Origin of the sequence: Kitasatospora sp. NPDC093550, assembly GCF_044764985.1 — a bacterium.
GTDB lineage: Bacteria > Actinomycetota > Actinomycetes > Streptomycetales > Streptomycetaceae > Kitasatospora.
This window is the reverse complement of record NZ_JBIWJF010000012.1, coordinates 115344-170591: the sequence shown is the minus strand read 5'-3', so window position 1 is coordinate 170591 and position 55248 is coordinate 115344. Positions and strand designations below refer to the sequence as shown.

54 protein-coding genes and 1 pseudogene (2 of these 55 running past the window's edge) are annotated in these 55248 nt (G+C 71.6%); 19 read left to right on the top strand and 36 right to left on the bottom strand.

Translation table 11 applies throughout. The features are described 5' to 3' along the window. Nucleotides 1–44, bottom strand: the 5' end (the start) of a protein-coding gene (locus ACIRD3_RS20915) for a hypothetical protein (RefSeq protein WP_402218614.1). It extends 253 nt beyond the left edge of the window; only the first 44 of its 297 coding nucleotides appear in the window; its start codon is at nt 42–44; the stop codon falls past the left edge of the window. On the opposite strand from ACIRD3_RS20915, the gene ACIRD3_RS20910 reads away from it, so the two are divergent. The 3 genes from ACIRD3_RS20910 (at nt 37) to ACIRD3_RS20900 (ending at nt 1919) form a co-directional block, all read left to right on the top strand. After that, nucleotides 37–402, top strand: a complete 366-nt coding sequence (locus ACIRD3_RS20910) for an SDR family oxidoreductase (protein WP_402218612.1) — start codon at nt 37–39, stop codon at nt 400–402. The two genes, ACIRD3_RS20915 and ACIRD3_RS20910, sit on opposite strands and share 8 nt — an antisense overlap. A 34-nt stretch (nt 403–436) precedes the next feature. Beyond that, nucleotides 437–868: an NUDIX domain-containing protein gene (locus tag ACIRD3_RS20905; RefSeq protein ID WP_402218609.1), complete on the top strand. Its 432-nt coding sequence runs from the start codon at nt 437–439 to the stop codon at nt 866–868. Nucleotides 869–1031: 163 nt separating this feature from the next. Then, nucleotides 1032–1919, top strand: coding sequence for a hypothetical protein (locus ACIRD3_RS20900; protein ID WP_402218606.1), 888 nt, complete (start codon nt 1032–1034; stop codon nt 1917–1919). Nucleotides 1920–2085: 166 nt separating this feature from the next. Here the strand turns inward: ACIRD3_RS20900 and ACIRD3_RS20895 are convergent, their stop codons facing one another. From ACIRD3_RS20895 to ACIRD3_RS20850, 10 genes are all read right to left on the bottom strand, one after another. Further along, nucleotides 2086–2826, bottom strand: a complete 741-nt coding sequence (locus ACIRD3_RS20895; RefSeq protein WP_402218604.1) for a BTAD domain-containing putative transcriptional regulator — start codon at nt 2824–2826, stop codon at nt 2086–2088. 119 nt (nt 2827–2945) lie between these two features. Then, on the bottom strand, nt 2946–3599 hold the full coding sequence (locus tag ACIRD3_RS20890; RefSeq protein WP_402218601.1) for a hypothetical protein: 654 nt from the start codon (nt 3597–3599) through the stop codon (nt 2946–2948). Between the two features lie 176 nt (nt 3600–3775). Further along, on the bottom strand, nt 3776–4189 hold the full coding sequence (locus ACIRD3_RS20885; RefSeq protein WP_402218598.1) for a metal-sulfur cluster assembly factor: 414 nt from the start codon (nt 4187–4189) through the stop codon (nt 3776–3778). 22 nt (nt 4190–4211) lie between these two features. Continuing rightward, nucleotides 4212–4664 (bottom strand): Fe-S cluster assembly sulfur transfer protein SufU, encoded by a 453-nt coding sequence (gene sufU / locus ACIRD3_RS20880; RefSeq protein ID WP_350521371.1) that lies wholly within the window; start codon nt 4662–4664, stop codon nt 4212–4214. A gap of 20 nt (nt 4665–4684) precedes the next feature. Beyond that, complete coding sequence (locus ACIRD3_RS20875) at nt 4685–5944, bottom strand: cysteine desulfurase (RefSeq protein ID WP_402218596.1); 1260 nt, start codon at nt 5942–5944, stop codon at nt 4685–4687. After that, a complete protein-coding gene (gene sufC / locus ACIRD3_RS20870) occupies nt 5941–6705 on the bottom strand; it encodes a Fe-S cluster assembly ATPase SufC (protein WP_402218593.1) in 765 nt (254 codons plus the stop codon). Before sufC ends, ACIRD3_RS20875 begins: the two co-directional genes overlap by 4 nt. Before the next feature lie 6 nt (nt 6706–6711). After that, the gene (locus tag ACIRD3_RS20865) at nt 6712–7029 is read right to left on the bottom strand and encodes a non-heme iron oxygenase ferredoxin subunit (RefSeq protein WP_030055938.1); all 318 of its coding nucleotides are present in this window, start codon (nt 7027–7029) and stop codon (nt 6712–6714) included. A 5-nt stretch (nt 7030–7034) separates the two neighbouring features. Further along, nucleotides 7035–8264, bottom strand: coding sequence for a Fe-S cluster assembly protein SufD (gene sufD / locus ACIRD3_RS20860; RefSeq protein ID WP_402218590.1), 1230 nt, complete (start codon nt 8262–8264; stop codon nt 7035–7037). 58 nt (nt 8265–8322) lie between these two features. Then, complete coding sequence (gene sufB, locus ACIRD3_RS20855) at nt 8323–9738, bottom strand: Fe-S cluster assembly protein SufB (RefSeq protein WP_097235832.1); 1416 nt, start codon at nt 9736–9738, stop codon at nt 8323–8325. A 9-nt stretch (nt 9739–9747) separates the two neighbouring features. After that, nucleotides 9748–10590, bottom strand: coding sequence for a helix-turn-helix transcriptional regulator (locus ACIRD3_RS20850; RefSeq protein WP_402218587.1), 843 nt, complete (start codon nt 10588–10590; stop codon nt 9748–9750). Nucleotides 10591–10754: 164 nt separating this feature from the next. Between ACIRD3_RS20850 and ACIRD3_RS20845 the strand changes: the two genes are divergently transcribed. Then, entirely contained in the window at nt 10755–11681 is a 927-nt protein-coding gene (locus tag ACIRD3_RS20845) for an ABC transporter ATP-binding protein (RefSeq protein ID WP_402218585.1), read from the top strand. A gap of 47 nt (nt 11682–11728) precedes the next feature. Further along, nucleotides 11729–12448, top strand: a complete 720-nt coding sequence (locus ACIRD3_RS20840; RefSeq protein WP_402218855.1) for an ABC transporter permease — start codon at nt 11729–11731, stop codon at nt 12446–12448. An 84-nt stretch (nt 12449–12532) separates the two neighbouring features. On the opposite strand, the gene ACIRD3_RS20835 is transcribed toward ACIRD3_RS20840, so the two are convergent. Then, nucleotides 12533–13234, bottom strand: a complete 702-nt coding sequence (locus ACIRD3_RS20835; protein ID WP_402218582.1) for an LAETG motif-containing sortase-dependent surface protein — start codon at nt 13232–13234, stop codon at nt 12533–12535. Nucleotides 13235–13539: 305 nt separating this feature from the next. Continuing rightward, nucleotides 13540–14853: a choice-of-anchor A family protein gene (locus tag ACIRD3_RS20830; protein WP_402218580.1), complete on the bottom strand. Its 1314-nt coding sequence runs from the start codon at nt 14851–14853 to the stop codon at nt 13540–13542. 193 nt (nt 14854–15046) lie between these two features. Here ACIRD3_RS20830 and ACIRD3_RS20825 point away from each other — a divergent pair, with 193 nt between their 5' ends. Beyond that, nucleotides 15047–16021 carry a heme A synthase gene (locus ACIRD3_RS20825; RefSeq protein ID WP_402218578.1) on the top strand — a complete coding sequence of 325 codons (975 nt, stop codon included), beginning with the start codon at nt 15047–15049 and terminating at the stop codon, nt 16019–16021. Nucleotides 16022–16103: 82 nt separating this feature from the next. On the opposite strand, the pseudogene ACIRD3_RS20820 reads toward ACIRD3_RS20825, so the two are convergent. Together ACIRD3_RS20820 and ACIRD3_RS20815 are read right to left on the bottom strand one after the other, a co-directional pair. Continuing rightward, nucleotides 16104–16481, bottom strand: a pseudogene (locus ACIRD3_RS20820) (flavoprotein); the annotation flags it as partial. 87 nt (nt 16482–16568) lie between these two features. Further along, a complete protein-coding gene (locus tag ACIRD3_RS20815) occupies nt 16569–16907 on the bottom strand; it encodes a hypothetical protein (protein WP_402218575.1) in 339 nt (112 codons plus the stop codon). A gap of 72 nt (nt 16908–16979) precedes the next feature. Here ACIRD3_RS20815 and ACIRD3_RS20810 point away from each other — a divergent pair, with 72 nt between their 5' ends. Next, on the top strand, nt 16980–17621 hold the full coding sequence (locus tag ACIRD3_RS20810; protein ID WP_402218573.1) for a DUF2461 domain-containing protein: 642 nt from the start codon (nt 16980–16982) through the stop codon (nt 17619–17621). 112 nt (nt 17622–17733) lie between these two features. On the opposite strand, the gene ACIRD3_RS20805 is transcribed toward ACIRD3_RS20810, so the two are convergent. Next, nucleotides 17734–18681 carry a heme o synthase gene (locus ACIRD3_RS20805; protein ID WP_402218571.1) on the bottom strand — a complete coding sequence of 316 codons (948 nt, stop codon included), beginning with the start codon at nt 18679–18681 and terminating at the stop codon, nt 17734–17736. A gap of 463 nt (nt 18682–19144) precedes the next feature. On the opposite strand from ACIRD3_RS20805, the gene tkt reads away from it, so the two are divergent. The 5 genes from tkt (at nt 19145) to pgl (ending at nt 25963) form a co-directional block, all read left to right on the top strand. Further along, nucleotides 19145–21244, top strand: a complete 2100-nt coding sequence (gene tkt / locus ACIRD3_RS20800) for a transketolase (RefSeq protein ID WP_402218568.1) — start codon at nt 19145–19147, stop codon at nt 21242–21244. A gap of 88 nt (nt 21245–21332) precedes the next feature. Continuing rightward, nucleotides 21333–22475: a transaldolase gene (gene tal / locus ACIRD3_RS20795; RefSeq protein ID WP_402218566.1), complete on the top strand. Its 1143-nt coding sequence runs from the start codon at nt 21333–21335 to the stop codon at nt 22473–22475. A gap of 61 nt (nt 22476–22536) precedes the next feature. Further along, nucleotides 22537–24093, top strand: a complete 1557-nt coding sequence (gene zwf, locus ACIRD3_RS20790) for a glucose-6-phosphate dehydrogenase (protein WP_402218853.1) — start codon at nt 22537–22539, stop codon at nt 24091–24093. Beyond that, nucleotides 24090–25178, top strand: a complete 1089-nt coding sequence (gene opcA, locus ACIRD3_RS20785; RefSeq protein WP_402218563.1) for a glucose-6-phosphate dehydrogenase assembly protein OpcA — start codon at nt 24090–24092, stop codon at nt 25176–25178. Before zwf ends, opcA begins: the two co-directional genes overlap by 4 nt. After that, complete coding sequence (gene pgl, locus ACIRD3_RS20780) at nt 25175–25963, top strand: 6-phosphogluconolactonase (protein ID WP_402218560.1); 789 nt, start codon at nt 25175–25177, stop codon at nt 25961–25963. The genes opcA and pgl overlap by 4 nt, the downstream gene beginning before the upstream one ends. An 83-nt stretch (nt 25964–26046) precedes the next feature. Here pgl and ACIRD3_RS20775 read toward each other — a convergent pair whose 3' ends face one another. The 11 genes from ACIRD3_RS20775 to uvrA form a co-directional block, all read right to left on the bottom strand. Beyond that, nucleotides 26047–26334: an RNA polymerase-binding protein RbpA gene (locus tag ACIRD3_RS20775; protein ID WP_402218850.1), complete on the bottom strand. Its 288-nt coding sequence runs from the start codon at nt 26332–26334 to the stop codon at nt 26047–26049. 204 nt (nt 26335–26538) lie between these two features. Beyond that, complete coding sequence (secG, locus tag ACIRD3_RS20770; RefSeq protein WP_402218557.1) at nt 26539–26775, bottom strand: preprotein translocase subunit SecG; 237 nt, start codon at nt 26773–26775, stop codon at nt 26539–26541. An 87-nt stretch (nt 26776–26862) separates the two neighbouring features. After that, the gene (gene tpiA, locus ACIRD3_RS20765) at nt 26863–27648 is read right to left on the bottom strand and encodes a triose-phosphate isomerase (protein WP_402218555.1); all 786 of its coding nucleotides are present in this window, start codon (nt 27646–27648) and stop codon (nt 26863–26865) included. Nucleotides 27649–27652: 4 nt separating this feature from the next. Next, a complete protein-coding gene (locus ACIRD3_RS20760; RefSeq protein ID WP_402218553.1) occupies nt 27653–28864 on the bottom strand; it encodes a phosphoglycerate kinase in 1212 nt (403 codons plus the stop codon). Between the two features lie 151 nt (nt 28865–29015). Continuing rightward, nucleotides 29016–30023: a type I glyceraldehyde-3-phosphate dehydrogenase gene (gap, locus tag ACIRD3_RS20755; RefSeq protein WP_402218550.1), complete on the bottom strand. Its 1008-nt coding sequence runs from the start codon at nt 30021–30023 to the stop codon at nt 29016–29018. A gap of 311 nt (nt 30024–30334) precedes the next feature. Beyond that, nucleotides 30335–31315, bottom strand: coding sequence for a DNA-binding protein WhiA (gene whiA, locus ACIRD3_RS20750; RefSeq protein WP_350521392.1), 981 nt, complete (start codon nt 31313–31315; stop codon nt 30335–30337). Beyond that, a complete protein-coding gene (gene yvcK / locus ACIRD3_RS20745; RefSeq protein ID WP_402218548.1) occupies nt 31306–32403 on the bottom strand; it encodes a uridine diphosphate-N-acetylglucosamine-binding protein YvcK in 1098 nt (365 codons plus the stop codon). The genes whiA and yvcK overlap by 10 nt, the downstream gene beginning before the upstream one ends. Nucleotides 32404–32468: 65 nt before the next feature. Continuing rightward, entirely contained in the window at nt 32469–33353 is an 885-nt protein-coding gene (rapZ, locus tag ACIRD3_RS20740; RefSeq protein WP_402218546.1) for an RNase adapter RapZ, read from the bottom strand. Between the two features lie 118 nt (nt 33354–33471). Beyond that, nucleotides 33472–35514, bottom strand: coding sequence for an excinuclease ABC subunit UvrC (gene uvrC, locus ACIRD3_RS20735; protein ID WP_402218544.1), 2043 nt, complete (start codon nt 35512–35514; stop codon nt 33472–33474). A 66-nt stretch (nt 35515–35580) separates the two neighbouring features. Beyond that, on the bottom strand, nt 35581–36024 hold the full coding sequence (locus tag ACIRD3_RS20730) for a Rieske (2Fe-2S) protein (protein WP_402218542.1): 444 nt from the start codon (nt 36022–36024) through the stop codon (nt 35581–35583). Between the two features lie 132 nt (nt 36025–36156). After that, nucleotides 36157–39072 (bottom strand): excinuclease ABC subunit UvrA, encoded by a 2916-nt coding sequence (uvrA, locus tag ACIRD3_RS20725; protein WP_402218541.1) that lies wholly within the window; start codon nt 39070–39072, stop codon nt 36157–36159. A 280-nt stretch (nt 39073–39352) separates the two neighbouring features. Here uvrA and ACIRD3_RS20720 point away from each other — a divergent pair, with 280 nt between their 5' ends. From ACIRD3_RS20720 to ACIRD3_RS20710, 3 genes are all read left to right on the top strand, one after another. Next, nucleotides 39353–40087: a maleylpyruvate isomerase family mycothiol-dependent enzyme gene (locus tag ACIRD3_RS20720; RefSeq protein WP_402218539.1), complete on the top strand. Its 735-nt coding sequence runs from the start codon at nt 39353–39355 to the stop codon at nt 40085–40087. Nucleotides 40088–40135: 48 nt separating this feature from the next. After that, a complete protein-coding gene (locus ACIRD3_RS20715) occupies nt 40136–40789 on the top strand; it encodes an MBL fold metallo-hydrolase (RefSeq protein WP_402218537.1) in 654 nt (217 codons plus the stop codon). A 627-nt stretch (nt 40790–41416) separates the two neighbouring features. After that, nucleotides 41417–42172: a GntR family transcriptional regulator gene (locus tag ACIRD3_RS20710; protein ID WP_402218536.1), complete on the top strand. Its 756-nt coding sequence runs from the start codon at nt 41417–41419 to the stop codon at nt 42170–42172. Between the two features lie 56 nt (nt 42173–42228). On the opposite strand, the gene ACIRD3_RS20705 is transcribed toward ACIRD3_RS20710, so the two are convergent. From ACIRD3_RS20705 to zapE, 4 genes are all read right to left on the bottom strand, one after another. Then, nucleotides 42229–43212 (bottom strand): TerC family protein, encoded by a 984-nt coding sequence (locus tag ACIRD3_RS20705; protein WP_402218533.1) that lies wholly within the window; start codon nt 43210–43212, stop codon nt 42229–42231. 202 nt (nt 43213–43414) lie between these two features. Beyond that, complete coding sequence (locus ACIRD3_RS20700) at nt 43415–43993, bottom strand: TerD family protein (RefSeq protein ID WP_402218530.1); 579 nt, start codon at nt 43991–43993, stop codon at nt 43415–43417. Nucleotides 43994–44242: 249 nt separating this feature from the next. Next, nucleotides 44243–46333 carry an excinuclease ABC subunit UvrB gene (gene uvrB / locus ACIRD3_RS20695; RefSeq protein WP_402218527.1) on the bottom strand — a complete coding sequence of 697 codons (2091 nt, stop codon included), beginning with the start codon at nt 46331–46333 and terminating at the stop codon, nt 44243–44245. A gap of 36 nt (nt 46334–46369) precedes the next feature. Further along, the gene (gene zapE / locus ACIRD3_RS20690; RefSeq protein WP_402218847.1) at nt 46370–47413 is read right to left on the bottom strand and encodes a cell division protein ZapE; all 1044 of its coding nucleotides are present in this window, start codon (nt 47411–47413) and stop codon (nt 46370–46372) included. A 113-nt stretch (nt 47414–47526) separates the two neighbouring features. Between zapE and ACIRD3_RS20685 the strand changes: the two genes are divergently transcribed. The 4 genes from ACIRD3_RS20685 (at nt 47527) to msrB (ending at nt 50816) form a co-directional block, all read left to right on the top strand. Further along, on the top strand, nt 47527–48297 hold the full coding sequence (locus ACIRD3_RS20685; protein WP_402218524.1) for a pyrimidine reductase family protein: 771 nt from the start codon (nt 47527–47529) through the stop codon (nt 48295–48297). 73 nt (nt 48298–48370) lie between these two features. Further along, nucleotides 48371–48832, top strand: a complete 462-nt coding sequence (locus tag ACIRD3_RS20680; protein WP_402218521.1) for an indole-3-glycerol phosphate synthase — start codon at nt 48371–48373, stop codon at nt 48830–48832. Between the two features lie 151 nt (nt 48833–48983). Next, the gene (gene murC / locus ACIRD3_RS20675) at nt 48984–50372 is read left to right on the top strand and encodes a UDP-N-acetylmuramate--L-alanine ligase (RefSeq protein ID WP_402218845.1); all 1389 of its coding nucleotides are present in this window, start codon (nt 48984–48986) and stop codon (nt 50370–50372) included. A gap of 39 nt (nt 50373–50411) precedes the next feature. Continuing rightward, entirely contained in the window at nt 50412–50816 is a 405-nt protein-coding gene (gene msrB, locus ACIRD3_RS20670; protein WP_402218518.1) for a peptide-methionine (R)-S-oxide reductase MsrB, read from the top strand. A gap of 126 nt (nt 50817–50942) precedes the next feature. On the opposite strand, the gene ACIRD3_RS20665 is transcribed toward msrB, so the two are convergent. From ACIRD3_RS20665 to ACIRD3_RS20645, 5 genes are all read right to left on the bottom strand, one after another. Beyond that, a complete protein-coding gene (locus ACIRD3_RS20665) occupies nt 50943–52136 on the bottom strand; it encodes a cytochrome P450 (RefSeq protein ID WP_402218517.1) in 1194 nt (397 codons plus the stop codon). Beyond that, complete coding sequence (locus ACIRD3_RS20660) at nt 52133–52693, bottom strand: GTP-binding protein (protein WP_402218842.1); 561 nt, start codon at nt 52691–52693, stop codon at nt 52133–52135. The genes ACIRD3_RS20665 and ACIRD3_RS20660 overlap by 4 nt, the downstream gene beginning before the upstream one ends. 121 nt (nt 52694–52814) lie before the next feature. Then, the gene (locus ACIRD3_RS20655; protein ID WP_402218514.1) at nt 52815–53168 is read right to left on the bottom strand and encodes a DUF742 domain-containing protein; all 354 of its coding nucleotides are present in this window, start codon (nt 53166–53168) and stop codon (nt 52815–52817) included. Then, complete coding sequence (locus tag ACIRD3_RS20650; protein WP_402218512.1) at nt 53165–53599, bottom strand: roadblock/LC7 domain-containing protein; 435 nt, start codon at nt 53597–53599, stop codon at nt 53165–53167. Before ACIRD3_RS20650 ends, ACIRD3_RS20655 begins: the two co-directional genes overlap by 4 nt. Further along, nucleotides 53596–55248: the 3' portion of an ATP-binding protein gene (locus ACIRD3_RS20645; RefSeq protein WP_402218509.1), read on the bottom strand. It continues 219 nt past the right edge of the window; the window shows 1653 of its 1872 coding nt (coding positions 220–1872); its start codon lies beyond the right edge, outside the window; its stop codon occupies nt 53596–53598. The genes ACIRD3_RS20650 and ACIRD3_RS20645 overlap by 4 nt, the downstream gene beginning before the upstream one ends.

Genomic DNA, 55248 nt, shown 5'->3' with positions numbered 1-55248 from the left:
GCGCTCTCGGCGATCAGCGCCTGGTGGAAGCGCTCGATGCTCAAGCCACCGAGCTCGCCGGGGTGGCTTGAGCATCGACCCGTACCAAGACGGAACCACCCCATCGGGTACAGCACCGCCAAGGCCGGACTCCTCGGCCTCACCAGGTCGCTGGCCAGGGAACTTGGCCCGGCCGGGATCTGCGTGAACACTGTCGTACCCGGAGCCATCCAGGTCGAGGCGGAGAACGACCTGCCCGCCCACCACCGAGCCCGACCTGAGGACCAGATCCGCCGCCAATGCGTCCAGCGCCGAGGTCGCCCCGAGGACGTCGCCGCGGCGGTCGCCTTTCTCGCCGGCCCCAGCGCGTCCTTCATCACCGGCCAGTCGTTGCACGTCGACGGTGGCTGGATCCTCCACTGAACCGCCCGTCCCGCCGAACAGGAAGCAGGCCACCATGCAGCACCGCGTCCGCGCCGTCCTCCTCACCCCGAACGACACCATGCTGCTGATCAAGCGCATCCGCCCCGGCATCGACCCGTACTGGGTGATCGTCGGCGGAAAGATCGAGCCCACCGACGCCAGCCCCGAAGAGGCCCTGCTGCGCGAGGTCCGCGAGGAGATCGCGGGCGAGGCCGAGATCGTCAGTCTCCTCCACAGCATCGAGACGGACGACGAGCGCCAGGACTTCTACCTCGCCACCGTCGACAAATGGAGCTTCGAGGATCGCACCGGCCCCGAGTTCAGCCAGGAAGGCCGGGGCGAGTACCTCCTGGAGGAGATCCCCCTCACCACCCAAGCCCTCGACGCGATCAACCTCCTGCCCCAGGAGATCGCCGGGGTCCTCCACAAGGCCGTCGAACGCGGGGACCTTCTCGCCGCCAGGTAGCCGCAATCCGGTCGCTGCGTCAGCACGCTGGTCACGCACTGAATGTCACGAAATTCTCACACCGTGTCAAATGCCGTGGTACGTTCCGTAATCCAATCAAAAACAGGTGACCCCGGCAGCGCGCCAACGCTCCGGGGTCCGGCAACAGGAGCCACAACTCCCGATGCGCATCCATCGTAGCGCCCACGTGCGCAACTTCACCGTGCTGCCCAACGCCGTTCTCCAGTACCGGCGGCTGAGTTACACCGCCCGAGGCCTTCTCGCGGACCTCCTCTCCCGACCCGACGGCTGGCGCGAGGACGGACGGCACATGGCCGACAGCAGCCCGCAGGGACGCGGCGCGGTCCGCAAGGCGTTGAAGGAACTGGCCGAGGCCGGGTACTACCGGGTCGAGAAGATCCGCATGCCCGACGGCACGATCATCACCGAGACCCACGTCTACGACACCCCACACCTCACGGCGCCACCGGGTGCCACCCGCCCGGCGCCCGGTGCAGCGGCAACCGGCCCTGCTGGCAGCCCTGTTGTAAAGAACCGGCAGCAAGAACCCTCCCTCCCCACGCGCCCGCCAGGCGAAAGCGACCAGGAAGGAGGGGAGGAACCACCCGAGATCCGCGAGGCCGTGGCCACCCTGTTCCGGGTGATCCGCCCCGAGCCCCGGCTGCGCTTGGGCGAGGCCGAAGCCGCCGAACTCGCGCCCCTCGTCGCACAGTGGCTGCAGCGCGGCGCGACTCACGCCGACCTCGCCCACGCCCTGCTGCCGGGCCTGCCCACCCCGATGCACTCGGCGACCGCCGTGCTCCGCTACCGGCTGGAGCACAAGATGCCGCCCGCCCGGCCTGCCGCACGGCCACCGACCCGGTACGCCGAGTGCGCCACCTGCCACGACCCCGTGCCCCGACCGGGCATCTGCCGCCCGTGCGCCGGCCTGGCCACCCGAACCCCCACGGCCCACAAGAGCGCGGACGTGGCCACCGCAGGTGCCGCCCGAGTCCGGACCGCCCTGCGCTCCGCGATGACCGGCAGTCGACCCGCACACATCGCAGTCTGAGACACGCTCTCCACCAGCCCGAAGGCACACCGATGGGACAGGGCCCAGGCCCGATCGCTTCCGCCGGGTGGGGGGAAGGGCCACGGGGAACGGCGGTGAACCCACCCGACGCAGCAGATCACGCGCGGGCGTCCACCGACGACGGGCGGACCCCGCCGCCGCCCCTCTAGCGGGACTGGGCGACCAGGCGCCATAGGCGGGACGGGGCGGGGAGGCCCAGTTCGGTGCGCAGCCGCCGCTCGTAGCGTTCGACGTCTTCCAGGGCTTCGCCCGGGTTGCCCTCCGCGAGGTGGGCCCTGACCAGCCAGGCCTGGCTGCTCTCGCGCAGGGGATCGGCGTGGACGGCGGCGCCGGCGGCGGCCACCGCCTCGGGGAAGCGGCGGGCCTCGACGAAGGCGCCGGCCAGGGCCTCCAGGGCGTGGACGCGCAGGCGCCGCCAGTTGTCGGCCCGCAGCAGCGTCCAGTCCTCGTACCAGCCCGGCAGCAGGTCGGCCGAGAGGCGGTCGACGGCCGCCAGCCCGAGGCCGGCCCGGGCGGGGGCCGCCTCGGTGGCCAGGACGCGGTGGGCCAGTGTCCGCGCCTCGCGCAGGTCCACGCCGACGCCGTCGGCCAGCCTGAGCTCGGTCGGGCCGACCTCCAGCGCCTCCCGGCCCGCGGCCGGGAGGCGGGTCAGCGCCGAGCGCAGACTCGCGGAGGCGCAGCGCTCGGCGGCGTCCGGCCAGAGCGTGCCGGCGACCAACGGGCGAGGCACGTTCCCGTTGCAGCACAGCGCCACGAATGCGAGTAATCGCTCCGCCCCCGCGGACACGGCCACCGACGCGTCACCGACCGAGAGGTCGAAGCCGCCGAGCAGAGCGAGTCGCACGCGGGTGCCGGGTGCCGGGGAGCGCAGGTCGCCGCAGGCCATCCAACCACCGTCTCTTCGTGCACGGATCAGCCCCTTCTCCATGCTGCGCCGCCCGCTCGGCGCTGTCGACCGCAGTCGACCCACACCGTCGGCCTCAGTCGGTCCTCACACCGTCGACCTCAGTCGATCCTCACGCAGTACCCGACCGCGATCGAGGCCGTGACCCGGCCCGAGGTCAGGTCGATGGCCCGCGCGGTCGCGTTCTTCGACGCGCAGGTGTACGGATGGCCGGTGAAGAGGCCGAAGCTGCCGCCCGCGAACCCCGCGTTCCGGACGGCGGTCACGTCCCCGTGCCACACCACGGCGCCGGTCGAGTTCAGGATGATCTGGACCCGCACCGTGCCGCCGATGTTGAAGTGGTCACCGCCGAACTCCAGTTGGCCCGCGGTGTTGGCGGCCCAGAGCCGCACCGCGAGGCGCCGGTCGTCGGCCTGGCTGTTGTCGAACTTGGTCTGCGACCGGGTCTGCGGAGTCACGCAGACGGTGTCGCCCACCCAGGCCTCGCGCCAGACGAAGCCCTGGACGCAGAACCCGTTCGGCAGCGTCCGGACCGGCACCTGGCTGTTGTCGAACGCCGCCTGGGACCGGATGTCCGGGGTGACGCAGACATGGTCTCCGGGCCTGGCGTCCCTCCAGACGTAGCCCTGGCGGCAGGTGTCCGGCCCGAAGTCCTGGGCCTGTGCCGAGGACGCCCCCAGCAAGGCCGCTCCGAGCCCCAGAACCGCCGCCATCATCGTGTTCGCACCAGTACGCAGGATCCGCCGGGTGGTCATCTCCCCACCTCCTCGTAGAAGCCTGCGCCCACCCTCCAACGCACCCCGTCACCGCGGCGTGACACTCGGGAACGTCGGACACCCTGCCGCTGGGAACGGCCGGAACAGCCGGAAACACCGCTGCCGCGCGACCCCGAGGGTTCGCGCGGCAGCGGAACAACGATCGACCGTCAGCCTCAGACGTTGAAGCCCAGCGCCCGGAGCTGCTCGCGCCCGTCGTCGGTGATCTTGTCCGGGCCCCACGGCGGCATCCAGACCCAGTTGATGCGCAGGTCCTGCACCAGGCCGTCGGTGGCGGTCTTGGCCTGGTCCTCGATGACGTCGGTCAGCGGGCAGGCCGCCGAGGTGAGCGTCATGTCGATGGTGGCCACGTCGGACTCGTCGATGTGGATGCCGTAGATCAGGCCCAGGTTGACGACGTCGATGCCCAGTTCGGGGTCGACGACGTCCATCAGGGCCTCGGTCAGGTCCTCCACCGAGACGGTGCCGGCGGTGGTGCCGACGATCAGGCCGGTCGGCTGCTCCTCCGCAGCGGAGGCCGTGGCGTCGGCTGCCGTCGCGTCGGCGGCGGTGGTGCTCTCGTCACTCATGGTCTTGTCCTCCTTCGCGGGATCAGTCGTTCACGGCGGGGTGCTGGGCGAGCGCCTGCGCGGTGGCGTCCTTCCAGGCCATCCAGCTGAGCAGGGCGCACTTGACCCGGGCCGGGTACTTGGAGACGCCGGCGAACGCGACCGCGTCCTCCAGCACCTCCTCGTCGCCCTCGCCCTGGCCCTTGCTCTGCATCAGCTCGAGGAAGGCCTCCTGGACCGCCTGCGCCTCGCCGACGGACTTGCCGACCACCAGGTCGTTGAGCACCGAGGCGCTCGCCTGGCTGATCGAACAGCCCTGCGACTCGTACGAGACGTCGGCGACCGTCGCGCCGTCGAGCTTCACCCGCAGGGTGATCTCGTCGCCGCACGTCGGGTTGACGTGGTGCACCTCGGCGTCGCCGTCCCGCAGCCCCTTGCCGTGGGGGTTGCGGTAGTGGTCCAGGATGATGTCCTGGTACATCGAGTCGAGCTTCATGGTCGTCCTGCCCCGTCCCGTCAGCCGAAGAAGTTCCGGACGTGGTGCAGGCCGTCGATCAGCGTGTCGACCTCGCCCGGCGTCGAGTACAGGTAGAACGACGCCCGCGTGGTCGCCGGAATTCCGTACCGCAGGCACACCGGCCGCGCGCAGTGGTGGCCGACGCGCACGGCGATGCCCTGCTCGTCCAGCACCTGGCCCACGTCGTGCGGGTGGATGTCGCCCAGCGTGAACGAGATCGCGGCACCGCGGTCCACGGCCGTGCGCGGGCCGATGATCCGCAGGTCGGGGACCTCCAGCAGCCGCTCGACCGCGTACTCGGTGATCGCGTGCTCGTGCGCCGCGATCTTCTCCATCCCGACACCGGTCAGGTAGTCGATGGCCGCGCCGAGGCCGACCGCCTGGGCGATCGGCGGGGTGCCGGCCTCGAACTTGTGCGGCGCCGGGGCGTAGGTGGACGAGCCCATGGTGACGGTCTCGATCATCTCGCCGCCGCCGAGGAACGGCGGGAGGTCCTCCAGCAGTTCCTGGCGGCCCCAGAGCACGCCGATGCCGGTCGGGGCCAGCATCTTGTGGCCGGTGAAGGCGACGAAGTCGGCCTCCAGCGCCTGGACGTCCAGCACCATGTGCGGCGCGGCCTGCGAGGCGTCGACGACGACCAGCGCGCCGACCGACTGGGCCTTGCGGACGATCGTCTCGACCGGGTTGACCGTCCCGAGCAGGTTGGAGACCAGGGTGAAGGAGACCACCTTGGTCTTCTCGGTGATCAGCTCGTCGATGTTCGACAGGTCGAGCCGGCCCTCGTCGGTCAGCCCGAACCACTTCAGCTTCGCGCCGGTGCGCTGCGACAGCAGCTGCCACGGGACGATGTTGGAGTGGTGCTCCATCTCCGTGATGACGATCTCGGAGTCGGCGTCCACGCGGTACGGCTCGTCGGCCCAACCGAGCATGTTGGCCACGAGGTTGAGCGATTCCGAGGCGTTCTTGGTGAAGATCACCTCGTTGCGGCTGGGCGCGTTGACGAAGGCCGCGACCTTGTCCCGGGCGCCCTCGTACAGCGCCGTGGCCTCCTCGGCGAGCACGTGCACGCCGCGGTGGACGTTGGCGTTGTGCCGCTCGTAGTAGGCGGTCAGCGCTTCGAGCACCTGGCGCGGCTTCTGCGAGGTCGCCGCGTTGTCCAGGTAGACCAGCGGCTTGTCGTCGTGGAGCAGCCGCTGCAGGACCGGGAAGTCCTTGCGGATCGCGTCGGTGTCGAGCAGGCCGGTAAAGGTATGGGTCACTCGGACGCGCCGCCCTTCACGTAGGACTCGTAGCCCTCTTCCTCCAGCTTGTCGGCCAGCTCGGCACCGCCGGACTCGACGATGCGGCCGCCCGCGAAGACGTGGACGTAGTCGGGCTGGATGTACCGCAGGATGCGGGTGTAGTGGGTGACCAGCAGGGTGCCGACCTCGCCGGTCGAACGGACCCGGTTGATGCCCTCGGAGACGATCCGCAGCGCGTCGACGTCCAGGCCGGAGTCGGTCTCGTCGAGGATCGCGATCTTCGGCTTGAGCAGTTCGAGCTGGAGGATCTCGTGGCGCTTCTTCTCACCGCCGGAGAAGCCCTCGTTGACGTTGCGCTCGGCGAAGGCCGGGTCCATCTGGAGGGCGGCCATCGCCTCCTTGACCTCCTTCACCCACAGCCGCAGCTTCGGGGCCTCGCCGCGGACGGCGGTGGCGGCGGTGCGCAGGAAGTTGCTGACCGAGACGCCCGGGACCTCGACCGGGTACTGCATGGCCAGGAAGACGCCCGCCTTGGCGCGCTCGTCGACGGACATCTCCAGGACGTCCTCGCCGTCCAGCAGCACCGAGCCGCCGGTCACGGTGTACTTGGGGTGGCCGGCCAGCGAGTAGGCCAGGGTGGACTTGCCGGAGCCGTTCGGACCCATGATGGCGTGGGTCTCGCCCTGCTTCACGGTCAGGTCGACGCCCTTCAGGATCTCGCGCGGGCCGTTCTCGGCCTCGACGGAGACGTGCAGGTCGCGGATTTCAAGGGTTGCCATGTGTACTCAGGACTCCTGGTTGACGGAGACGAGCACATCGTCCCCTTCGATCTTTACGGGGTAGACAGCGACCGGCTTGGTGGCGGGCAGGCCGGAGGGCTTGCCGGTGCGCAGGTCGAAGCTGGAGCCGTGCAGCCAGCACTCGATCATGCAGTCCTCGACCTCGCCCTCGGAGAGCGCGACGTTCGCGTGCGAGCAGATGTCGTTGATCGCGAACACCCCCTCGTCGGTGCGGACGACGGAGACCGGCACGCCGTTGAGGTCCACGCGCTTGGGCACGTCCTCCTGGAGGTCGCTCAGCGCGCAGGCACGGAGGAAGGTCATCGCGTTCAGACCGCCGCTTCCAGCTCGGCGTCGATCTTCTCCATGAGCTGCTCCTGGACCTCGGCCACGCCGATCTGCTGCAGCAGCTCGGCGAAGAAGCCGCGCACCACCAGGCGGCGCGCCTCGTCCGCGGGGATGCCGCGGGCCTGCAGGTAGAACAGCTGCTCGTCGTCGAAGCGGCCGGTCGCCGAGGCGTGGCCGGCGCCGACGATCTCGCCGGTCTCGATCTCCAGGTTCGGGATCGAGTCGACCCGGGCGCCGTCGGTGAGCACCAGGTTCCGGTTGAGCTCGTAGGTGTCGGTGCCGAGCGCGGCGGCGCGGATCAGCACGTCGCCGACCCAGACCGCGTGCGCGTCCTGGCCCTGCAGCGCGCCCTTGTACGCCACGTTCGACCGGCAGTGCGGCGTGTCGTGGTCGATCACCAGGCGGTGCTCCAGGTGCTGGCCGGCGTCGGCGAAGTAGAGGCCGAACAGCTCGGCCTCGCCGCCGGGGCCCGCGTAGTTGACCCGCGGGTGCAGGCGGACCAGGTCGCCGCCGAAGGTCACCACCACGGACTTGTACGTGGCGTCCCGGCCGACCAGCGCGTTGTGCTGGGCGACGTGGACGGCGTCGCGCTCCCAGTCCTGGACGGAGACGAAGGTGAGCTTGGCACCGTCGCCGACCAGCAGCTCGACGTTGGCGGCCCGGGTGCCGCTGCCCGCGTGGTTGAGCACCACGACGGCCTCGGCGAACGGCTTGACGTCGATCACCACGTGGGCGAAGCGGACGCCGCCCTCCCCGCGGACGTCGATCTTGACCGGCTCGGTCAGCACCGCGTCCTTGGGGACGGTCACCACGAGGGCCTGCTCGAAGGCGCTGAAGGCCTGCGCGGCGACCCGGTCGACCGGCGTGCCGGCCTTGCCCAGGCGGGCGTCGTCGCGGCCGACGGTCTCGGCGGTGACGCCGTCCGGCAGCGTGAACTCGACCTTGTCCTCGCCGCGCTCGCCCGCGGCGGCGGTGCCGTCGTGCAGGCCGCCGAGGCGGTGCAGCGGGGTGAACCGCCAGTCCTCCTCGCGGCCGGTCGGCACCGGGAAGTCGTTCACGTCGAAGGAGGGCTTGACCGCGACGCGCGCGTCGATCGGCTGCTTGACCGTGTCACGGCCGGTGCCGGGGCCGGCGAGCTGCGCGCCCGCGCCGGCGGTGCCGACCTCGATCGACCCGGCGGTGGTGGAGCCGGTGGTGTTCTGCTCAGCCATGGCTGTTCGTAGTGCTCTCTTCCTCGGATTCAGTGGATGGCGGGTGCTCGGCCGGACGTCAGCCGACCGCGCCCTCCATCTGCAGCTCGATCAGCCGGTTGAGCTCCAGCGCGTACTCCATCGGCAGCTCGCGCGCGATCGGCTCGACGAAGCCGCGCACGATCATCGCCATGGCCTCGGTCTCGGTCAGGCCGCGGCTCATCAGGTAGAACAGCTGGTCCTCGCTGACCTTGGAGACGGTCGCCTCGTGGCCCATGGACACGTCGTCCTCGCGGACGTCCACGTAGGGGTAGGTGTCCGAGCGGGAGATCGTGTCGACCAGCAGCGCGTCGCACAGCACGTTGGACTTGGCGCCGTGCGAGCCCTCGCCGATCTCGATCAGACCGCGGTAGGAGGTCCGGCCGCCGCCGCGCGCCACCGACTTGGAGACGATGTGCGAGGAGGTGTTCGGCGCCATGTGCACCATCTTGGCGCCGGCGTCCTGGTGCTGGCCCTCGCCCGCGAAGGCGATCGACAGGGTCTCGCCCTTGGCGTGCTCGCCCATCAGGTAGACGGCCGGGTACTTCATGGTGACCTTGGAGCCGATGTTGCCGTCGATCCACTCCATGGTCGCGCCCTCGTACGCCACGGCGCGCTTGGTGACCAGGTTGTAGACGTTGTTCGACCAGTTCTGGATGGTCGTGTAGCGGCAGCGGCCGCCCTTCTTGACGATGATCTCCACGACCGCGGAGTGCAGCGAGTCGGAGGAGTAGATCGGCGCGGTGCAGCCCTCGACGTAGTGGACGTAGGCGTCCTCGTCGACGATGATCAGCGTCCGCTCGAACTGGCCCATGTTCTCGGTGTTGATCCGGAAGTAGGCCTGCAGCGGGATGTCGACGTGCACGCCCTTCGGCACGTAGATGAACGAGCCGCCGGACCACACCGCGGTGTTCAGCGCGGCGAACTTGTTGTCACCGGCCGGGATGACGGTGCCGAAGTACTCCTTGAACAGCTCCGGGTGCTCGCGCAGCGCGGTGTCGGTGTCCAGGAAGATGACGCCCTGCTCCTCCAGGTCCTCGCGGATCTGGTGGTAGACGACCTCGGACTCGTACTGGGCGGCGACACCGGCGACCAGGCGCTGCTTCTCCGCCTCCGGGATGCCCAGCTTGTCGTAGGTGGCCTTGATGTCCGCCGGCAGGTCCTCCCAGGACTCGGCCTGCTTCTCGGTCGAGCGGACGAAGTACTTGATGTTGTCGAAGTCGATGCCGGTGAGGTCGGAGCCCCAGGTCGGCATGGGCTTCTTGCCGAACAGCTTCAGGCCCTTGAGGCGCAGGTTCAGCATCCACTCGGACTCGTTCTTCTTCGCGGAGATGTCGCGCACGACCTCCTCGCTGAGCCCGCGCTTGGCCACGGCGCCGGCGGCGTCCGGGTCGGCCCAGCCGTACTCGTAGTTGCCCAGGCCCTCGAGCTCCGGGTGCGAAACGGTGTCAGTCATGCGAGCTTCCTAACGCGCGGACGCAGAATCTTCGGTGGACGTACCGGCAATCGGCACCGCATCGGAGCCGCGGCCCGCGGAACCACGGGCGGACGACGATGCGGCACCGGGTGCCGGCACATAGGTGGTGCAGACCCCGTCGCCGTGGGCGATGGTGGCCAGCCGTTGCACATGGGTGCCCAGGAGCTGGGAGAAGACCTCGGTCTCCGCCTCGCAGAGCTGCGGGAACTGCTCGGCGATGTGCGCGACCGGGCAGTGGTGCTGGCAGAGCTGGGCGCCCGCCGGGGCCTTGGCCGCGGCCGACGGGACACGCCGCACCGTGGCAGCGTACCCGTCCGCGCTCAGCGCCTGGGCGAGCGCCTCGGTGCGGTCCTCGGCCCCGGCGTGGCGCAGCGCCTCCAGGTACCGCTCGCCCTGCTTGCCGAAGCGGGCCCGGGCGAAGGCGGCGACCGCCTGCTCGCCCGCCTTGCCGCCGCCCACCGAGTCCGAGATCCAGCGCAGCGCGTCGGCGGCGAGCTGGTCGTACGCCTGGTAGAAGGCGTCCCGGCCGGCGTCGGTGAGGGCGAAGACCTTGGCCGGACGGCCCCGGCCGCGGCTGCCGTAGACCCGCTGTTCGCGGGACTCGACCAGGCCGGCGGCGGCCAGTCCGTCGAGGTGGCGGCGGACGGCGGCGGCGGTGAGGCCGAGCCGGCTCGCCAGGTCGGCGGCGGAGGAGGGGCCGTGGTCCAGGATCGACCGGGCGACCCGGTCCCGGGTGGCGCGGTGGCCCTCCAGCAGCACCTCGGCCGCCGTCACGGGCACGTCGCAGTGGGAGGCCGACTCGGCCTCCTGCTGCTGGGCGTGCTCGCGCATGTTTTTCACAACACCAGTGTTGCGTAATTACTTCCGTCGGGACAAGCCGTGATCCAGGCCTCACCGGTGTGATCGATCACGCAGGTAAGCCTTACCTGACCTGGGGAAACGATCACCGAGGCCACCGTGGGGCCCGCGCGTGAGCGCCTCTTAGACTCGCCGGTATGCACTCCGAACCCGCGGTCCAGATCGCCGGGCTGGTCAAGCGCTACGGCGACAAGTCGGCCGTGGACGGTCTCGACCTCACCATCGCGACCGGCGCGATCACCGCCGTCCTCGGCCCCAACGGCGCCGGCAAGACCACCACCATCGAGACCTGCGAGGGCTACCGCCGCCCCGACGCCGGCACCGTCCGCGTCCTCGGCCTCGACCCGGTCACCCAGAGCGCCGCGCTGCGCCCCCGGATCGGCGTCATGCTGCAGTCCGGCGGCGTGTACGCGGGCGCCCGCGCCGTCGAGATGCTGCGGCACACCGCCAAGCTGCACGCCCACCCGCTGGACGTGGACGCGCTGGTCGAGCGCCTCGGCCTCGGCTCCTGCGGCCGGACCACCTACCGGCGGCTGTCCGGCGGCCAGCAGCAGCGGCTCGCCCTGGCCATGGCCGTGGTCGGCCGCCCCGAGCTGGTCTTCCTGGACGAGCCCACCGCGGGCCTCGACCCGCAGGCCCGCCGCGCCACCTGGGAGCTGGTCCGCGACCTGCGCCGGGACGGCGTCACCGTCGTCGTCACCACCCACCACATGGACGAGGCCGAGCAGCTCGCCGACCGCGTCGCCGTCGTGGACCGCGGCCGGGTGATCGCCGAGGGCACCACCGAGGAGCTCTGCCGCGACGGCGCCGAGAGCGCCCTGCGCTTCGACGGCCCGCCCGGGCTCGACCTCGGCCCGCTGCTCAAGGAGCTGCCCGAGGGCGCCACCGCCGTCGAGACCACCCCCGGGAGCTACCGGATCGAGGCCCCGGTGGACCCGCAGCTGCTGGCCACCGTCACCGGCTGGTGCGCGGCCGCCGGTGTCCTGCCCGAACGGCTGTCCGTGCAGCGCCGCAGCCTCGAAGACGTCTTCCTCGACCTGACCGGACGGGAGCTCCGCTCGTGACCTCGACCGACTACTCCCCCGCGCCGGGGGCCGCACCGGTCGGCCGGATGCTGCTCGCCCAGACCGCGTTCGAGACCCGGATGCTGCTGCGCAACGGTGAGCAGCTGCTGCTCACCGTGGTCATCCCGACCGTGCTGCTGGTGCTGTTCTCCGCCGTGGACATCGTCGCGGTCGAGGGCCCCGGGAAGCGGGTCGACTTCCTGGCCCCCGGCCTGCTCGCGCTGGCCGTGATGTCCACCGCGTTCACCGGGCAGGCCATCGCCACCGGCTTCGAGCGCCGCTACGGCGTGCTCAAGCGGCTCGGCGCCAGCCCGCTCCCGCGCTGGACGCTGCTGACCGCCAAGACCGGCTGCGTCCTGGTGACGGAGGCGCTGCAGGTCGCACTGCTGTCGGTGATCGCGCTGGCGCTCGGCTGGTCCCCGCAGGGCGATCCGCTGTCCGTGGTCGCGCTGCTGGTGCTCGGCACCGCCGCCTTCTCCGGACTCGGCCTGCTGATGGCCGGCACCCTGAAGGCCGAGGCCACCCTGGCCGCCGCCAACCTGGTGTTCATCCTGCTGCTGCTCGCGGGCGGGGTGATCGTGCCGCTGAGCAAGTTCCCCGACGCCGTGCGCTCGGTGCTGGAGCTGCTGCCGATCTCGGCGCTCTCGGACGGCCTGCGGTCGGTGCTGCAGACCGGCGCCGGCGTGCCCTGGGCCGACCTCGGGATCCTGGCCGGCTGGTCGGTGCTCGGCCTGGCCGCGGCCGCCCGCTTCTTCCGCTGGGAGTGACCCCTCTCGAACAGCGCGACGCCCCCCGGCCTCAGGTGGCCGGGGGGCGTCGCGCTGTTCGGCTCGTTCTCCGCTCGCGGGGCGTCAGCCCTGGCTGCCGCCGCGACGCTTGCGGGCGAGCAGCACCAGCGCGCCACCGACGAGCAGCACGCCGCCACCGACGGCCGCGATCATCGGGGTGGCGTCGCTGCTACCGGTCTGGGCGAGCACCGGCCCGCTACTGGTCGGCGCCGGGACGGGGGTCCTGCTCGGGGTGGGCGTGGCCGACGGGGTCACGGTCGGCGTCGCGGTGGGCGTGGGGGTGGGGGTGGGGGTGGGGGTGGGGGTCTTCGTCGGCGTCACGGTCGGCGTCGGCGTGGGGGTGGGCGTGGGGGTCGGGGTCTTGGTGGGGGTGGGGGTCGGAGTCGGCGTGTGGCACGGCTCGATGGTCTTGGTCTCGTTGATGTTCCACCCCTTCTCGTTCGGGTTCTCCGAGGTGGTGACGACCAGGTTCGCCTTGATCGGGGCGGTGTGGTCCTTCACCGGGAAGGTGCCGTGGAACTCGGCGGGGAAGGCCTTGGCGTCCAGGACCTTCTCGCCGTCGATGGTGAGGCTGACGGTGTTCTTCACGTCAGGCTTGGGGCTGTAGTTGATCAGGTCGATCACGACCTTGTCGCAGGTCACCGACCAACTCGGCACGTGCGCCGAGGCGTTGGTGGCCAGTGCCAGAGGCAGGAGAAAACCGGCCGCCGCCGTTCCGGCCAGTGCCGCCGCGCCGATCCCGATGTGCCGCTGCTGTCGCGCCATTACGCTGTTCCCCTCCGAACGATCCTGTGCAGCAGGCGTGTTGAGTGGTTCGCGGAGGCCCGCTACGACTGTCCGGGGGACTCTACCGGCACTCGCGCATCCCGCTACACCCCGCCGTACGACCGGATTTCGTCTGTCCGTCCGTGCTCCGATGTGCATGACCAGCCCATCACAGCCGCCACCTCGCAGAACGCGAATTCGGCAAACTTGAATGAACTTCGTCACCTTTCAGACAGAACGGCGCCCCTGGAGATCGGGTTCAATCACCAGGGGCGCCGCTTCGATCAGCAGCGCTTCTCGATCCTTCAGGCCTTCTTGGCCGCCTTGCGCCGGGCGGCCACCACGATCGCGCCACCGGCGGCGATCACCACCGCACCGCCGATCGCCAGCGGCACCACCGGGCCGGAACCGGTGTGCGCCAGGTTGCCACCGCCGGTCGCCGTGGCGGACGGGCTCGCCGAGCCGGAGGCCACCGGAGTGGCCGTCGAGGCGGAGGCCGAGGCGGACGGGCTCGCCGAACCACTCGCACTGGGCTTGCCGCTCGGCGTCACCGACGGACTCGCCGACCCGCCCGGCGAGGCCGAACCGCTCGGCGTCACCGACGGCGAGCCGCTCGGCACCACCGGCGGCACGGTCGGCGTACCGGTCGGGGTCGGCACCGGCGTCCCCGGCAGGCAGCCGGTGAACGGGTAGTGGTGCGTCTCCGCGCCGCCCTTGCCGGTCAGCGAGGCCGCGATCACCGAGCCGTTGACCGGGCCGCCGCTGCCGAGGTCGAAGGCGGCGTTCGGTGCGAGCACCGTGCCGGCCCAGGCGGCCTGACTGTTCTTGACCACCTTGGTCGCGGTCGGGAAGTTCCAGAGCAGCTTCGCCCGGACCGCCCCGCCCGCCGCGCTCTGCAGCTTGTCGTCCAGGACGAAGGCGGACCTGCCCGCGTCCCACAGGAAGAACCCGCTGGTCCCGGCCGCCGCCATGTCGTACGAGCCACCGGTCACGGTGACCACCGTCACCGCGCCGGCCGGCACCTTGACGTACACCTCCTTGGCGCCCTGCAGCTTCGCCGCGTCGACGGTGAAGCCGTTGTACTTCGCGTCCCCGCCGGTGAACGTCAGCTTCGCGCCCTCGGCCTGGACGGTGGCCCCGCCGGTCTGCGGCACGGCGGCCAGCGCGGTGGAGGCGGCGCGCAGCTTGGCGAACTCCGCCGTGAAGTCGATCGGCGAGGCGCCCTGGCCGACGGTGCCGGCGTGCGCCTGGACGACCGCGCCGTCGGCCTTCGAGCCGTAGACGCCGTTGCCCTTCATCACCTGGGTGTTGTGGCCGGTGATGCGGCCGGCCACGACCAGCGCGTTCTTGCCGGGCAGCGCGTCGACCTCGGCGGCGGTGAGCTCCTGGCCGACCGAGAAGCCGCCGGTGAAGTCCGCGTTGCCGCCGACCGCGACCGCGCCCTCGGCGTCGGGGGTGTGGGTGTCGTCGCCCTCGATGAACTCGCCGTAGAGGTTGGCGACCCCGAGGCCGCGGCACTCCTGGTCGGTGCCGACGGCCTGGGCGAGGGGCGCGACGAGGCCGGCCAGGGCGAGCGAGCCGCCGACCGCGAGCGCGGCGGCGGTGGTGGATATGCGCATGTGCAGGATCTCCGCTTGCGGGAGGAGTGGAAGCGGTCCCAGAACAGGTATGGACCAATCCGCACTCTTTCGGCCAGAGCGGTAATTGGTCAAGACCATTGACCGCCGTGTCCGAACAATCCGTTTTACGTCCCGGCCGCCCTGCCCGCGCCCCGCCCCAAGATCGCCTGTAAGGCCGCCTACGATTGACCCCGTGCGTACCCCCTTCTCCCTGCTCGCCGAGCGCTGGCAGCCCTCCGCCGCGATGGTCCGGCGCGCCGCGTTCGCCGCGCTGGTGATGAGCGTGGTGATCGTCGTCACCGGCGGCGCCGTCCGGCTCACCGCCTCCGGCCTCGGCTGTACGACCTGGCCCCGCTGCACCGACGAGAGCCTGACGCCCACCGCCGAGATGGGCTTCCACGGCGTCGTCGAGTTCACCAACCGGATGCTCACCTACGTGCTGAGCGCGGCGGTCGGCTGGGCGATCCTGGCCGCCCGCTGCCACCGACCGTGGCGGCGCAGCCTGACCAAGCTCGGCTGGGCCCAGTTCTGGCTGGTGATGAGCAACGCCGTACTCGGCGGCATCACGGTCCTCACGGGCCTCAACCCGTACACCGTCGCGCTGCACATGATCGCCGCGATGGCCCTGGTCTGGGTCGCCCTGCTGATGTGGGAGCGCAGCAAGGAGGGCGACGCTCCGCCGAAGCTCGCCGTGGCCCGCCCCATCCACCAGCTCTCCTACGTCCTGGTCACGGTCGTCGGCCTGCTGGTCGCCGCCGGCACCCTGGTCACCGGCGCCGGACACCACCCGGGCACGCCCAAGGACAACAAGATCGTCCCGCGCATCCCGATCGACTACGACAGGTTGGCCCAGTTCCACGCCGACTTCGCGTTCATCTCGGTCGGCCTGACCATCGCGATGATCTTCGTCTTCGCCGCGGTCAAGGCCCCGCAGGCGGCCAAGTCCCGCGCCAAGGAGCTTCTCGCGGTCCTGCTCGTCCAGGGCGTCCTCGGCTTCATCCAGTACTTCACCGACGCCCCCGAGCTGATGGTCGGCCTCCACATGCTGCTGGCCTCCCTGACCTGGATCGCCGCCCTGAGAATCCCCCTCGCCCTGCGCACGAGGGCGGCCGAGGAGACCACGGTCGACACCCCGGCCCCCCGCACCCCCGAAACCGCGAAGGTCTGAGCGAGATCGCCGAAGGCCCCCATCACCCGTGATGGGGGCCTTCGCGCGTTCCCGCAGCAGCTGTCGGCCGCCGCGAGGCTCGTCATGCGGCCGACTCCGGACGGCTGCTGCGAGCGGGCCGGAGCAGGTCGAGGACGTGGGTCCAGCTGTACGTGTCGCGCCCTCCGCCGGACTTGGGCTTGTGGGGCACGTAGTCGCCGATCATGACGTCCATCGAGCGCAGCCGGGCCAAGCTCTCCGAATACGCCGGGTGGGCGGCTTGGGCGGAGTTCAGGTACGGCTGGACGGCCACGGGGATGCCAAGCCCGTACGCCTCGCAGAGGATGCCGAGCGCCAGCGTGTCGGAAATACCGGCGGCCCACTTGTTGACGGTGTTGAACGTCGCGGGAGCAACCGCGATGGCATCTGCCGGAGGCAACGGTTGCGGAACGCTCGGCGTGTGCCACGCGGAGCGGATCGGAGGACGGGCCGGGCTGGAAGCTGCCCGTCTGAAGGCAACGGCCCGGCTCCCCCACCTGGGGAGCCGGGCCGCCGACGTACGAGAGCCTCAGCCGCCGAGCTGGATGCCGGCCATCCGCTTCCACTCGTACGGCCCGGTCTTGACCTTGAGGCCCAGCTCGCCCTCGAAGGAGTCGTGCAGGGTCAGCCCGGCCAGCTCGGCGGCCCGTCGGCCGACGGCGTAGCTGGGGGCGACTTGGTCGCCCCAGGCGCCGTCCGCGCCGACCACGACGATCCGGGTGGCCACGGCGCCGACGTACTCGACGACCGCGTCGGCGCTGCCCCCGTGCTGCTGGGCGAAGCTGGTGAGGTTCTTGGCGATGCGCTTGGCGCGGCGCTCGGTGCGGGCGTCCGGCGCGGCGGCGGTGGCGGTCTCTGCGCTGCTCATGCCCGCATGCTACCCACCGGTAGTGCGGCTGGCGACGGGAGCACCCTGTGCACCGGGCCACATACTGAGGGGGTGACCTTCAAAGGCTGGCCGACCGAGGCGCTCGACTTCTACGAGCACCTGGAGGCCGACAACTCGAAGACCTTCTGGCAGGCCCACAAGGAGCAGTACGAGGACGCCGTGCGCGCCCCCATGGAGGAACTGCTCGCGGAGCTGGAGCCGGAGTTCGGGCCGGGGAAGATCTTCCGCCCCAACCGCGACGTCCGGTTCAGCGCCGACAAGTCCCCGTACAAGACGCACATCGGCGCCCACCTGGAGAGCGGCGGTTACATCCAGCTCTCCGCCGACGGCCTGGCCTGCGGCAACGGCATGTACCAGCTCGCCCCGGACCAGCTGGACCGCTACCGCGCCGCCGTCGCCGAGGACGTCACCGGCGCCGAGCTGGAGCGGGTGATCGCCCGGGTGGAGAAGGACGGCCCGCAGGTGTTCGGCCGGGACTCCCTCAAGTCGGCCCCGCGCGGCTATCCCAAGGACCACCCCAGGATCGAGCTGCTGCGCCACAAGGGTCTGGTGGCCTGGCAGGAGTGGGAGCCGGCGAAGTGGCTGGGCACCCGCACCGCCTACACCCGGATCGCCGCCTTCCTGCACGCCTCCCGCCCGCTGCGCGACTGGCTGGACGGCCACGTCGGCCCCTCCGAGCTCCCGGCGCGCTGAACGCGACGAGCCCTGCTCGCGAAAGAGCCCCGAACGCGCCCCCGAACGCGAAGGTGCCCCGAACGCGGAAGAGCCCCGGTCCGAACGGACCGGGGCTCTTCCTGCAGAAGTCCTACTTCACGAACGGGTCGACCGCGCACACCACCATCAGCAGCGACAGGTAGGTGATCGACCAGTGGAACAGCCGCATCTCCTTGAGCTTGGCGCCCACGATCCCGGCCTTGGCCCGCGCGTACAGCGCGTGCGCCTCGCGCAGCCAGAAGCCGCCCAGCAGCACCGCGGCGAGCGGGTACAGCCAGCTCATGTGCCCCAGCGGCCAGACCGCCAGCGAGACCGCCACCATCACCCAGGAGTACGCGACGACCTGCTTGCCGACGGCCACGTTGCCCTTGATCACCGGCAGCATCGGCACGCCGGCCCGCTCGTAGTCGTCGCGCACCTTCATCGACAGCACCCAGGTGTGCGGCGGGGTCCAGAAGAACACCACCAGGAACAGCGCGACCGCCGCCCAGGACACCGAGTTCGTCACCGAGGACCAGCCGACCAGCACCGGCATGCAGCCGGCGATGCCGCCCCAGACGATGTTCTGCGAGGTGCGCCGCTTCAGCCCCAGCGTGTAGACGAACACGTAGAACAGCAGCGCGCCCAGCGCCAGCCCGGCGGACAGCCAGTTGACGCCGATGCCCAGCACCAGAGTCGACACGACCGCGAGCACGACGCCGAACACCAGCGCCTCGCGCGGCGACACCATCCCGGTGACGATCGGCCGCCGCTCGGTGCGGGACATCATCGCGTCGATGTCGCGGTCGATGTACATGTTGAGGGCGTTGGCGCCGCCCGCCGAGAGGTAGCCGCCGACCACGACCTTCAGCACCAGCAGCATGTTCGGCACGCCCTGCTGCGCCAGGAACATCACCGGCACCGTGCTCATCAGCAGCAGCTCGATGATCCGCGGCTTGGTCAGTGCGACGAACGCGCCGACACGGGCCCCGATCGGCCGGTGCGCAGGAGTCGCCCCGGTGACCCCGGCGGGACGGGTTTCGACGGCGGTCACTAACACCCCAACTGAAGATGAATCCTCGCAGGCGTCCACAGGAACGAAGGGTCCCGAATCGTCCGCTCTGCGCGTACCACGACACCATAGACGCTCCATATATCCCATCCGGCTCCGGGGTCCCCGGCGAGGCCGAACCGCACACCCCCGGGTGAACCGACTGGGCGAAGCCACGAACCGTCTCCGGCGGGCTCCGCTACCCCGTCCTGACCACCCCGGCGGCGGGCGAGCGCGAAACGGGAGAGCCTGGGACAAATGCCCTCAGACCGGCCTAGTGGGAATCACCATGCGGAAATCCCGGTTGTCTCAGCACGGAGGGTGAGCCCCGGCCCGGACGGTAGGCTCGCACGCAGAAGCGGGATCTACCCTCCGTGACCGGCACCACCCAGCGTCGGGACCACAGCGCCGTGGCCGACCCGGTCCCCATTCACGGGGTCACTCTTCAATACGGAAGGAGCCCTGAGACAGGGTGAGCACTGCGCCGACGAACGCATTCGAGTGGACCGATCTGGACGAGCGCACGGTTGACACCGCGCGAGTCCTCGCCATGGACGCCGTCCAGAAGGTCGGCAACGGACACCCCGGGACGGCCATGTCGCTGGCCCCGGCCGCGTACCTGATCTTCCAGCGGTTCCTGCGCCACGACCCGACCGACCCGGCCTGGGTCGGCCGCGACCGCTTCGTCCTCTCCCCCGGGCACACCAGCCTGACCCTCTACACCCAGCTGTACCTCTCGGGCTACGGCCTGGAGCTGGACGACCTCAAGGCCTTCCGCGTCGCCGGCAGCCGCACCCCCGGTCACCCCGAGCACGGCCACACCGCCGGCGTGGAGACCACCACCGGCCCGCTCGGCCAGGGCATCGCCAACGCGGTCGGCATGGCGATGGCCGCCCGCTACGAGCGCGGCCTGTTCGACCCGGAGGCCCCGGCCGGCGAGTCCCCCTTCGACCACACCGTCTGGGCCATCGTCTCCGACGGCGACCTGGAGGAGGGCATCTCCGCCGAGGCCTCCTCCCTGGCCGGCCACCAGCAGCTGGGCAACCTGGTCGCCCTGTACGACGACAACCACATCTCGATCGAGGGCGACACCGAGACCGCCTTCTCCGAGGACGTCCTCAAGCGCTACGAGGCGTACGGCTGGCACGTCCAGCGGGTCACCCCGAAGTCCAACGGCGACATCGACGTGGCCGCCCTCGCCGAGGCGCTGGCCGCGGCCAAGGCCGAGACCTCCCGCCCGTCGATGATCGCGATGCGGACGATCATCGCCTGGCCGGCCCCGGACGCCCAGAACACCGCCAAGGCGCACGGCTCCGCGCTCGGCGCCGCCGAGATCGCCGCCACCAAGAAGGTCCTGGGCTTCGACCCGGAGAAGACCTTCGAGGTCAGCGACCAGGTCATCGAGCACGCCCGCCTGGTCATCAAGCGCGGCAAGGCCGCCCGCGACCAGTGGCAGCAGTCCTTCGACGCCTGGCGCGCCGCCAACCCGCACCGCGCCGCCGAGTTCGACCGGATCCAGGCCGGCGAGCTGCCCGAGGGCTGGAAGAAGGCCGTCCCCTCCTTCCCGGCCGGGAAGGACGTCGCCACCCGCAAGGCCTCCGGCGACACCCTCAAGGCGATCGGCGCGGTGATCCCGGAGCTGTGGGGCGGCTCGGCCGACCTCGCCGAGTCCAACCTCACCACCATCGACGAGGACAGCTCCTTCCTCCCCGAGGGCAACCCGCTGAAGTCGGCGAGCCCGTACGGCCGGACGATCCACTTCGGCATCCGCGAGCACGCCATGGGCTCGACCATGAACGGCATCGCCCTGCACGGCAGGACCCGCGTGTACGGCGGCACCTTCCTGGTCTTCGCCGACTACATGCGCCCGGCCGTCCGCCTGGCCGCGCTGATGAAGCTGCCGGTCACCTACGTCTGGACGCACGACTCGATCGGCCTCGGCGAGGACGGCCCGACCCACCAGCCGGTCGAGCACCTGGCCTCGCTGCGCGCCATCCCGGGCCTGGCCATGGTCCGCCCGGCCGACGCCAACGAGACCGCCGTCGCCTGGCGCACCATCGTCGAGCGCCACACCAGCCACCCCGGCCCGGTCGGCCTGGCCCTCACCCGCCAGGGCGTCCCGACCTTCGACCGCGAGGTCTTCGGCTCCGCCGAGGGCACCGCGAAGGGCGGATACGTCCTGGCCGAGGCCTCGACCGGCGACCCGCAGGTGATCCTGCTCGGCACCGGCTCCGAGGTGCAGCTGGCCGTCAAGGCCCGCGAGGTGCTGGAGGGCGAGGGCATCCCGACCCGCGTGGTCTCGCTGCCGTCCTTCGAGTGGTTCCAGGAGCAGGACCAGGCCTACCGCGACAGCGTGCTGCCGCCGTCGGTGAAGGCCCGCGTCTCGGTCGAGGCCGGCATCGCCCAGGGCTGGCGCGAGCTGGTCGGCGACCACGGCCGGATCGTCTCGCTGGAGCACTTCGGCGCCTCCGCCGACTACAAGGTGCTGTTCGAGGAGTTCGGCATCACCGCCGAGCGTGTGGTCGCCGAGGCCCACAACGCCCTGCGCTCCCTCGAGGCCGTCAACCGCTGACGCGCTCCGGGCCGCGTGCCCGCCCGCACGCGGGCACGCGGCCCCTCTGACTACCCCACACATGCAGAAGAACAAGGGACTGAGCAGCATGACTGACGCACTGAAGCGCCTCAGCGACGAAGGCGTGGCGATCTGGCTGGACGACCTCAGCCGCAAGCGGCTGAACTCCGGCAACCTGGCCGAACTGGTGCAGAACAAGCACGTGGTGGGCGTCACCACCAACCCGACCATCTTCCAGAAGGCGATCGCCGGCAGCGGCGACGACTCCTACGACGGCCAGCTGCGCGACCTCGCCGTCCGCAAGGTCACCACCGACGAGGCGATCCGCATGATCACCACCTCCGACGTGCGCGACGCCGCCGACGTGCTGCGCCCGGTCTACGACGCCTCCAACGGCCGCGACGGCCGGGTCTCCATCGAGGTCGACCCGCGCCTGGCGCACGAGACCGCCCCCACCGTGGCCGAGGCCAAGCAGCTGTGGTGGCTGGTCGACCGCCCGAACGTCTTCATCAAGATCCCCGCCACCAAGGCCGGCCTGCCCGCGATCAGCGAGGTCATCGGCAAGGGCATCAGCGTCAACGTCACGCTGATCTTCTCGCTGGAGCGCTACAAGGCCGTCATCGACGCCTACCTGACCGGCCTGGAGGCCGCCAAGGCCAAGGGCCTGGACCTCTCCCAGATCGAGTCCGTCGCCTCCTTCTTCGTCTCCCGCGTGGACACCGAGATCGACAAGCGTCTGGACAAGATCGGCGGCGACGCCAAGAACCTGCGCTCCAAGGCCGCCCTGGCCAACGCCCGCCTCGCCTACCAGGCGTACGAGGAGGTCTTCGGCAGCGTCGACGGCAAGACCGCCGGCAACGCCCGCTGGAAGGCCCTGGAGGCCGCCGGCGCCAAGCCGCAGCGCCCGCTGTGGGCCTCCACCGGCGTCAAGGACCCGGCCCTGCCGGACACCCTGTACGTCACCGAGCTGGTCGCCCCCGGCACCGTCAACACCATGCCCGAGGCCACCCTGGACGCCACCGGCGACCACGGCGTGGTCACCGGCAACACCATCGTCCCCAACTACGCCGACGCCAAGGCCGTCCTGGACGCCATCGCCGCCGCCGGCGTGGACTACGACGACGTCGTCCAGGTCCTGGAGGACGAGGGCGTCGAGAAGTTCGAGCAGTCCTGGAACGAGCTGCTCGACACCGTCACCGCCTCGCTCGCCTCCTTCGCCGACGAGAAGTGACCCCTGCTCACAGCCAGCGCACGAAAGCGGAGCCCATCAAGTGAGCACTGATTTCCCTGAGTTGACGTCGGAATCGGACGCGGACGACCTCCCGCCCACCCCTGTCAACCCGCTTCGTGACCCCTCGGACCGGCGGCTCCCGCGCATCGCGGGGCCGTCCGGTCTGGTCATCTTCGGGGTCACCGGCGACCTGTCCCGCAAGAAGCTGATGCCGGCCATCTACGACCTGGCCAACCGCGGTCTGCTCCCGCCGGGCTTCTCCCTCGTCGGCTTCGCCCGCCGCGAGTGGGACGACGAGGACTTCGCCAAGGAGGTCCACGACGCCGTCCGCGACCACGCCCGCACCCCGTTCCGGGAGGAGGTCTGGCAGCAGCTCGCCAAGGGCATGCGCTTCATCCACGGGACCTTCGACGACGACGAGGCCTTCGACAAGCTGCGCGCGACCATCGAGGAGCTGGACAAGGCCCAGGGCACCGGCGGCAACTTCGCCTTCTACCTGTCCGTGCCGCCGAAGTTCTTCCCGACGGTCGTCCAGCAGCTCAAGAAGCACGGCCTGGCCGACCCGCCGCAGGGCTCCTGGCGCCGCGCGGTCATCGAGAAGCCCTTCGGCCACGACCTGGAGAGCGCGCAGGAGCTCAACAAGGTCGTCCACGACGTCTTCCCCCGGGACGAGGTCTTCCGGATCGACCACTACCTGGGCAAGGAGACGGTCCAGAACATCCTGGCGCTGCGCTTCGCCAACCAGATGTTCGAGCCGATCTGGAACCGGTCGTACGTCGACCACGTGCAGATCACCATGGCCGAGGACATCGGCATCGGCGGCCGGGCCGGCTACTACGACGGCATCGGCTCCGCCCGTGACGTGATCCAGAACCACCTGCTCCAGCTGATGGCGCTCACCGCCATCGAGGAGCCGGCGTCCTTCCACCCGAAGGCGCTGGTCGCCGAGAAGCTCAAGGTGCTCAGCGCCGTCAAGCTCCCGGCCGACCTCGGCCGGCACACCGTGCGCGGCCAGTACGCCTCCGGCTGGCAGGGCGGCGAGGAGGTCGTCGGCTACCTGGACGAGGACGGGATCAACCCGGACTCCAAGACCGACACCTACGCCGCCATCAAGCTGGAGATCAACAACCGCCGCTGGGCGGGCGTCCCGTTCTACCTGCGCACCGGCAAGCGCCTGGGCCGCCGGGTCACCGAGATCGCGGTCGTCTTCCAGCGCGCCCCGTACCTGCCGTTCGACTCCTACGCGACCGAGGAGCTGGGGCAGAACGCCCTGGTCATCCGGGTCCAGCCGGACGAGGGCGTGACGGTGCGGTTCGGCTCCAAGGTGCCGGGCACCTCCTTCGAGGTCCGGGACGTCACGATGGACTTCGCCTACGGCGAGTCCTTCACCGAGTCCAGCCCGGAGGCGTACGAGCGGCTCATCCTCGACGTGCTGCTCGGCGACGCCAACCTGTTCCCGCGCCACCAGGAGGTCGAGCTCTCCTGGCAGATCCTCGACCCGATCGAGAAGTACTGGGACACCCACGGCAAGCCCGCCCAGTACGCGGCGGGGACCTGGGGCCCCGTCGAGGCGGACGAGATGCTCGCACGAGACGGCAGGAGCTGGCGCCGGCCATGAAGATCGACCTCACCAACACGACGTCCAGCAAGATCAACGCCGCGCTGATGGAGGCGCGCCGGGCCAGCGGCTCCACCGCCGCCGGCATGGTGCTCACCCTGGTGATCGTGACCGACGAGGGCAGCGCCTACGACGCCCTCAAGGCCGCCAACGACGCCTCCCGCGAGCACCCGATGCGCACCCTCGCGGTGATCAAGCGCGCCGGGCGCTCGCCGCGGGCCCGCGCCGAGACCCGGCTGGACGCCGAGATCCTGGTCGGCTCCGACGCCGGCTCCGGAGAAACGGTCATCCTGCGCATGCACGGCGAGCTCGTCGCGCACGCCCAGTCGGTCGTCCTGCCGCTGCTGCTGCCGGACGCCCCGGTCGTGGTCTGGTGGCCGGAGAACGCGCCGCTGCACCCGGCGCAGGACCCGCTGGGCTCGCTCGCCCAGCGCCGGATCACCGACGCCGTGACCGCCGAGTCCCCGGTCGGCCAGCTCGCCCAGCGGGCGCAGAGCTACACCCCGGGCGACACCGACCTGGCCTGGACGCGGATCACCGGCTGGCGCTCGATGCTGGCCGCCGCGCTGGACCAGCGGCCGTCCACCATCGTCTCCGCGGCGGTCGAGGGCGAGTCCTACAACCCCAGCGTCGAGCTGCTCGGCCTCTGGCTGCACAACCGGCTGCACGTGCCGGTCGAGCGGGTCGTCACCGGCGGCCCGGGCATCACCGCGGTGCACCTGCGCACCAAGGACGGGAGCGTCACCCTGGACCGCCCGGACGGCCTGATGGGCACGCTCTCCATGCCCGGCTCGCCGGACCGCCAGGTGGCGCTCAAGCGGCGCGAGACCTCGGAGCTGATCGCCGAGGAGCTGCGCCGCCTGGACCCGGACGACATCTACGCGACGGCCGTGCGCACGCCCGTCGAGCGCCTGCACGAGCCGAGCAACGCCGAGACGGCGGAGGCCGAACGGGTCGCCGAGCAGGTCGCCACGGCGGTCGCCGAGGCGGCCGTGGCCAACCCCGAGCGGATCACCGCCGACGCCGCGGAGAAGAAGCCCGCGAAGAAGTCGGCCGGCAAGCGCACCTCGAAGGACGGCGCATGACCAACGCGACCCCGCAGCTGGTCGTCCACCGGGACAAGGAGCTGATGGCCCAGGCGGCCGCGGCCCGGCTGATCACCCGGATCGTGGACGCCCAGGCCGCCCGCGGCACCGCCTCGGTGGTGCTCACCGGCGGCCGCAACGGCAACGCCCTGCTGGCCGCGATCGCCGCCTCCCCGGCGCGCGACGCGGTCGACTGGGGCCGGCTCGACCTCTGGTGGGGCGACGAGCGCTTCGTGCCGGCCGCCGACCCGGACCGCAACGCCGTCCAGGCCCGCGCGGAGCTGCTGGACGCCGTCCCGCTCGACCCGGCGCGGGTGCACGAGATGCCCGCCTCGGACGGGGTGGACGGCTCGGACGTGGAGGCCGCCGCGGCCCGCTACGCCGAGGAGCTGGCGAAGGCGGCCGGGCCGGGCGACCGGCTCGGCGTCCCCGCCTTCGACGTGCTGCTGCTCGGCGTCGGCCCGGACACCCACGTCGCCTCGCTCTTCCCCGAGCACCCGGGCGTGCGGGAGACCGAGCGGACCGTGGTCGGCGTGCGCGGGGCCCCCAAGCCCCCGCCGACCCGGGTCTCGCTCACCCTCCCGGCCATCCGGGCCGCCCGCGAGGTCTGGCTGCTGGCCGCCGGCGAGGACAAGGCGGGCGCGGTCGCGCTGGCCCTGTCCGGCCCCGGCGAGCTCCAGGCGCCCGCCTCCGGCGCGTACGGCCGCAGCCGCACCCTGTGGCTGCTGGACCGCGCCGCCGCGGAGCGGATCCCCCCGCAGCTCTACCCGCCGGCCTCGGCGTAACGGGCCCGCGCAGAAGGGGCGCCACCGTCGTGACGGTGGCGCCCCTTCTCGTGTCTCGTCGCTGCTCCGGCGCTCGGAATCCCTCAGATCTCCCCGCGGAGCTTCGCCAGTGCCTCGGCGAGGATCGCCTCGCCGTCGGCGTCGGTGCGCCGCTCGCGGACGTAGGCGAGGTGGGTCTTGTACGGCTCGTTGCGCGAGGGGGCCGGCGGGTTGTGCTGGTCCTGGCCGGCCGGGAAGCCGCAGCGCGGGCAGTCCCAGGTGTCCGGGATCGCCGCGTCGGCGGCGAAGCTGGGCCGGGTCTCGTGCTTGTTGGCGCACCAGAAGGAGATCCGGTTGCGGGGGGCGGACTCGCCGCGCTCCGCCTCGCCCATCGGGCCGGCCCCAACCCTGCTGCCACGGATGGCATTGCCACTTGCCACGGTCTGACTCCCTGCGTACTGGTGCGCCGACCCGCCGCGGTGCGCGTCGGTGGCGAAAGTCGTCCTAGTGTAAGCAGGAGTTAAGCATCCGCCACCACCGCCTCCGCCCCGACCGTCCCAGGATAGGCGCTCGGGCGACGGGGCGTCAGGCTTGTGTCAGCTCTGGTACTTCAGCAGCAGGCTGAGCACGATGATGGACGCGAACCAGCCCAGGCCGACCACGATGGTGATGCGGTCCAGGTTGCGCTCGGCCACCGCCGAACCACCGCCGGTGGACATCGCGCCACCGCCGAACATGTCGGACAGGCCGCCGCCCTTCCCCTTGTGCAGCAGCACCAGCAGGATCATCAGCAGACTGAAGATGATCAGGGCAATCGAGAACCCGAGAACCACGACGGGACCAACTCTCTCGTATCTTCGGCGAAGGGGCCGGGCCGCGTACGGCGGTCCGGCCCCAAAGCCTACGTTGCTGCAGCGGCGTTAGCCTACTGCCTGCTCACGGTAGCGCACGATCTTGACGAACTCCTCGGCGTCCAGCGAGGCACCGCCGATCAGGCCGCCGTCGATGTCGGGCTTGGCCATCAGGCCGGCCGCGCTCGACGACTTGACCGAACCGCCGTACAGCACGCGGACCTTGTCGGCCAGCTCGGCGCTGTACAGCTCGGCGAGACGGGCGCGGATCGCGGCGCAGACCTCCTGCGCGTCCTCCGGGGTCGCCACCTCGCCGGTGCCGATCGCCCAGACCGGCTCGTAGGCGACCACGATGGTCTCGGCCTGGTCGGCCGGGACGTCCGCCAGGGCGCCGTCCAGCTGGGCCAGGGTGTACTCGACGTGGGTGCCGGCCTTGCGGATCTCCAGCGGCTCGCCGATGCACAGGATCGGGGTGATCCCGGCACGGTAGGCGGCCTTCACCTTGGCGTTGACGATCTCCTCGTTCTCGCCGTGGTACTGCCGGCGCTCCGAGTGGCCGATCACCGCGTAGGTGCACTGGAGCTTGGCCAGCATCGGCCCGGAGACCTCGCCGGTGTAGGCACCGCCGTCGTGCTGCGAGATGTCCTGCGCGCCGTACTTGATCTTCAGCTTGTCGCCGAAGACCAGGGTCTGCACCGAGCGCAGGTCGGTGAACGGCACCAGGACGGCGACCTCGACGGCCTCGTAGTCCTTGTCGGCCAGCGCGAAGGCCAGCTTCTGGGTGTGCTGGATGGCCTCAAGGTGGTTGAGGTTCATCTTCCAGTTGCCCGCCATGAGCGGGAGACGGTCGGTCATGCTGTCAGCCTTCCAGGGCGGCGAGACCGGGAAGGGTCTTGCCCTCCAGGTACTCGAGGCTCGCGCCACCGCCGGTCGAGATGTGTCCAAAGGCGTTCTCGTCGAAGCCCAGGATACGGACGGCCGCGGCGGAGTCGCCGCCGCCGACCACGGTGAACGCGTCGCTGTCCAGCAGGCCCTGCGCGACGGCCTTGGTGCCGTTCGCGTAGTCCGGGTGCTCGAAGACGCCCATCGGGCCGTTCCAGAACACCGTGCCGGCGTCGGCCAGCTTGGCCGCGTACAGCTCGCGGGTCTTCGGGCCGATGTCCAGGCCCTCCTTGTCCGCCGGGATGGCGTCGGAGGCGACGAGCTCGGGGTTCGCCGGGGTCTTGCCCTTGAGGTCCGGGAACTCGGCGGAGACCAGGACGTCGACCGGCAGGACGAACTCGACGCCCCGCTTCTCGGCCTCGGCCAGGTACTCCAGGCAGACCGGGATCTGGTCCTCCTGCAGCAGCGAGATGCCGACCTCGTGGCCCTTGGCCTTGAGGAAGGTGTACGCCATGCCGCCGCCGATCAGGATCCGGTCGGCCTTCTTCAGCAGGTTGTCGATCACACCGAGCTTGTCGGAGACCTTGGCGCCGCCGAGCACCACCACGTACGGGCGCTGGACCTCGTCGGTGAGCTTCTTCAGCACACCGACCTCGGTGGCGATCAGGTCGCCGGCGGCGTGCGGCAGCAGGCCGGGCAGGTCGTAGACCGAGGCGTGCTTGCGGTGCACGGCACCGAAGCCGTCACCGACGTACAGGTCGGCCAGCTCGGCGAGCTGCTCGGCGAAGGCCTGGCGCTCGGCGTCGTCCTTGCTGGTCTCGCCCGCGTTGAAGCGCAGGTTCTCCAGCAGCGCGACCTCGCCGTCCGCCAGCGCGGCGACGGTGGCCCGGGCGCTGTCACCGACGGTGTCGGTGGCGAAGGCGACGTCCTTGCCGAGGATCTCCCCGAGCCGCTTGGCCGCCGGGGCGAGCGAGAACTTCGGGTCCGGCTCGCCCTTGGGGCGGCCGAGGTGGGAGGCGACGACGACCTTCGCGCCGGCCGCGGCCAGCTTGGCGATGGTCGGGGCGACGGCGCGGATCCGGCCGTCGTCGGTGATCGTCTCGCCGTCCAGCGGCACGTTCAGGTCGGCGCGCACGAACACGCGCTTGCCCTCGACACCGGTTTCGATGAGCTCTTCGATGGTCTTCACGGGGATTCGGTTACTCCTGGGGAGATGGTCGATGCGCAGAGGCGGCACGGCGCAGGGGCCGCCTGAGAAGTCCTTGAGCGCGGAGCGAGGGCCCGGTCGGCAGGTGCGCCGTCCGGGCCCTCGCCCCTACATCACGTCAGCTCCCGCAAGGTCAGAGCTGTCCACCGACGAGGGTGACCAGGTCGACGACGCGGTTCGAGTAGCCCCACTCGTTGTCGTACCAGCCGAGCACCTTGACCTGGTTGCCCTGGACCATGGTGAGCTGGCTGTCGAAGATGCACGAGGCCGGGTCGTTGACGATGTCCGAGGAGACGATCGGGTCCTCGGTGTAGGCCAGGATGCCCTTGAGCGGGCCCTCCTGCGCGGCCTTCTGGAAGGCCGCGTTGACCTCGTCCTTGGTGACCTCGCGCTCCAGGGTGACGACCAGGTCCGTGATGGAGCCGGTCGGGACCGGGACGCGCAGCGAGGTGCCGTCCAGCTTGCCCTTCAGCTCCGGCAGGACCAGCGCGGTCGCCTTGGCGGCACCCGTCGAGGTCGGGATGATGTTCTGGCTCGCCGCACGAGCACGGCGCAGGTCCTTGTGCGGGAAGTCCAGGGTGACCTGGTCGTTGGTGAACGCGTGGACGGTGGTCATCAGACCCTTGACGATGCCGAAGGCCTCGTTCAGCACCTTCGCCATCGGCGCCACGCAGTTGGTGGTGCAGGAGGCGTTGGAGATGATGTCGTGCTTGGCGGCGTCGTACTTCTCGTCGTTGACACCCAGGACGATGGTGACGTCCTCGTCGGTGGCGGGCGCCGAGATGATGACCTTCTTCGCACCGGCGGTGAGGTGCTTCTTCGCAGCCTCGGCCTTGGTGAAGATGCCGGTGGACTCGACGACGATGTCGGCGCCCAGGGCGGCCCACGGGAGGTTGGCCGGGTCACGCTCGGCGGTCACCTTGAAGGTGTGGCCGTCGACGGTGATGCTGTCCTCGGTGTGCGAGACCTCGCCCGGGAAGGTGCCCAGGGTGGTGTCGTACTTGAGCAGGTGAGCCAGGGTCTTCGTGTCGGTGAGGTCGTTGACACCGACGATCTCGATGTCCGCGCCCTGGGCCTTGACCGCGCGGAAGAAGTTGCGGCCGATGCGGCCGAAGCCGTTGATGCCTACCCGGATCGTCACGAACCGATCTCCTCGTTAGGTACGCCGGGCCGGAGCCCGACGGGGGTGAGATTTGGGAAGTCCCCGACCGCCTATGACCCTACCCCTCCGGGGCCTTTTGGGGCACATCGCGCCACCTCGTGAGACGTGGCGTGGCGTGCCCGAAACCCGGTTTCGGGCCGTCCGCCCTTGGTTCGGCGGGCAGTTGGTCCCGAGACCAATGGTCTCTACCAATTCGGCTCTGCCGGCACCTCCGGACGTGGTCCGCGAACGCCGACGGCCGGCGCCCGGGGAGCCGGGCGCCGGCCGTGTCGCGATCACGGGCGGTGGCGTCAGTTCATCGCCATCTCGTCGGTCAGGCTGGCCTCGGTGCTCGGCAGGCCGAGCTCGGAGGCGCGCTTGTCGGCCATCGCCAGCAGCCGGCGGATCCGGCCGGCCACCGCGTCCTTGGTCAGCGGCGGGTCGGCGAGCGCGCCCAGCTCCTCCAGCGAGGCCTGCTTGTGCTGCATCCGCAGCTGGCCGGCCGCGGCCAGGTGCTCGGGGACCTCCTCGCCGAGGATCTCCAGCGCGCGGGCGACCCGGGCGCCGGCCGCCACCGCGGCGCGGGCCGAGCGGCGCAGGTTGGCGTCGTCGAAGTTGGCGAGCCGGTTGGCGGTGGCCCGTACCTCGCGGCGCATCCGGCGCTCCTCCCAGGCGAGCACCGACTCGTGCGCGCCGAGGCGGGTCAACAGCGCGCCGATCGCGTCGCCGTCACGGATGACCACCCGGTCCACCCCGCGGACCTCCCGGGCCTTGGCCGGGATGCCGAGCCGGCGGGCCGCGCCGACCAGGGCCAGCGCCGCCTCGGAGCCGGGGCAGGTGATCTCCAGCGAGGAGGAGCGGCCCGGCTCGGTGAGCGAGCCGTGCGCCAGGAAGGCACCGCGCCAGGCCGCCTCGGCGTCGCAGGTGGCACCGGAGACGACCGCCGGGGGCAGGCCCCGGATCGGGCGGCCCCGGCCGTCGACCAGGCCGGTCTGGCGCGCGAGCAGCTCGCCGTCCTTGACCACCCGGACGACGAAGCGGCTGCCGCGGCGCAGGCCGCCGGGCGCCATCACGACGAGGTCGGAGGAGTGCCCGAAGATCTCCAGCAGGTCCTTGCGCAGCCGCCGTGCCGCCGCTCCGGTGTCCAGCTCCGCCTCGATCACGATGCGGCCGCTCACGATGTGCAGTCCGCCCGCGAACCGCAGGATCGCCGACACCTCCGCCTTGCGGCAGCAGGCCCGGGTGACCGGGAGCCGGCTGATCTCGTCCTTCACCGCTGGAGTCATCGCCATGGCCCGATCCTTCCATGTGTCCGGAAAATCCGGTCGTACGCTGCCGCCAACAGCTCGGGGTCGTGTCGCGGCGTGCCGTCGGTGCGGGCCACCGAACCGAGCACCAGTGCGGCGCCCATCCGCTCGGCGGCCTTCTCCAGACCGGCGAGGTCGGCCTGGCCGAAGGCGCCGCCGGTGACGGCGCGCTCGTCCACCAGGATCGCATCCACCGCGAGCTCCGGAGCGTGGTCGGCGATGACTTCCAGGTGACGCTGCGGGGTGAAGCCCTCGGTCTCGCCGGGCTGGGGGGCCAGGTTCAGGGTGAGCAGCCGGCGGGCGCGGGTCTCGGTGAGCGCCTTGGTCAGCTCGGGCACCAGCAGGTGCGGCAGCACGCTGGTGAACCAGGAGCCGGGGCCGAGCACCACCCAGTCCGCCTCCCGGACGGCGGTGACCGCCTCCGGGACGGCCGGCGGCTCGTCCGGCACCAGCCGGATCGACTGCACGGTGCCGGGGGTCGCCGCGACGTTCGCCTGGCCGCGGACCGCCGACACCTCGCCGGGGCGGGCCGGGTCGTGGCCGCGGACGGTCGCCTCGATGTCCAGCGGCACCGCCGACATCGGCAGCACCCGGCCCTGGACGTTGAGCAGCCGGCCGACCCAGTCCAGGGCCTCCACCGGGTCGCCCAGCTTCTCCCAGAGCGCGACGATCAGCAGGTTGCCGACGGCGTGGCCGCCGAGCTCGCCGTTGCCGGTGAAGCGCTGCTGGATCACCTCGGACCAGGTGCGGCCCCAGTCGTCGTCCCCGCACAGCGCGGCCAGCGCCTTGCGCAGGTCGCCCGGCGGCAGCACACCGAGCTCGCTGCGCAGCCGTCCGCTGGAGCCGCCGTCGTCGGCGACGGTGACCACGGCGGTGAGGTCGCTGGTGAGCCGGCGCAGCGCGGACAGCGAGGCGGACAGACCCTGGCCGCCGCCGAGCGCGGTGATCCGGGGGGCCGGGTTGGCCCGGGCGGGGCTGCTGCGCGGACGGCTCGGCGCCGGGGGCCGGGCCGGGCTTCCGGCCCGGTCACCGGTCCTGCTCTGCGGTTGCCGCCCGGGCACGTATCCCGCCACACATCACCTCGCGTTCTTCGGCCCCGCCACCGGCTCCGCCGGCGGCCCGGCTGCGCAGGCGGCGGTTACTCCCGTCCCATGTCACGGTGGACGAGCACCGTCTCGACTCCGTTGGCGATGAGACGCTTGGTCAGACGCTCGGACATGGCGACGCTACGGTGCTTGCCACCGGTGCAGCCTACGGCAAGCGTCATGTAACGCTTCCCCTCGCGCCGGTAGCCCTCGGTCACGATCCGGAGCAGCTCGGTGTAGCCGTCCAGGAACTCGTTGGCGCCGGGCTGCTGGAACACGTAGTCGGCGACGTCAGCGTCGGTGCCGGTGCGGGCCCGCAGCTCGGGCACCCAGTGCGGGTTGGGCAGGAAGCGGCAGTCCACCACGAGGTCGGCGTCGACCGGCAGGCCGTACTTGAAGCCGAAGGACATCACGGTGGCGCGCAGCTCGGGTTCGTCGTGGTCGGCGAACTGGGCGTCCAGCTTGGCGCGCAGCTGGTGCACGTTGAGGTTGGAGGTGTCGATCACCAGGTCGGCCTCGCCGCGCAGGTCGCGCAGCAGGTCGCGCTCCTGGGCGATGCCGTCGACGATCCGGCCGTCGCCCTGCAGCGGGTGCGGGCGGCGCACGTTCTCGAAGCGGCGCACCAGCGCCTCGTCGGAGGAGTCCAGGAAGACCACCCGGAGGCGGACGCCGCGCTTCTCCAGCTCGTCGAGCGAGGTGAGCAGGTCGTCGAAGAACTGGCGGCCGCGGACGTCCACGACCACGCCGATCCGGGCGACGTTGCCCTGGGAGCGGGCGCCCAGGTCGACCATGGTCGGGATGAGGGCCGGCGGCAGGTTGTCCACCACGAACCAGCCCAGGTCCTCCAGGCACTTGGCGGCGGTGGAGCGGCCGGCTCCGGACATGCCGGAGATGATCACCAGCTCCGGCGCGTTCTCGGCCACGTCTGACACGGTCACTTCGGTTCCCCGCTCTCGGTCTTTCTACTGGGGAGAACGCGCACGGCGCGGCCGCCCTTCCCCGGCCCGGGCAGGCGGGCGGGGTCGGGGCACACCGGCTGACGGGCGCCGTCGGCCGTCATGGCGTCTCCTGGGATGGTGCGGTCTGGGGTGCTGCTGCCACCGGCTCGGCCCCGTCCTCGATGATCTCGCCGGTCGCGGTGTTGACCGCGGGTCCGGCGGGTGTACGGGACGACAACGCCGCCGCAACAGTCTCCGCGGTGCGGCGTCCGATGCCGGGTACCGCGCAGAGCTCGTCCACGGTGGCGGCCCGGAGCTTCTTCAGCGAGCCGAAGTGCTTGAGCAGCGCCTGGCGGCGAGTCTCGCCGAGCCCCGGGATGGAGTCCAGCTCTCCGGCGGTGAGTCGCTTGGAACGCTTGGCGCGCTGGTAGCCGATCGCGAAGCGGTGCGCCTCGTCGCGCACGCGCTGGAGCAGGTAGAGCCCCTCGCTGGAGCGGGGCAGCACCACCGGGTCGTCCTCGCCGGGCAGCCAGACCTCCTCCAGCCGCTTGGCCAGGCCGCACAGCGCGACGTCGTCGATGCCGAGCTCGTCCAGGGCGCGCTTGGCGGCGGCGACCTGCGGCTGGCCGCCGTCGACCACCAGCAGCTGGGGCGGGTAGGCGAAGCGCTTGGGGCGGCCGTCCTCGGTGCGCGGGCCGTCGTCCGGGCGCGCGCCGTCCTCGGGCTGGTCGTCATCGGACTCGGGGACGGCCCACTCGCCGGTCTGCTCGCGCTCCTGGAGGTAGCGGCGGAAGCGCCGGCTGATCACCTCGTGCATCGAGCGGACGTCGTCCTGGCCCTCGAAGCCCTTGATCTGGAAGCGCCGGTACTCGCTCTTGCGGGCCAGGCCGTCCTCGAAGACGACCATGGACGCGACCACGTCCTCGCCCTGGAGGTGGGAGATGTCGTAGCACTCGATGCGCAGCGGGACGGAGTCCAGCTCCAGCGCGTCGGCGATCTCCTGCAGGGCGCGGCTGCGGGTGGTGAGGTCGGAGGCGCGCTTGGTCTTGTGCAGCGCGAGCGCCTGCAGGGCGTTGCGCTGCACGGTGGCCATCAGGTCCTTCTTGTCACCGCGCTGCGGCACGCGCAGGTCGACCTGGCTGCCGCGCAGGCCGCCCAGCCACTCCCGCACCGGTTCGACCGGGTCGGGCAGGGCGGGGACGAGCACCTCGCGCGGGACGGACTCGCCGCCGCCGTAGAGCTGTTGGAGGGCGTGCTCGACCAGGCCGGCGGTGTCGACGTCCTCGACCTTGTCGGTGACCCAGCCGCGCTGGCCGCGCACCCGGCCGCCGCGGACGTGGAAGATCTGCACGGCGGCTTCGAGTTCGTCCTCGGCGACGGCCAGCAGGTCGGCGTCGGTGGCGTCCGCGAGCACGATGGCGTTCTTCTCCATCGCGCGCTTGAGGGCGCCGATGTCGTCGCGCAGCCGGGCCGCCTTCTCGTACTCCAGCTCGGCCGCGGCCTCCTGCATCTGCTCTTCGAGCCGGCGCAGGTAGTTGCCGGTGCGTCCGGCCATGAAGTCGCAGAAGTCCTCGGCCAGCGCCCGGTGTTCGTCCGCCGAGACCTTGCCGACGCAGGGCGCGGCGCACTTGCCGATGTAGCCGAGCAGGCACGGCCGGCCGACCTGCCGGGCGCGCTTGAAGACGCCGTTGGAGCAGGTGCGGACGGGGAAGACGCGCAGCAGCAGGTCGACCGTCTCGCGGATCGCCCAGGCGTGCCCGTACGGGCCGAAGTAGCGCACGCCCTTCTTGTGCGCCCCGCGCATCACCTGGACCCGCGGGTACTCCTCGTTGAGGGTGACGGCGAGTTCCGGATAGCTCTTGTCGTCCCGGTACTTGACGTTGAACCGCGGGTCGAACTCCTTGATCCAGGAGTACTCCAGCTGGAGCGCCTCGACCTCGGTGCCGACCACGGTCCACTCCACCGAGGCGGCGGTGGTGACCATGGTCGCGGTACGCGGGTGCAGCCCGGCGAGGTCCTGGAAGTAGGAGGACAGGCGCGGCCGCAGGCTCTTGGCCTTGCCGACGTAGATGACCCGGCCGTGGGCGTCACGGAACTTGTAGACGCCCGGGGAGATCGGGATCGCGCCGGGCGCCGGGCGGTAGGTGCTCGGGTCAGCCATGGGTCCACCGTACCGACAGGGGGCGGGGGTGCGGACGGGAGATCGACTCGGCGTTGGTCAACGGCTTCAGCTCGGGGTCACCTTGAGGTTTCCGCCGTCGACCGTGACGGTGTAGGCGGGCAGCGGGGAGGGGGCCGGGCCGTCCTGCACGGCGCCGTCGGCGATGCCGAACCGGCTGCCGTGGCAGGGGCACTGGATCTGCTGGTTCTTCACCTGGTCCACGATGCAGCCGGCGTGGGTGCACTTGGCGCTGAAGGCCTTGTACTGGCCGGCGGTCGGCTGGGTGACCACGATCTTCTGGTCGCGGAACACCGTGCCGCCACCCTCCGGCACGGCCGAGGCCGGGCCGAGGTCCACCGGGCCCTTGGCGCTGCTGCCGGAGGAGCCCGAGGAGGAGGCGCTGCTGCAGCCGGTGACGGCCACGGCACCGCCGGCCGCCAGGACGGCCGCGGCCCCGCAGAGCAGGGTGCGGCGGGAGGCGGCGGGGCTGGTCTCGGGGGCCTCGGACATCGGTGCGCTCCTACGGTGTGCTGCTGCTGCGAGGGACCACGGAAGTCTATGCCGCACGCGCCCCGCCGCTCCCGGGAGTCCCGCTGTTCGGCGGTCCCGGGAGTGGCGGGGCGGGCGGGGGCGCTTCTTCGCCTACTTCTTCGCCGCGGCGGCGCGCTTGCGCGGTGCCGCCTTCTTCGCCGGGGCGGCGGCCGGGGCGTCCGCGAAGTCGCTCGGCAGGATGTCCCGCAGGAACTTGCCGGTGTGGCTCTCCGGGACGGCGGCGATCTGCTCGGGGGTGCCCTCGGCGACCACCGTGCCGCCGCCGGAGCCGCCCTCGGGGCCCATGTCGACGATCCAGTCGGCGGTCTTGATCACATCGAGGTTGTGCTCGATGACGATCACCGTGTTGCCCTTGTCCACCAGCCCGCTGAGCACCTTGATCAGCTTGCTGATGTCCTCGAAGTGCAGACCGGTGGTCGGCTCGTCCAGCACGTAGACCGTCCGCCCGGTGGAGCGCTTCTGCAGCTCCGAGGCGAGCTTGACGCGCTGCGCCTCGCCGCCGGAGAGCGTCGGCGCGGACTGGCCGAGCCGGACGTAGCCGAGGCCGACGTCGTTGAGCGTCTTCAGGTGCCGGGCGATCGCCGGGACGGCCTCGAAGAAGGCCAGCGCCTCCTCGATCGGCATGTCCAGCACCTCGGCGATGGACTTGCCCTTGTAGTGCACCTCCAGCGTCTCCCGGTTGTACCGGGCGCCGTGGCAGACCTCGCACGGCACGTAGACGTCCGGCAGGAAGTTCATCTCGATCTTGATGGTGCCGTCGCCCGAGCAGTTCTCGCAGCGGCCGCCCTTGACGTTGAACGAGAACCGGCCGGGCAGGTAGCCGCGGACCTTGGCCTCCTGCGTCTCCGCGAAGAGCCGGCGGACGTGGTCGAACACCCCGGTGTAGGTGGCCGGGTTGGAGCGCGGCGTGCGGCCGATCGGCGACTGGTCGACGTGCACCACCTTGTCCACCTGGTCGGTGCCGGTGATCCGGGTGTGCCGGCCGGGCACGCTGCGGGCGCCGTTCAGCTCCCGGGCGAGGTGGGTGTAGAGGATGTCGTTGACCAGCGTCGACTTGCCGGAGCCGGAGACCCCGGTGATCGCGGTGAAGGTGCCGAGCGGGAAGCCGACCGTGACGTCCTTGAGGTTGTGCTCGCGGGCGCCGTGGACGGTCAGCTGGCGCTTCTTGTCCCGCTCGCGGCGGGAGGTCGGGATCGGGATGGACCGCTTGCCGGAGAGGTACTGGCCGGTCAGCGACTCCTTGTTGCCGAGCAGCTGCTTCAGCGAACCGGAGTGCACCACCTTGCCGCCGTGCTCGCCGGCGCCCGGGCCGATGTCGACCACCCAGTCCGCGGTCTTGATGGTGTCCTCGTCGTGCTCGACCACGATCAGGGTGTTGCCGATGTCGCGCAGCCGCACCAGCGTCTCGATCAGCCGGTGGTTGTCCCGCTGGTGCAGGCCGATGGACGGCTCGTCCAGCACGTACAGCACGCCGACCAGGCCGGAGCCGATCTGGGTGGCCAGCCGGATGCGCTGGGCCTCGCCGCCGGACAGGGTGCCGGCCGCGCGGTCGAGCGAGAGGTAGTCCAGGCCGACGTCGACCAGGAAGCGCAGCCGCTCGTTGACCTCCTTGAGGACCCGCTCGGCGATCTGCTTGTCCCGGGCGTTGAGCTTCATCGCGCCCAGGAACTCGGAGCAGTCGCTGATCGACATCGAGGAGACCTCGGCGATCGACCTGCCCTCGACGGTGACCGCGAGCACCACCGGCTTGAGCCGGGTGCCCTGGCACGTCGGGCAGGGCACCTCGCGCATATAGCCCTCGAAGCGCTCGCGGCTGCTGTCGCTCTCCGCCTCGGTGTGCCGGCGCTGGATGAACGGGACGGCGCCCTCGAAGCCGGTGCTGTACGAGCGCTCGCGGCCGAAGCGGTTGCGGTAGCGGACCTGCACCTGGTGCTTGTGCCCGTACAGCAGCGCCTTCTTGGCGCGGGCCGGCAGCCCGGCCCAGGGGATGTCGGTGCGGAAGCCGAGCTCCTCGGCGAGCGCGTCGATCAGGCGCTGGAAGTACTCCTTGGCGTGCCCGGCCGACCACGGGTGGATCGCGCCCTCGTCCAGCGAGCGCTCCGGGTCCGGCACGACCAGCTCCGGGTCGACCTCCATCCGGTTGCCGAGGCCCGAGCAGTCCGGGCAGGCGCCGAACGGCGAGTTGAAGGAGAAGGAGCGCGGCTCCAGCTCCTCGAAGGAGACGTCGTCGTACGGGCAGTAGAGGTGCTCGGAGTACATCCGCTCGCGCTCCGGGTCGTCCTCGGGGAGGTCGACGAAGTCGAGCACGACCATGCCGCCGGACAGCCGCAGGGCCGTCTCCACCGAGTCGGTGAGCCGCCGCTTGGCGCTCTCCTTGACGGTCAGGCGGTCGATGACCACCTCGACGGTGTGCTTCTCCTGCTTCTTGAGCTTCGGCGGCTCGGCGAGCTGGATCGTCGCGCCGTCCACCCGGGCACGGGAGTAGCCCTTGGACTGGAGGTCGGCGAAGAGGTCGACGAACTCGCCCTTGCGCTCGCGCACCACCGGGCTGAGCACCTGGAAGCGGGTGCCCTCGGCGAGCTCCAGCACCTTGTCCACGATCGCCTGCGGCGACTGCTTGGCGATCGGGCGGCCGCAGTGCGGGCAGTGCGGCTTGCCGATCCGGGCGAACAGCAGGCGCAGGTAGTCGTAGACCTCGGTGATCGTGCCGACGGTCGAACGGGGGTTGCGGTTGGTGGACTTCTGGTCGATCGAGACGGCCGGGGAGAGGCCCTCGATGAAGTCCACGTCGGGCTTGTCCATCTGCCCGAGGAACTGACGGGCGTAGGAGGACAGCGACTCGACGTAGCGGCGCTGGCCCTCGGCGAAGATCGTGTCGAAGGCGAGCGAGGACTTGCCGGAGCCGGAGAGGCCCGTGAAGACGATGAGGGAGTCGCGGGGCAGGTCGAGCGAGACGTTCTTGAGGTTGTGCTCGCGAGCACCGCGGACGATGAGGCGGTCGGCCACTGCTTCTGGCGCCTTTCTCCGGGGCGAGATGGCTTGCGGTGAGATTCGGTACTTCTTCCAGGATGCGGCAGCCAGCCTATAGCTCAGACGTTCGAATCTCGACTCTGTCCAGCCGAGACCACCCGAACGAGTGAGGACGGGGTCGGGACGGTCCGTGCCCGTACCGTGCGCGTACCGAAAAACCGCCTGCTCAGGGCCCGGATCCGGCGGTAGCGTCGACTGGTCAACGAGCGGAGCCCCCCGCGGGCAACGCGCCGTCTCCCGACAGAAGGCAGTTTCGATGACCGACCCGCAGTCCGCCGCCGCCTCCGCCGCCTCCTGGCTGGTTCAGGTCGAGGAGAGCACCCAGCGCCTGCTGCAGACCGCCGCCGAGCTGAAGCCCGAGGCCGTCGCCGAGCCCTCCGCGCTCCCCGGCTGGACCCGCGGCCACGTGCTGGCCCACCTCGCCCGCAACGCCGACTCCCTGGTCAACCTGCTCGACGGGGCCCGCACCGGCACCGACATCCCGCAGTACGCCAGCAACGAGGCCCGCGACGCCGACATCGAGCGCGACGCGCCGCGCCCGCTGGACGTCCACCTCGCCGACCTGCGCGAGTCGCACGAGCGCTTCGCCGCGGCCGCCGCCAAGCTGCCCGACGAGGCCTGGACGGCCGAGATCCGGCACCGCACCGGCTACCTCTTCCCGGCCTTCGACATCCCGCACAAGCGCCTGCTGGAGCTGGAGTACCACCACGTCGACCTGGACGCCGGGCACACCCCCGCGCAGTGGCCGGAGTCCTTCGCCGTCGCCCAGTTCCACAAGCTGGCCAGGGGCCTGGCCGACACCGACCTGCCCGCCGTCCGGCTGGCCGCCGAGGACACCGGGGACCGCGCCGCGATCGGCACCGGCGAGCCCGCCCTGACCGTCGAGGGCCCCGTCCGCGCGCTGACCGCCTGGCTCTCCGGCCGCTCCGCCGGCACCGGCCTGCGCCGCACCCCCGACACCGCCCTCCCCCAGCTTCCCCCGATGGGCTGACGGCGCGAGGATGATCCTGAACCCTGTAGCCGGACGAGGAGCGGACGCATGACGTACCACGGAGCGGTCAAGGTCGGTGGACCGCCGGACGTGCGGGAACTCGCACACCTGATCATCACCAAGGTGGCGGTCGGCCCGTACGACAACAACGCCTACCTGCTGCGCTGCCGGGCCACCGACGAGCAGCTGCTGATCGACGCGGCCGCGGACGCCCCGGTACTGCTGGAGACCGTCGGCGACGACCTGGAGACCGTGGTCACCACCCACCGGCACCACGACCACTGGGGCGCGCTGGCCGAGGTGGTCGCCACCACCGGCGCCCGCACCGCCGCCGGCGAGCACGACGCCGAGGGCATCGACGTCCCCACCGAGCTGCGGCTCGCCGACGGCGACAAGCTCCGGGTCGGCGACGTCGAGCTCACCGTCCGCCACCTGGTCGGGCACACCCCCGGCGCGATCGTGCTGGTCTACGACGACCCGCAGGGCCACCCGCACGTCTTCACCGGCGACTGCCTCTTCCCCGGCGGCGTCGGCAACACCTGGGGGGACCCGGAGGCCTTCAAGACCCTCTTCCGGGACGTCAACGAGAAGATCTTCGACGTCCTCCCCGACGAGGCCTGGATCTACCCCGGCCACGGCAACGACACCACCCTCGGCGCCGAGCGCCCCCACCTCGACGAGTGGCGCGAGCGCGGCTGGTGACGCTTTCCGGGCTGGTCGGCTCCAGACGGAGCCGACCAGCCCGAATCATTGCCCGCCTCCAGAGAGATGCCGGGCGCAGGCACATGCCGACTCCATGCAGAGGCACACCAACGTGAGGGCACCGGACACCTCGCGAATGCCGCCAGGGCAAGCCCAGTGCGCGTCCAGCTGACATTCGGCGCTGACGTAGCGCCCGGCCCTGCTCACCTCGAAGCGGATCACGATGCCGGTCGACGCCGCCGACCGACGGGCGGCGGCGGTCACGACCAGGCCCTCAGGTCCGTCATGTTGAAGTCCTCCAGTTCCACCCAGACGACCACCCGGCCGGTGGCATCGGTGGAACCCCACTCGCAGCCCGACCGGAGGATGTCGAGCACCTCGGTCCACTGCGTGGACGAGGTGTCAGCGGGCGCAGTCGTCGAGAGCCGAACGCGGCCCGCTCTCCCCCTGGTGACTCTCACGGGAGCCCCTGCCGCCTGGCAGAGAGACGCCTTGAGCAAGCTTGTGCGCATGCTGATCTCCATCGACGTTCCCCATATCGATACAGTGGAATCGTATCGATAGAGTAGCGCTGTCGGCGTTACGGTGTCAGCCGCAGCGAACGATTCGAGCGAGGAGGTCCGAGGCATGAGCGACACGCCCTCCTACCTGCAGGTCGCGGATGCCCTGCGCTGTCAATTGACCTCCCGGCGGCTTCAGCCAGGCGATCGAATGCCGTCCATCAGTGCGCTCCAGCGCGAGCACGATGTCTCGACGGGCGTGATCCAGCGGGCCTACGCCCTGCTGATCGACGAAGGGCTCGTGCTCGCCCGCCCCGGGGCGGGCTACTACGTGAAATCCCAAGAGCCGCCGGCCGTTCTCGTCCGGCGCCAGCGCGCGGCGCCGGGTGACGGATCGCCGACCGAGGCCGCCCTCGCCCGGCAAGGCGTGGTCGGCACCTGGCGGCACGAGTCGCAGCCTCGTGCCGCCGACACCCGGATCGCGGCCCGGCTGGGCATCCAGCCAGGCGATCCGGTGATGCACACCAGCTATGTGTATCTGGCAGACGGCGACCCGGCCCAGCTCGCCGAGAGCTGGGAACCCATGGCGATCACCGGCGGCAGCCTGATCGTTCTACCGGAGGCCGGCCCGCACGCGGGCATCGGTGTCGCCGACCGGATGGCCCTCCTCGGCATCGAGGTCGGCACGCCGGTCGAACGCGTCACCGCCCGCCAGGCCAGCCGCGCCGAGGCCCAAGCCCTCGGCGCGGCACCCGCCGTCCCCGTGATGGCGATCGAGCGCACCTACTACGACCAGGCCACCGGCCGTCCGGTCGAGACCGCCGACATCGTGCTGCTCGGCTCCCGCTGGGTCGCCGAGTACGGCCGACGCCCACAGAACTGAGCCCCGCCGCCGGATGATGCATCCGGCGGCGGGGCTCAACCCGTTCACTTCCTCGGTCAGGCGTCGAGCATCTCGGTCTCGCGCTCGGCCTCGGCGGCCTTCTTCGAGGCCCGCAGGCTGGTGAACGTGGTGACGGCCAGCACCGCCACGATGAAGCCCAGCGAGAACGGGATGCCGATCTCCGGGGCCCAGGTCGCGCCCGCCTCGTGCGCGGCGTGCAGCACCAGCTTCACGCCGATGAAGCCGAGGATCACCGACAGGCCGTACGACAGGTGGACGAGCTTCTTCAGCAGGCCGCCGATCAGGAAGTACAGCTGGCGCAGGCCCATCAGGGCGAAGGCGTTGGCGGTGAAGACGACGTACGGGTCCTGGGTGAGGCCGAAGATGGCCGGGATCGAGTCCAGGGCGAACAGCACGTCGGTGGTACCGATGGCCAGCATGACGATCAGCATCGGGGTGATCAGCCGGCGGCCGTGCTCCCGGACCAGGAGCTTGGTGCCGCGGTAGTCCTCGGTGGCCGGGAAGCGCCGGGTGATCGACTTGAGCACGCGGTTCTCCTCGAACTCCTCGTCCTCCCCGTCCTCCCGGGCCTCCTTGATCAGCTTCCAGGCGGTCCAGATCAGGAAGGCGCCGAAGAGGAAGAACACCCAGGAGAACTGGGTGACCAGCGCCGCGCCGCCGGCGATGAAGACCGCCCGGAGCACCAGCGCGATGATCACGCCGAACATCAGCACGCGCTGCTGGTAGATCCTGGGCACCGCGAACTTGCCCATGATCAGGATGAAGACGAAGAGGTTGTCGACGCTGAGCGACTTCTCGGTGATGTAGCCGGCGAAGAACTCACCGGCCGGCTGTCCGCCGGAGTGCCACCACAGGAAACCGCCGAAGAGCAGCGCCAGGACGACCCAGACGGCCGTCCAGATCCCGGCCTCCTTGATCGAGACCTCGTGCGGCTTGCGCCCGCCGATGAAGAAGTCCGCCACGATCAGTGCGATCAGCACACCGATCGTCGCGCCCCACATGGTCACGGAAACGTCCATTACTGCTCCTCCGGCAGCTAGGCGAGACAGGTCGTCACTGCCGGAGGTCTCTTCCGCCCATCGGGCCAGCGCCCCGGGGTGCCGCGACGGCACCCGTGATGACGGGGTCGGCTGTCGAGGAATACTCCCCTCCGCTGCCATCGAGAGTAACAGGAGAGGCAAAGAAAGGTAAAGAAGGTAAAGAGCCGTCAGGAGGCCGGCATCAGAGGTAGGGCTCGATCGCCGGCAGCAGGTCCTGGAAGGTCCGCCCCTTCGCCGGGGCGCCGATCGCCTGCATCTCCCAGCCGCCGTTGCCGTCCCGGACCACCTTGGCCATGATCTGGCCGGTGTGCGAGCCGCCGCCCGCCAGCTCGTAGCGGGCCAGCTCCAGCCCGGTGGTCTCGTCCACCAGCCGGCAGTGCGCCCGCTGCACCTCGGCGAAGGTCTGCCCGGTGTACGAGCTGACCGTGAACACCACCTGGGTGATGTGCGCCGGCACGTGCAGCAGGTCGACCAGGATCGCCTCGTCGTCCTCGTGCCCCGAGCCGCCCTCCAGGTTGTCCCCGGTGTGCCGGACGGAGCCGTCGTTGCTCTCCAGGTGCTGGAAGAACACCACGTCGGACGGGGTCTTCTCGGCGTACAGCAGCGCCGAGGCGTCCAGGTCGATCGTCCTGGTGCGACTGCCGAACAGGCCCCGCTTGGGGGCGGCCTGCCAGCCGAGGCCCATCCGGACCACGGTCAGGGCGCTGCCCGGCCCCTTCTGGAGACTGACCCGCTGCCCCTTGGCAAGGTTCACCGACACGACGTTGTCCTCTCTGCCGGCCACGCGGCGCTGCCCGCCGCCCGGCTACCCGGTGGAACACCCCGTCGCCGTCCCCCGGCTGAGGCCCCCTCTGCATACGGCCCGCGCCCTTCCCGTGGGCGCGATGCCGCAGGCCAGCCTAGGCCCTGCGGCACCCCGACCTCCCCAGGGTTTCCCCGTTTGTGGCAAGGCTGAGACACCGCCGGGCTTGACCGGTGCCATTCCGGCCAAGCCCGGGCGGCGTCCCGGTTACGCCACGCCCGCCTCGCGCATCTGCCGCAGCTCCTTCTTCAGCTCCTTGACCTCGTCGCGCAGCCGGGCCGCGACCTCGAACTGCAGGTCGGCGGCGGCCGTGTGCATCCGGTCGGTCATCTCCTGGATGAGGTCCGCCAGCTCGGCGGCCGGCAGGGACTTGGCGGGCTTGCGCTCGGCTCCCAGCGAGGGCACCGGGGCCTTGCCCTTGCCCTGGCCGCGGTAGCCGGTGGACAGCAGCTCGTCGGTGTCCACGTCCTCCCGGGCGAGGGTGTCCAGGATGTCGCCGATCTTCTTCCGCAGCGGCTGCGGGTCGATCCCGTGCTCCTTGTTGTACGCCTGCTGCACGGCCCGGCGGCGGTTGGTCTCGTCGATGGCCTTCTCCATCGCCGGGGTGATCTTGTCCGCGTACATGTGGACCTGGCCGGAGACGTTGCGGGCCGCGCGGCCGATCGTCTGGATCAGCGAGGTGCCGGAGCGCAGGAAGCCCTCCTTGTCCGCGTCCAGGATCGCCACCAGCGACACCTCCGGCAGGTCCAGGCCCTCGCGCAGCAGGTTGATGCCGACCAGCACGTCGTACCGGCCGGCCCGCAGCTCGCGCAGCAGCTCCACCCGGCGCAGGGTGTCCACGTCGCTGTGCAGGTACCGGACCCGGATGTCGAGGCCGAGCATGTAGTCGGTGAGGTCCTCGGCCATCTTCTTGGTCAGCGTGGTGACCAGGACGCGCTCGTCCCGCTCCACCCGCTTGCGGACCTCGTGCACCAGGTCGTCGATCTGGCCCTCGGTCGGCTTGACGATCACCTCGGGGTCGATCAGACCCGTCGGGCGGATGATCTGCTCGACCTGGCCGTCGCCGCGCGACAGCTCGTACGGGCCGGGCGTCGCCGACAGGTAGACCGTCTGACCGATCCGCTCCAGGAACTCCTCCCACTTCAGCGGGCGGTTGTCCATCGCGGACGGCAGCCGGAAGCCGTGCTCGACCAGCGTGCGCTTGCGCGAGGCGTCGCCCTCGTACATCGCGCCGATCTGCGGGACGGTCACGTGCGACTCGTCGATGACCAGGAGGAAGTCCTCCGGGAAGTAGTCCAGCAGCGTGTTCGGCGGGGAGCCGGGCTCGCGGCCGTCGAAGTGCATCGAGTAGTTCTCGACGCCCGAGCAGGTGCCGATCTGGCGCAGCATCTCGATGTCGTAGGTGGTGCGCATCCGCAGCCGCTGGGCCTCCAGCAGCTTGCCCTGCTTCTCCAGCTTCGCCAGCGTGCCCTCCAGCTCCCGCTCGATGCCGGTGATCGCGCGCTCCATGCGCTCGGGGCCGGCCACGTAGTGCGAGGCGGGGAAGACGTAGACGGACTCGTCCTGGCTGATGATCTCGCCGGTGAGCGGGTGCAGGGTGTACAGCGCCTCGATCTCGTCGCCGAACATCTCGATCCGGACGGCGAGCTCCTCGTACACCGGGAAGATCTCGATGGTGTCGCCGCGCACCCGGAAGGTGCCACGGCTGAAGGCCACGTCGTTGCGGGCGTACTGGATGTCCACGAAGCGGCGCAGCAGGACGTCCCGGTCGATCTCCTGGCCGACCTTGAGCGGCACCATCCGGTCCACGTACTCCTGCGGCGTGCCCAGGCCGTAGATGCAGGACACGGACGCGACCACGACCACGTCCCGCCGGGTGAGCAGCGAGTTGGTCGCCGAGTGCCGCAGCCGCTCGACCTCCTCGTTGATCGAGGAGTCCTTCTCGATGTAGGTGTCCGTCTGCGGGACGTACGCCTCCGGCTGGTAATAGTCGTAGTACGAGACGAAGTACTCGACCGCGTTGTTCGGCAGCAGCTCGCGGAACTCGTTCGCCAGCTGCGCGGCCAGCGTCTTGTTCGGCGCCATCACCAGGGTGGGCCGCTGCAGCTTCTCGATCATCCAGGCCGTGGTGGCCGACTTGCCGGTGCCGGTGGCACCGAGCAGCACGACGTCCTTCTCCCCTCCCCTGATCCGCCGCTCCAGCTCGGCGATCGCCGCCGGCTGGTCACCGTTCGGCTGGAAGGGGCTGACGACCTCGAAGGGCGCCACGGACCGCTCAATACTCGTGATGGGACGCACGACTCCACCGTACGACCCACCACCGACAAGCCGGGCCTACTTGGCGCTGTCCCGGGCGAGGGCGACGAGGCGGGAGATGGCGCGCAGGTACTTCTTGCGGTAGCCGCCGCGGAGCATGTCCTCGGGGAAGACCTGGTCGAAGGGGAGACCGGAGGCGGTGATGGGGAGCTCGCGGTCGTACATGCGGTCGGCCAGGACGACCAGGCGCAGGGCGGTGGACTGGTCGTCGACCTTGCGCACGCCGCGCAGGCAGACGGCGGTGACGTCGTCCAGCAGGGCGCCGTAGCGGCTGGGGTGGACGGCGGAGAGGTGGGCGAGCAGGGCGTCGAAGTCGTCCAGGGAGGCGCCGGGGGTGCGGGCGGCGGCGGCCTCGACCGCCTCGTCGGTGTACGGCGGCGGGGCGTCGGGCAGGCCGCGGTGGCGGTAGTCCTGGCCGTCGATCCGCAGCGGGCGGAAGTGCGCGGACAGGCCCTGGATCTCGCGCAGGAAGTCGGCGGCGGCGAAGCGGCCCTCGCCGAGCTTCTCCGGCAGCGTGTTGGAGGTGGCGCACAGCTTGACGCCGGCCTCGACGAGGCGGCCGAGCAGGGTGGAGACCAGGACGGTGTCGCCCGGGTCGTCCAGCTCGAACTCGTCGATGCACAGCAGCGTGTGCCCGGAGAGGGTCTGCACGGCCTGCTGGAAGCCGAGCGCGCCGACCAGGTTGGTCAGCTCGACGAAGGTGCCGAAGGCCTTGGGGCCGGGGGCGGCGTGCCAGAGCGAGGCGAGCAGGTGGGTCTTGCCGACGCCGTAGCCGCCGTCGAGGTAGACCCCGGCCGGGCCGGTGGGGGCGGGGGCGGAGCGGCGGAACCAGCTGCGCTTGGGCGCGGAACCGTTTCCTCCCGCGAGGGTGGCCGCGAACTGCTCCAGGACCTGCACGGCCTCGTACTGGCTGGGCTGGCTCTGGTCCGGGATGTACGACCCGAAGCTCACGCCGGCGAACCGGGGCGGCGGGACCATCTCGGCGACCAGCCGCTCGGCGGGCACGACGGGACGGCGTTCGGTGAGCGCGATCGGGGAGCCGGCCGCGCTCGCGGTGGCTATGGAATCGGTCGCGGTGTCGGGGCGGGAGGCTGCGGGCACATCAGTAGAGGGTACGCCTGCTCCCGACCCCCTCCGAACCGCCTCCGCGGGGGCGGCGGTGGAACACTGAGGGCATGCAACAGTTGATCAGCCCGCTGGGTGCGCCGGTCGCCGATCCGGCCGCGCTGGATTCGCTCGCCACCGTGTACGCGTACCCCGAACAGGTGAATCGGGGCCGTCCCTGGCTGCGCGCCAACATGGTCGCCGGGCTGGACGGCGGGGCGCGGCTCGACGGCCTGTCGGAGGGGCTGTCCGGCGACGCGGACAAGCGGATCTTCGGGGTGCTGCGGGCGCTGGCGGACGTGGTGCTGGTCGGTGCGGAGACGGTCCGCGCGGAGGGCTACCGGCCGGCCCGGGCCCGCAAGGAGTTCGCGGCGGCCCGGACGGCGGCGGGGCAGGCGCCGGCCCCGGTGATCGCGGTCGTGACCCGCTCGCTGCAGCTGGACCTGACCGCGCCGCTGTTCACGGAACCGCTGGTCAGGACGGTGGTGATCACCACCGATGACGCCTCCGAGGAGCGCCGCCGGGCGGTCGCCGAGGTGGCCGACCTGGTGCTCGCCGGCACCGGCGCGGTGGACCTGCGGGCGGCCGTCGCGGCGCTGGCCGAGCGGGGCTGGACCCGGCTGCTCACCGAGGGCGGCCCGCGCCTGCTCGGGCAGCTCGCCGCCGCGGACCTGCTGGACGAGCTGTGCCTGTCGGTGGCCCCGCTGCTCACCGGCGGCGACGCGCCGCGCATCCTCCACGATGCGGAAATGCCTGACGTGCAGCGGATGCGGCTGGTCTCATTGATCGAGCAGAAAGGATTCCTCTTCACCCGCTACCTGCGTCACCTGGGTTCGGAATGACCCCGTGACCCCCCGGTCGTGATCCCGTTATGCGATGCCGGGGCCCGGGGGCCGGCCACTGGAAGGGACTCACGTGTTCAAGACGGTACTGATGATCGAAAAGGCTCTCTCCGACGCGGACGTGGAGCTCGTCACCACGCTCCACAGCGACGAGAAGGTCTCCTTCGTCGTCCTGATGCAGCCGCGCGGCAAGCAGGACGAACTGCTGCGGGCGCTCGACGACGTCGCCCTCGGCCACCTCGACAAGGTGGTGCACGAGCACGACGAGTCCGAGAGCGGGCCCACCGTGGCCACCGAGTCGCTGGAGCACAGCCTGCGCCACCTGCGCGCGGCCGGGGCCGAGGCGATCGGCGAGCTGGTCGAGGAGAAGCCGCTGGAACGGTTGCGCGCGGCGGTGGAGGAGCACCAGGCGGACGAGGTGGTGGTGCTCACCTCCCCGCACTTCGTGGAGGAGTTCTTCCATCGCGACTGGGCCTCCCAGGCCCGGCACAAGGTGGGGGTCCCGGTGCTGAGGCTGTTCGCCAGCGACTCCTAGCTCCGCGCGCCGGTGGTGCAGAATCGTCCTTGCGGTCCGCCCGCGAGGACGGTTCCCACGTCGGCGCCACGCCGACCGGCGCCGAACCGTCCGCCCGACCTGTCTGCCCCCGCCCGTACGGAGCCACGCCTTGAACGACGCCGCGCACGACCTGCACGCCCCGCACTTCATCGGCATCGGCGGCGCCGGGATGTCCGGCCTGGCGAAGATCCTCGCAGTGCGCGGTGCCAGCGTCTCCGGCAGCGACTCCAAGGAGTCCGAGACCGTCCTCGCGCTGCGCGCCCTCGGCGCCACCGTGCACGTCGGCCACGCCGCCGAGCACGTGCCGGACGGCACCAGCAGCGTGGTCGTCTCCAGCGCGATCCGCGCCGACAACCCGGAGCTGGCCGCCGCCCACGAGCGCGGCATCCCGGTGGTGCACCGCTCCGACGCGCTCGCCGCGCTGATGGGCGGACGCCGCGCGCTCGCGGTGGCCGGCACCCACGGCAAGACCACCACCACCAGCATGCTCGCGGTCGCCCTCGGCGAACTGGGCCTGGACCCGTCCTACGCGATCGGCGGCGACCTCGACGCTCCCGGTTCCAACGCCCACCACGGCACCGGCGAGATCTTCGTCGCCGAGGCCGACGAGAGCGACCGCAGCTTCCACAAGTACGCGCCCGAGGTGGCGATCGTGCTCAACGTGGAGCTGGACCACCACGCCAACTACGCCTCGATCGACGAGATCTACGAGTCGTTCGAGACCTTCGTCGGCCGGATCGTCCCCGGCGGCACCCTGGTCGTCTCGGCCGACCACGACGGCGCCCGCGAGCTGACCTCCCGGGTGGCCGGCCGCGAGGGCCTGAACGTGGTCACCGTCGGCTCCGCCGAGGACGCCGACGTGCGGGTGCTCTCGGTGGTCGCCCGCGGCATGACCAGCGAGGTCACCGTCGTCCTGGACGGCGCCGAGCTGACCTTCACCGTCTCGGTGCCGGGCCGCCACTACGCCCACAACGCCGTCGCCGCGCTGGCCTCGGGCGTCGCCCTGGGCGTCCCGGCCGCCGACCTGGCCAAGGCGCTCGGCGCCTACACCGGCGTGCGCCGCCGCCTGCAGCTCAAGGGCGAGGCCGCCGGCGTCCAGGTGATCGACTCCTACGCCCACCACCCGACCGAGATGACCGCCGACCTGGAGGCCATCCGCGAGGGCCTGGAGGGCGCGGGCCGGGTGCTGGTGGTCTTCCAGCCGCACCTGTTCAGCCGCACCCAGCAGCTCGCCGAGGAGATGGGCCAGGCCCTGGCGCTGGCCGACGCCTCGGTGGTGCTGGACGTCTACCCGGCCCGCGAGGACCCGATCCCGGGCGTGACCAGCGAGCTGATCATCGACGCCGCCCGCCGGGCCGGCGCCGAGGTGACCGCCGAGCACTCCTTCGCCGCCGCCCCCGCCCTGCTGGCCGGCCTGGCCCGCCCGGGCGACCTGCTGCTCACCATGGGCGCGGGCGACGTCACCAACCTGGGGCCCGAAATTCTGGAGCACCTCGCGAACGTTGCCTCCAACGTCTGACGCACGTCCGTCCGACGTCCACCGCGACCGGGAGCCGTGATGAGCTACGAGATCGACAAGTCCGAGGCCGAGTGGCGCGAGCAGCTCAGCCCCGAGGAGTACCACGTGCTCCGCGAGGCGGGCACCGAGCGCCCGTTCACCGGTGAGTACACCGACACCAAGACGGTCGGCGTCTACAGCTGCCGGGCCTGCGGCGCGGAGCTGTTCAGCTCCGAGACCAAGTTCGACAGCCACTGCGGCTGGCCGTCGTACTACGCGCCGCTGGCGGAGGACCGGGTCCAGTACATCGAGGACACCTCGCACGGCATGCGCCGGGTCGAGGTGCGGTGCGCGCGCTGCGGCGGGCACCTGGGGCACGTCTTCGAGGGCGAGGGCTACGGCACGCCGACCGACCAGCGCTACTGCATCAACAGCATCTCGCTGACGCTCAAGCCGGCCGAGTAGCGCCGAACGACGCCCGGCGGCGCCGAGCGGCACGGACCGCAGGAGGCCCGGACGACCGTACGGTGTCCGGGCCTCCGTGCTGTCCGGGCGCCGTCCGGGCGCCGGGCGCTGTTTCGGCGCCGGGCGCTATCCGGCGACCGGCTCGAAGCGGACCGGGAGGTGCACCAGGGCGCGGTGGAACGGGCCCGGACGCCAGAGCAACTCCTCGGCGGGAGTGGCCAGTTCGAGATCGCTGAGGCGACTGCCGAGCTGCTCGATCGCGGTGATCGCGATCAGCAGGGCCGGGTCACGGGCCGGGCAGGCGTGCGGGCCTGCCGCCCAGGCCAGGTGGGCGCTCTCGCCGCTGCGCAGCTCCTCGCCGTCGGTGGGCGGCGCGGCCTGGGAGTTGGCGGCCGCGTACGAGACCAGCACGAGGCTGCCGGCCTTGATCTCGCGGCCGTGCAGGACGACGTCGTACCGCGGGTAGTGGGCGGAGAGGTTGGCCAGCGGCGGCTCGTGCCAGAGCACCTCGTCGATCGCCTGGTGGGCGGTCATCGCCCCGCCGAACAGCGAGCCGGCGTAGCGGGCGTCGGTGAGCAGGCGCAGCAGGGCGTTGCCGATCAGGTTGGTGGTCGGCTCGTGCCCGGCGATCATGGTCAGGCTGATGTGCCGGATCACCTCGTCGTCGTCCAGCCCGACCGGGTGGGTGACGAACCAGGACGCGAGGTCGTGGCGGGGGCGTTCGCGGCGCTCGGCGACCATCGCGCTGACGACCGCCAGCAGCTTCCCGTACGCGGCGCCCGCCTGCGCGGTGGACTCGATCAGCCCGGTGATCGCCGCCACCACCTCGGCGCGCTGGTCCTCGGGCACGCCGAACCAGGTGGTGAGCACGACGGCGGGCACCTGGCGGGCGTACTCGGCGATCAGGTCGGCGTGGCCGACCGCGGCGAAGCGGTCGATCAGCCCGTGGGCGGTCTCGGCGACCTGGCGCTGCAGCCGGTGCGGTTCGAACAGCGCGAGGGCGTCGGTGATCACCGCCCGGTAGCGCGCGTGCGTCTCGCCGTCGCTGAACAGGGCGGTCGGGCGGTAGCCGAGCACCGGCAGCAGCGGGGAGTCCGGCGGGACGGTCCGCTGCCAGGCGCGGGAGTCCTTGGAGAAGGTGTCGGAGTCGCGCAGCAGGTCCAGCGCGGCCTGGTAGTCGGTGACCAGCAGGGCCTCCACCCCCGGCGCGATCTCCACCGGGGCGACCGGGCCGTGCCGGCGCAGCCGCTCGTAGACCAGCTGGGGGTCGGCGGCGAAGACCGGGCCGTGGATCGGGGTCGGGCGGGTCTCGACGGTCACGGGCGCTCCTGGGTGTCGGGGGAGGCGGCGGGCAGGGCGTCGAGGACGTGCTCGGCCAGTGCGATCAGCGCGTCCAGGCTGCTCTCCCGCTCGCGGGCGTCGCAGAGCAGCAGCGGGGTGGCGGCGTGCAGGTCCAGGTGGGCGCGGAGCACCCCGACCGGGTGGACCGGCGCGTCCGGGAAGCAGTTGACGGCGACGGCGTAGGGCAGGCCCTGCTCCTCGACCATGTCCATGATCTCGAAGGAGTCGGCCAGCCGGCGGGTGTCGGCGAGCACCAGGGCGCCCAGGGCGCCGCGGGCGATGTCCTGCCAGAGCGGGAAGAAGCGGCGCTGGCCGGGGGTGCCGAACATGTAGAGCACGACGTTGCCGGGCAGGGTCAGCCGGCCGAAGTCCACGGCGACGGTGGTGGTGGTCTTCTCGGGCAGGCCGGCCAGGTCGTCCACCGGCCGTCCGGCCTCGGTCATCGCCTCCTCGGTGTGCAGGGTGGCGATCTCGGAGAGGGTGCGGATGAGGGTGGTCTTGCCGACCCCGAACGGTCCGGCGACCACCAGCTTCATCAGCGTCTGGTCCCGGTCGGGCAGGTAGCCGACCCGGCCCGGCTCCCCGGCGGCCCGGGTGGTCGGGCCGTGGGCGGAGTCGTGGGCGGTCGGGCCGTGGCCGGTCGGGGCGGCGGCCCGGTCACCGGAGCGCGCGGAGTCCAACGAGGAGCCTCTCGACGATGGAACGGTCGGTCTGCTGGGCACGCGGGATCGGCGCGCGGGCGTGCAGGCAGCCCGCCTCGACCAGATCGGCGGCGAGGAAGACGGTGGCGCTGACCGGCAGGCGCAGGTGCGCGGCGGCCTCCACCACGGTCAGCGCGCCGGGGCGCAGCAGTTCCCAGAGTCGGCGGTGTTCGGGTTCGAGCCCGGTCGGCGGTTCGGCGCGGTCGGCGAACAGGACGGTCAGCCGCTCGAAGCCCTCGGTGCCGGGGCGGCTGCGGCCGCCGGTGGCCAGGTAGGCGGGCACCATCCGCCTGCGGGGAGCGGCGGTCATGACCGGACGGTGTCGTCCTGCCGCCGCGACGGGCTCGCGAGCGCGCGGCCCAGGGCGGCGACCTGCACCTGCATCTGGTAGGCCACGTTGCCGAGCTGGGCGTCCGGCGTGGTGAACACGGCGAGCGAGGTGTTCTCCCCGGCGGGGACGACGACGGCGTAGCCGAGGTCGGACTCCACCACGGTCTGGGCCAGACCCGGCCGCTCGCTGCCGGTGAACGCGGTGGTGAACGCGCGGGCGGCGGCGTGCACGGTCGCGGTCATCGCGGCGACCCGCTCGGCGGAGGCCCGGCCCAGTCCGTCCGAGGCCCCCTCGACCAGGCCGTCCCCGGTGGCGATCACCGCGTGCAGCACCCCCGGCAGCTCGAGCAGCGGGGTCAGCACCCACGAGATCTCGTCGGTGGCGGTCGGGCTGGGCGGCGTGCTGCTCACTGCTCGGCTCCTTCTAAGGACGTCGGGAGGGTCGTCGGGCCGGTGGTGTGGTCACCGGGGGGACGGCCGGCGGTGGTGTCGCCGGAGGTGGTGGCTGTGCCGGGCGTGGTGTCGCCGGGGGTGACGGTGGTGCCGGGGATGACGGTGCTGCGGCCGTCCGCGCGGGTGCCGTCCGCGTGGACGGCGGCGCGGACGGCGGCCCGGCCGGAGTCGGTGCCCCGCTGCAGGGCCTGCCAGTGGGCGGCGGCCCGCTCGGGGGTCCGGTCGGGAGCGGGCGTGGCGGCCGGAGCGGCGGGCGGGCCCGACTCCTCGGCGGCCAGCGGACGGCGGCGGCGCCGGGTGGGCAGACCGGTGCCGTCGTCCGCCGGGCTGTCCGGGGCTCCTTCCGGGGCGCCTTCCGGGGCGCCTTGCGGGGTGCCCGAGGTGCCCGGGCCGGGCACCACGCGGATGGCCGGCGCCGGGTGCGGGCCCGGCTGGTGGTGGCGGTCGGCGAGCTGCGGGCCGTCCCGCTCGTCGGCGTCGCGCATCGGCGGGACGGCGGCGACGGTGGGCGCGGGGGCGGGCCCGGAGCCGGCCCGCAGCGGCAGCGGGGTGAGCACCGACAGCGGCTGCCCGTCGTCCATGACGGTCACCAGACCGGCCGGGATCCGCAGGATGGTCCGCATGCCGCCGTACGGCGAGGGCTCGATGTGGCAGGAGAAGCCGTACTGGCGGGCCAGCTTGCCGATCACCGCGAAGCCGGTCTTGGGCGGGTTGCCGAGCTCGGTGAGCAGCAGGTCCGGCGGCCCGGCGAGCAGCCGGCGGGCGCGGCGCAGCTGGTCCTCGTCCATGCCGATGCCGCTGTCGTCGATGATCACCAGCGCGCCGCGGCCGCCCTGCTGCACGGTGACCGGGACGTCGGTCTCCGGGTGCGAGTAGGCGGTGGCGTTGGCGAGCAGTTCGGCGATGGTGACGGCGATCGGCTCGGCGGCCCGGGCGACCACCGCGAGCCGGTGCTCCCGCAGGTGGTTGGCGACCTTGATCCGGGCGTAGCCGGGCACCCGGGAGAGCGCGCCGACGACCACCTCGGCGAGCGGCGAGTCGGTGCGGGCCAGGCCCGGCCAGGCCTCGCAGAGCACGGCGACGGTCTGGATCCGGCGCAGCGCGACCTCGTTGCGGAAGTCGACCTCCAGCAGCCGGGGGTCGTCGTTGTCGTGCTGGAGCTGCTGGACGAGGCTCTGGATCTGGTAGAGCAGGGTCTGGATCCGGGAGGTGGCGCCGCGCATGGCGGCGCGGGCGGCGGCGTCCACCCGTTCGCGTTCGTCGGCGAGCGCGGCGGCGGCGGCGTCCAGGACGGACTGCAGCGCCCGGACGGCCTCCGGCCCGACGGCCTGCGGGTCCAGCGGGCCGACCAGCGGGGCGTTGGCGTGGGTCACCCGTACCGCGGTGGCCGCGATCCGCTCCTGGGCGAGGTGGCCGACCTCGGCGAGCAGCGCGGCGGCGTGCGCCTCGGCGGCCGCGAGCCGGCGCTCGGCCTCCTCGGCGCGGGTGGTCGCGGCGGCGGTCTGGCGGACGACCTCCCGGACGGACTCCTCCGCCTCCCGGGCCGCCTCCTGCGCCTTGTGGGCGGCGGCCTCGGCGGCGCGGGTCTGGCCCTCCGCCCGCCGGGC

What these genes read in the sequence shown, in the direction of transcription:
- ACIRD3_RS20775 (WP_402218850.1), bottom strand. Translation starts at nt 26,334, where the DNA reads ATGGGCGAGGCGGAGCGCGGCGAGTCCGCCCCCCGCAACCGGATCTCC.
- ACIRD3_RS20720 (WP_402218539.1), top strand. Translation starts at nt 39,353, where the DNA reads ATGACCGACCCGCAGTCCGCCGCCGCCTCCGCCGCCTCCTGGCTGGTT.
- ACIRD3_RS20840 (WP_402218855.1), top strand. Translation starts at nt 11,729, where the DNA reads ATGCTGCTCGCCCAGACCGCGTTCGAGACCCGGATGCTGCTGCGCAAC.
- ACIRD3_RS20830 (WP_402218580.1), bottom strand. Translation starts at nt 14,853, where the DNA reads ATGCGCATATCCACCACCGCCGCCGCGCTCGCGGTCGGCGGCTCGCTC.
- ACIRD3_RS20850 (WP_402218587.1), bottom strand. Translation starts at nt 10,590, where the DNA reads ATGCGCGAGCACGCCCAGCAGCAGGAGGCCGAGTCGGCCTCCCACTGC.
- tal (WP_402218566.1), top strand. Translation starts at nt 21,333, where the DNA reads ATGACTGACGCACTGAAGCGCCTCAGCGACGAAGGCGTGGCGATCTGG.
- ACIRD3_RS20655 (WP_402218514.1), bottom strand. Translation starts at nt 53,168, where the DNA reads ATGACCGCCGCTCCCCGCAGGCGGATGGTGCCCGCCTACCTGGCCACC.
- msrB (WP_402218518.1), top strand. Translation starts at nt 50,412, where the DNA reads ATGAGCTACGAGATCGACAAGTCCGAGGCCGAGTGGCGCGAGCAGCTC.
- sufB (WP_097235832.1), bottom strand. Translation starts at nt 9,738, where the DNA reads ATGACTGACACCGTTTCGCACCCGGAGCTCGAGGGCCTGGGCAACTAC.
- opcA (WP_402218563.1), top strand. Translation starts at nt 24,090, where the DNA reads ATGAAGATCGACCTCACCAACACGACGTCCAGCAAGATCAACGCCGCG.
- ACIRD3_RS20685 (WP_402218524.1), top strand. Translation starts at nt 47,527, where the DNA reads ATGCAACAGTTGATCAGCCCGCTGGGTGCGCCGGTCGCCGATCCGGCC.
- sufD (WP_402218590.1), bottom strand. Translation starts at nt 8,264, where the DNA reads ATGGCTGAGCAGAACACCACCGGCTCCACCACCGCCGGGTCGATCGAG.
- ACIRD3_RS20905 (WP_402218609.1), top strand. Translation starts at nt 437, where the DNA reads ATGCAGCACCGCGTCCGCGCCGTCCTCCTCACCCCGAACGACACCATG.
- ACIRD3_RS20865 (WP_030055938.1), bottom strand. Translation starts at nt 7,029, where the DNA reads ATGACCTTCCTCCGTGCCTGCGCGCTGAGCGACCTCCAGGAGGACGTG.
- ACIRD3_RS20815 (WP_402218575.1), bottom strand. Translation starts at nt 16,907, where the DNA reads ATGAGCAGCGCAGAGACCGCCACCGCCGCCGCGCCGGACGCCCGCACC.
- ACIRD3_RS20705 (WP_402218533.1), bottom strand. Translation starts at nt 43,212, where the DNA reads ATGGACGTTTCCGTGACCATGTGGGGCGCGACGATCGGTGTGCTGATC.
- ACIRD3_RS20715 (WP_402218537.1), top strand. Translation starts at nt 40,136, where the DNA reads ATGACGTACCACGGAGCGGTCAAGGTCGGTGGACCGCCGGACGTGCGG.
- ACIRD3_RS20900 (WP_402218606.1), top strand. Translation starts at nt 1,032, where the DNA reads ATGCGCATCCATCGTAGCGCCCACGTGCGCAACTTCACCGTGCTGCCC.
- ACIRD3_RS20660 (WP_402218842.1), bottom strand. Translation starts at nt 52,693, where the DNA reads ATGAAGCTGGTGGTCGCCGGACCGTTCGGGGTCGGCAAGACCACCCTC.
- ACIRD3_RS20910 (WP_402218612.1), top strand. Translation starts at nt 37, where the DNA reads ATGCTCAAGCCACCGAGCTCGCCGGGGTGGCTTGAGCATCGACCCGTA.
- ACIRD3_RS20845 (WP_402218585.1), top strand. Translation starts at nt 10,755, where the DNA reads ATGCACTCCGAACCCGCGGTCCAGATCGCCGGGCTGGTCAAGCGCTAC.
- ACIRD3_RS20710 (WP_402218536.1), top strand. Translation starts at nt 41,417, where the DNA reads ATGAGCGACACGCCCTCCTACCTGCAGGTCGCGGATGCCCTGCGCTGT.
- uvrC (WP_402218544.1), bottom strand. Translation starts at nt 35,514, where the DNA reads ATGGCTGACCCGAGCACCTACCGCCCGGCGCCCGGCGCGATCCCGATC.
- whiA (WP_350521392.1), bottom strand. Translation starts at nt 31,315, where the DNA reads ATGGCGATGACTCCAGCGGTGAAGGACGAGATCAGCCGGCTCCCGGTC.
- sufU (WP_350521371.1), bottom strand. Translation starts at nt 4,664, where the DNA reads ATGAAGCTCGACTCGATGTACCAGGACATCATCCTGGACCACTACCGC.
- ACIRD3_RS20835 (WP_402218582.1), bottom strand. Translation starts at nt 13,234, where the DNA reads ATGGCGCGACAGCAGCGGCACATCGGGATCGGCGCGGCGGCACTGGCC.
- pgl (WP_402218560.1), top strand. Translation starts at nt 25,175, where the DNA reads ATGACCAACGCGACCCCGCAGCTGGTCGTCCACCGGGACAAGGAGCTG.
- ACIRD3_RS20895 (WP_402218604.1), bottom strand. Translation starts at nt 2,826, where the DNA reads ATGGCCTGCGGCGACCTGCGCTCCCCGGCACCCGGCACCCGCGTGCGA.
- ACIRD3_RS20890 (WP_402218601.1), bottom strand. Translation starts at nt 3,599, where the DNA reads ATGACCACCCGGCGGATCCTGCGTACTGGTGCGAACACGATGATGGCG.
- sufC (WP_402218593.1), bottom strand. Translation starts at nt 6,705, where the DNA reads ATGGCAACCCTTGAAATCCGCGACCTGCACGTCTCCGTCGAGGCCGAG.
- tpiA (WP_402218555.1), bottom strand. Translation starts at nt 27,648, where the DNA reads ATGACCGACCGTCTCCCGCTCATGGCGGGCAACTGGAAGATGAACCTC.
- ACIRD3_RS20730 (WP_402218542.1), bottom strand. Translation starts at nt 36,024, where the DNA reads ATGTCCGAGGCCCCCGAGACCAGCCCCGCCGCCTCCCGCCGCACCCTG.
- ACIRD3_RS20885 (WP_402218598.1), bottom strand. Translation starts at nt 4,189, where the DNA reads ATGAGTGACGAGAGCACCACCGCCGCCGACGCGACGGCAGCCGACGCC.